The organism is Neobacillus notoginsengisoli (assembly GCF_003515685.1).
Taxonomy (GTDB): domain Bacteria; phylum Bacillota; class Bacilli; order Bacillales; family Cytobacillaceae; genus Bacillus_D; species Bacillus_D notoginsengisoli.
Genome location: NZ_QWEG01000016.1, coordinates 1 through 55,290, shown reverse-complemented (window position 1 = coordinate 55,290; position 55,290 = coordinate 1). Strand labels below are relative to the sequence as shown.

The window sequence follows — 55,290 nt, the reverse complement described above, 5'->3', positions numbered from 1 at the left end:
TAAAAAAACCATTAAAAAGAGTAATTGGAACCTTTCAGAAAGTCTGCATAAATATTGTCCTCAACTAGTTGTAAAGGAAAAATAAAAACAGGCTATCCCACAATAGCGGGATAGCCTGTAAACGTTGATAGTTTTTATGAAGATTAACGCTTAGAGAACTGAGGAGCTCTACGTGCGCCTTTAAGACCGTACTTCTTACGCTCTTTCATACGAGCGTCACGAGTAAGTAGTCCTGCGCGCTTCAGCGTTGGACGATATTCCGGATCAGCTTGCAGCAATGCGCGTGCAATGCCGTGGCGGATTGCGCCAGCCTGGCCAGTATAACCGCCGCCTTTAACGTTAACAAGAATGTTGTAGCTGCCAAGAGTTTCAGTCGCAACTAGCGGCTGCTTTACAACTTCACGAAGTGCTTCAAATGGAATATAGCTTTCAATTTCACGTTCATTGATTAAGATTTGGCCATTGCCTGGTACGAGACGTACGCGGGCAACAGAGCTTTTACGACGGCCTGTGCCGATATATTGAACTTGTGCCAAGTTAATACCCTCCCTTTATTATCCGCGAAGTTCGTAAACTTCTGGTTTTTGTGCTTGATGCGGATGCTCGCTGCCTGCATATACGTGCAGCTTTTTGTACATTTGACGGCCAAGAGAATTCTTTGGAAGCATGCCTTTTACAGCAAGCTCGATCATTTTCTCAGCATAGTTTGTACGCATTTCAAGTGCAGTCCTTTGCTTAAGGCCGCCTGGGTGGTTAGTGTGGCGGTAGTAAATCTTATCATGCAGCTTGTTGCCTGTAAGAGTTACTTTAGAAGCATTTAAGATGATGACATGGTCACCAGTGTCAACATGCGGTGTGAATGTTGGTTTATTTTTACCACGTAGAATTGATGCAACCTCGGAAGCTAGGCGTCCAAGAGTTTTGCCTTCAGCATCAACTACGTACCATTTACGCTCGATAGTATTGGCATTCGCCATAAACGTTGTACGCATGGGTTTCCCTCCTAATTAAATCCAAAAATGTTAGTTTGCGCATCATTCGGCTTTTTAGTACCCGCTCTGTTCCGGGAGCGGTACTGGGCTTTTTTTGCGCATATCAAGGTCATGTTCATATATTTCTAATCACGATGAAGACTTTCCGGGGCTTTATCGTGGGATTAAAATACACACATATGATATATTAAATGCTTAGAGGCCAGATGTCAAGAAAATATTATACACCAGGTTTAGTTGTTTTCAAAGTTTTTCAGTTATCCCCGTAAAACACTTCCCACAAATACAATCCATGCGCTGGCGCGGTTTTTCCCGCCAATTTCCTATCCCGCGCTTCTAATAGCGCAGGCATGTCCCCTGAATGTCTTTCCCCTCTTCCCACTTCAAGCAGCGTTCCTGTCAGGATTCGCACCATATTGTATAAAAATCCATTCCCCTTAAAAGTTAGGACAAGGCCGTCTTCTTTTTTTGCAAAAGAAATTTCTTCAATCGTCCGGACCTTATCGATGACTTCGGTTCCTGATGCGCAAAAGCTCGAAAAATCATGTGTGCCGCTTAAATGCCCGGCTGCATCCTCCATTGCCTTTAAATCCAGTGAGTAAGGGAAATGGAAGGCATAATTCCGTTTAAACGGATCCCTATGTTTACCAAAATAGAGAAGATAACGATACTCCTTCCCTACGGCATCGAATCTGGCATGGAAGCCGGGGTCAGCCTTTTCAACCGTAAGAATCGAGATTTCCCCGCTGATCATCGAATTCAGCGCAACGGGCCAGCGGTCGACTGGAATGGAAAGTGGCGAATCGAAATGAATGACCTGGCCCTTTGCATGGACCCCAGAATCCGTCCGGCCGGAAGCGGTCACATTGACCGCTGTTCCTTTATGAAGCTTCGCCAAGGCGGCTTCAAGCTCGCCCTGGACCGTGCGCTTGCCGGGCTGGACCTGATAGCCGGCAAAACCTTTTCCATCGTATGAAAGAATGCATTTATAACGCTGCATGATTTCCTCCCTCAGGATCGCAAGAGTACGAGGACAACAGCCATCAGCAGAAGAATGCTAAGCTGAAGTGTATCGGCTGCCTTCCACCGCAGCTGCCGGAAACGTGTACGGCCTTCACCGCCCCTGTAGCCTCTCGCCTCCATCGCAGTCGCTAGATCCTCGGCTCTTTTAAACGAACTGACAAACAACGGAATTAATAATGGAATGATTGCTTTTACCCGATCCTTTATTGGCCCGCTTGCAAAATCCACGCCCCTTGCAGTCTGAGCTTTCATAATTTTGTCCGTTTCCTGCATAAGTGTCGGAATGAATCTGAGCGAAATCGACATCATCAATGCCATTTCGTGTACGGGAAACCTTATCTTCTTAAGCGGATTTAAAAGAATTTCAAGCCCGTCGGTAATCTCGATCGGTGTTGTAGTCAGAGTCAGCAGCGACGTGACAAGAATGAGAAAGAAGAATCGCATGGAAATGAAAATCCCCTGCCTGATCCCTTCTTCATAAATTTTTATAAAGCCGAGGTCGACGACGACATCCCCTTCCTTCGTCAGGAAAAGGTGGAGAAGCAACGTGAACACGACAAGGAACAAGATCGGCTTGAGCCCTTCCAAAAGAAACCGGATTGGAATTTTCGACAAACTGAGCAAATAAAATGTATAGATGCCAAGCAATCCATAAGTGAATAAATTATTCGCGATAAAAACTATACAGACGAATGAAAAAACGAGAAGGAGCTTGGAACGAGGATCCATTCTATGAATTGGCGATTCCGCCGGAATATATCTCCCGAAGATCATTTTTTCCATCATAGACGGCCGCCCCCTTCGTAACGGGCAATCGCCTCAGAAAGGTCTTCTATTGTCAAATACGTCCTCCCCAGTTTGGCCCCCACCTTCTCTTCCCACTTAAGCTGAAAACGAACTGCTTCCGGTACATCGAGGCCGAGCGAAACAAGTTCAGCCGGATTGGAGAAGATTTCTTCGGGTGTACCAGTTTTGACCGTCCTGCCTTCCTGCAAAATAGCAATTTTATCTGCGTATTTCGCAGCATCTTCCATGCTGTGTGTCACCAGTATGGTCGATAGGCCCCTATCCTGGTGAAGCTTGTAAAACATGTCCATGATTTCTTTCCTTCCGCGCGGGTCAAGGCCTGCTGTCGGCTCATCTAGGACTAAAACCTCCGGCTCCATTGCCAGTACCCCGGCAATCGCCACACGGCGCATTTGCCCGCCTGACAGGTCGAAGGGGGATTTATGCAAAACTTCCTCACTAAGGCCAACTTGTCCGATAGCAATTTTCGCTCTTTTCCTAGCTTCCTCTTCCGGAACACCGAAATTCATTGGCCCAAAGCAAATATCCTTTTCAACGGTTTCCTCGAACAGCTGATGCTCCGGAAACTGAAAGACAATCCCGACCTTTTGGCGGATTGCCTTCAGGTTCTTCTCCTTCTTCCCAGCCCGGATTTCCCTGTCCCCAATAGAGACACTTCCGGAGGTTGGCTGGAGGAGCCCGTTTAAATGCTGGAGAACGGTAGATTTGCCGGAACCCGTATGGCCGATGATCGCCAAATAGGTCCCGGTTGGGATATCGATGGTGACACCACTCACAGCCACCCTTTCAAAAGGCGTACCCGCTTGGTATTTGTACTCTATCTCTTTGAGTGAAATGTCCATAATTCCCTCACCAACTCTTCTTCAGACAAATAGTTTTTAGAAAGATTGATTCCCTTTTCTATCAAAGCCTTCCCCATTTTGACGGCAAATGGAATATCGAGCCCGAGGGAAACAAGCTCCTCATCAAGAGCAAATATCTCATCCGGGGTCCCTTCCCGGTAAACCTTGCCCTGGTTCATGACGATGATCCGATCTGCTTTTGCGGCTTCATCAAGGTCATGGGTAATAGATATAACGGTTAAGGATGCTTCTTCTTTTAGCAGCCTGACCGTTTCGAGCACTTCTTCCCTTCCTCTCGGATCGAGCATGGACGTCGCTTCATCAAGGATGATAATGGACGGCTGAAGTGCGAGAACCCCGGCAATCGCTACCCGCTGCTTCTGTCCTCCAGAAAGATGGTGCGGCTCTTGATTCAGAAACTTTTCCATCTTTACCTTCGCCAATGCTTCCGGTACTCTAACGGCCATTTCCTCTTGTGGAATGCCGTTGTTTTCCAAACCAAAAGCCACATCATCTTTAACAGTCGTCCCAACAAATTGGTTATCGGGATTTTGAAAAACCATCCCGATCTTCCTGCGGACATCCCAGACTGTTTTTTCATTAAGTTGTATTCCGCCAACTATAATATTCCCCTTCTGAGGAAATTGCAGGCCGTTGAGCAGCCTGGCAAGTGTCGACTTTCCCGAACCATTATGGCCTACAATGGCAAGCCATTCACCTTCATAAACATTGAAGCTCACATCCTGGACCGCATACCGGTCGCTGGAACTATACTGGAATGAAACGTCATTAAGACGAATGATTTCTTTTTTCATTCTGGCCATCCTCCCCTCAGCTCATCTTATCTCTTCTCTGCTTTTAGTTGATTTGCGCTCCACAAAGGAAAGCTTCTAAGATTAATCATCGCAGGGACAGGCGGTTTTTGCCTGTCACGAGGCACTTCGCTTTCCGCGGGGCGTCATTGGAGCCTCCTCGGCGCTAGCGCCTGCGGGGTCTCCACCTTGCCGCTTCAGCCCGCAGGACAAATAACTTCCCCGAATAAGCTTTGCACGAAGAAAATGCGATAGCACAAAGGAAAGCTTCCGTGAATTCGCATCGCAGGAATTATGCGATAGCATAATTCACGATTTTCGAGGAGTCTTCGTGCCTTCCGCTTCAATCAAAACAGTAAATGCCCCATAATGCAAAAAAAGCCTGCACCCCGCCCCCCTTCAGATTTCACAATCTGATGAATACAGGGTTTCTTTTAAGAAATGGGAGGGGTGCATGAGCTAGACGGGACAGGAAAGGAAGACAGAGTAAGTTGCCCGGTCCTGTCATCCTCCGATTCTCATCGGTGTAAATCTAAGTGGCCGGTTATCGAAAAACGATATTCCTGCCCATCGTAACGCTCTTTTTGGCTTGTTGCGGTTTACCTATTTAACTGTCAAGCTGGCGTCAAGCCGCCTTCGCTTTTTTTTAATCCAGCTGCGGCGGCTAGGGGCTCGGGGTCTTAAGCCAATCCGGCAAGAAGGCAAAGAACGCCTTCTGGCCGGCTCGTCTTAAGCCTGTCGCCCCTGTTCGAGCCGCCTTCGCTTTTTTTGTAAAAAAGGCAAGAAACAAGTTTAATGGACCCGTCCCTTGCCTTCATTACGGTGTATTATACTAGCTCAATGATAACCATTGGTGCACCGTCGCCGCGGCGTGGACCAACTTTCATGATGCGAGTGTATCCACCCTGACGCTCTTCGTAACGTGGAGCGATGTCAGCAAACAACTTCTGCAATGCATCTGTGTTGTTTTCAGCATCAGCTACCTCATTGCGGATGTAAGCTGCAGCCAGGCGGCGTGCATGCAAGTCTCCGCGCTTTCCAAGAGTAATCATTTTTTCTACAACCGAACGCAATTCCTTCGCACGTGTTTCAGTTGTCTGGATACGTTCATTAATAATTAGGTCAGTTGTAAGGTCACGAAGCATTGCTTTACGCTGGGCGCTTGTGCGGCCTAATTTTCTGTATGCCATGAAGGGTTCCCTCCTTTGTTGAAGTCAGTTAAGGCTGAGGATGGCTTTAGCTGGAACGTTTAGTCGTCCTTACGCAGGCCCAAACCTAGCTCTTCTAGTTTCGCTTTTACTTCCTCTAATGATTTACGGCCAAGGTTACGTACCTTCATCATGTCCTCTTCGGTCTTGTTGGCAAGCTCCTGGACAGTGTTGATTCCCGCACGCTTCAAGCAGTTGTAAGAACGGACCGACAGGTCAAGTTCTTCAATCGTCATTTCGAGGACTTTTTCTTTTTGGTCTTCTTCTTTTTCGATCATGATTTCGGCATTTTGCGCTTCATCAGTCAGACCAACGAAGATATTCAAATGCTCGGTCAAGATCTTTGCCCCAAATGCAATGGCTTCCTGGGGTCCGGTGCTGCCGTCTGTCCATACATCCAGAGTCAGTTTATCGTAGTTGGTCATTTGGCCAACACGAGTATTCTCCACTTGGTATGAAACACGGGAAACCGGAGTATAGATTGAGTCAATCGGAATAACGCCGATTGGCTGGTCTTCCCTCTTATTCTGGTCAGCAGGCGTATAGCCGCGTCCCCGCCTTGCAGTCAAACGCATACGAAGATGTCCGTTTGATCCTAATGTAGCAATATGCAAATCCGGGTTGAGGATTTCAACATCACTGTCATGGGTGATATCGGCTGCCTTTACCTCGCCTTCGCCTTGTACATCGATTTCAAGCGTCTTCTCTTCATCGGAGTATATTTTCAATGCGATTTTCTTAATGTTCAAGATTATGGATGTAACATCCTCAACGACACCTTCAATTGTTGAAAACTCATGAAGCACACCATCGACCTGAATCGATGTGACTGCGGCACCTGGGAGTGAAGATAGTAGGATACGACGTAAGGAGTTACCCAGAGTTGTACCATATCCACGCTCAAGTGGCTCTACGACGAACTTTCCGTATTTGGCATCATCGCTGATCTCAACCGTTTCGATTTTTGGTTTTTCTATTTCGATCATCAAATATACCCTCCTTCAAAACGTCGAAAATCCGGCCGGTTTTATGTCCAACCGAAATTCCCCCATGTATTCGTCCCTGTTTGTGCACAACAACTGGAATATTGATTCTGCATGAACGAAAATAGTATCATATCCCATTATAGACATGGATACAATTTCTATACAGAAAAATTAAACACGGCGGCGTTTTGGCGGACGGCAACCATTGTGCGGAACCGGAGTCACGTCTTTGATTGCTGTTACTTCAAGTCCTGCAGCCTGAAGGGCACGGATGGCAGCTTCACGTCCGGCGCCAGGGCCTTTTACAGTAACTTCAAGTGTTTTCAGACCATGTTCCATAGATGTCTTAGCAGCTGTTTCTGCAGCCATTTGCGCTGCGTATGGAGTGGATTTACGGGAACCCTTAAATCCAAGCGCACCTGCACTTGACCAGGAAATAGCATTACCATGTACATCGGTGATTGTCACAATTGTATTGTTGAATGTTGAGCGAATATGAGCGACACCCGCTTCGATATTCTTTCTCACACGGCGTTTGCGAGTATTAGTTTTACGTGCCATTTTTAAGTACCTCCTTTACTGATTACTTCTTCTTGTTCGCTACAGTTTTACGTGGGCCTTTACGCGTACGGGCATTGTTCTTCGTGTTTTGTCCACGAACAGGCAAGCCTCGGCGATGGCGCAAACCACGATAGCTACCGATTTCCATCAGACGCTTAATGTTAAGTGAAACTTCACGGCGAAGGTCACCTTCAACTTTGAGCTTGTCAATGATCTCACGGATTTTGTTCAGTTCGTCTTCAGTCAAATCGCGAACGCGAGTGTTTTCAGAAACACCTGCTTCAGCAAGAACCTTCTGAGCAGTGTTTTTACCAATACCAAAGATGTAAGTTAAAGAGATTACCACGCGCTTTTCACGAGGAATATCTACACCAGCAATACGTGCCATAAAAGATTCGCACCTCCTTTTAAATTAGCCTTGTTTTTGTTTGTGTTTAGGGTTTTCGCAAATAACCATTACTTTTCCGCGTCTGCGGATAACTTTGCACTTTTCGCAGATCGGTTTTACAGATGGTCTGACTTTCATTATCCTAACCTCCTTAGCAGTACGGAGTGCAATCGGCCTATTTGAAGCGGTAGGTAATCCTGCCGCGTGTTAAGTCATATGGGGATAGCTCCACTGTTACTCTATCGCCAGGCAGAATTCTGATAAAGTGCATACGGATTTTGCCTGAAACATGGGCAAGGATCGTATGGCCATTTTCTAATTCTACCTTAAACATGGCGTTTGGCAAAGTTTCAATTACTTTACCTTCAATTTCAATTACATCATCTTTAGCCATCGAATTCGTCTCCCTTCTCTTGATCGGACAGGCATTCATTTAAGAACCTTGTAAGTGCGAAACGCAATTTTCCATTTGTTACGCAGCCTGTTTCCATGATACTGTTATTAACTTCTGGAGCTATGCGGTCCAATAGTTGGAGATGTCCGATATTCTTTCACTTTGGACGATTACTTTATCGCTTTTCGCCATCAGCCACCAGAACAAATTGATCATCAACCAACCCTATAATTATAACATATTGGTCGGTTTCGCGTCCGCTTTTACGAGTGCAAGCTGTCCGGGTACAGGACGCGAGATGCCATCACAGTTTTGTGAGGATCTCAAAGCCTGTTTCCGTGATTGCAATTGTATGTTCAAAGTGGGCGCAATTCTTACCGTCAAATGTTACAACTGTCCAGTCATCAGCCAGCGTTTTTACATACCGGCTGCCCGCATTTACCATCGGTTCAACTGCCAGTACCATTCCAGGCCTGAGCCGCGGGCCTTTATTGGGCGGTCCGTAATGTGGAACCTGGGGATCCTCATGTAAGTCTTGCCCTACTCCGTGCCCTACATACTCGCGCACGATGGAAAAACCGTTTTCCTCCACGTACACCTGTATAGCATGAGATATATTAGAGAGACGCTCGCCTGGTTTAGCCTCCTCAAGCCCTTTGTAAAGGGATTGTTCTGTCACTTCCAATAAACGTGCTGTTTCTTCGTCTATTTTGCCGACAGCGTAGGTCCAGGCCGAGTCACCGTGATAGCCGTTGTATTGGGCTCCGATGTCGATGCTGATGATATCCCCTTCATTTAAAACCCGGCCGCCCGGTATGCCATGCACGAGCTCTTCATTGACTGAAGCGCAAATGCTTCCTGTAAAACCGTTATAGCCTTTAAAAGAGGGAATCGCATCGTGCTTGCGGATAATTTCTTCTGCAATACGGTCAAGTTCCTTCGTGGTAATTCCAGGAGTAATATGTTTTTTCAATTCCTCATGGGTCAATGCCACGATCCTGCCCGCTTCCCGCATAATTTCCAGCTCACGAGGCGTTTTACAAATGATCATTCATTCAAGCCCCCAAGCAAATCTTCAATGTCAGCAAAAACCGCAGAGATTTCACGCTGGCCGTCGATATTGCGCAAGTAGCCCTTTTCAGAATAATAATCAAGCAAAGGCTTGGATTGTTTGATGTTCACATCGAGCCTGTTTTGCACTGTTTCAGCATTGTCATCCGCTCTTTGGTAGAGCTCGCTGCCACAGCGATCACATAAGCCTTCACGCGAAGGAGGATTGAAAACAAGGTGGTATGTGGCACCGCAGTTTTTACAAATACGGCGGCCTGTCAGGCGTTCCATCAAAATGGACTGATCGACCTCAATATTAAGGACATAGTCAATTTTTTTGTTCAGCTCTTTAAGCATACTTTCAAGCGCTTCAGCCTGAGGAACCGTCCTTGGAAATCCGTCCAGCAGAAAACCTTTTTCGCAATCACCCTTGCTTAACCGCTCACGAACAATGCCAATTGTCACTTCATCAGGGACGAGAGCCCCTTCATCCATGAATGCTTTTGCTTGTAATCCCAATTCCGTGCCTTCCTTCATCGCGGCGCGGAACATATCTCCGGTGGAAATATGCGGGATGCCATACTTTTCTACAATTTTTTCAGCCTGGGTCCCTTTACCGGCACCAGGCAATCCCATTAATACTAAGTTCATGCGTCTACCCCCTTGGGGATTAATGGTATTAGGGAACAGCTGTCCCCTAAACCATTCTTACTTGATAAAGCCTTTATAATGGCGCTTGACCAACTGTGCTTCAAGTTGCTTCATTGTCTCCAACGCTACCCCAACAACAATTAAAAGGCTCGTTCCGCCGATTTGCGCCGACTGAGGCAGGTTTGCAAACTGGATGAATAAGACTGGAAGCACGGCGATAACAGCCAAGAAAATCGCACCGACGAACGTCAGGCGGTAAAGTACCCGTGTAAAGTATTCCTGCGTGCTTTTACCTGGACGGATTCCTGGAATATAACCGCTCTGCTTCTGCAGATTTTCGGCGGCCTGTTCAGGATTCACCTGGATAAACGCATAGAAATACGTAAACGCGATAATCAAAGATGCATATAGCACCATCCCAATTGGATGGGTATAGTCGAATACACGCTGAATCCAGAGAGTCACATCATTTGTTGGAAAAAAGGATGCGATTGTCTTTGGAGTAACAATAAACGAAACAGCAAAAATGACCGGGATAACCCCTGCCGCATTTACTTTTAACGGCATGTGAGTAGATTGCCCGCCGACTGGCGTACGGCCTGCTGTCATTCTTTTTGCATACTGAATCGGAATTTTCCTGACTGCCTGCTGAATATAGATAACGCCGACAACAATGGCAATCACAGCTAGAGCAATCAATACGACGGTCAGGATGTTGATAAACAATTTATCTCCGGCATTTTGGAACTGCTGGATATAAATCTGGTTGATTGTCGTCGGAATTCCCGCGACAATCCCCGCAAAGATGATAATGGAAATCCCGTTTCCAACACCTTTTGCGGTAATCTGTTCGCCAAGCCACATTAGGAAGGCTGTACCAGCTGTCAGCACGGTTGCAATCAGCAGATACGTTCCAATGTTAGGGTTTTGAATTAACTGGCTTTGTGTCATGTTGTTAAACCCGTAAGACATACCTAACGCCTGGATGAACCCAAGCACAATGGTAAAGTAACGAGTAAACTGTGCCAGTTTTCTTCTGCCGGCATCCCCTTGCTTTGACCACTCTGTAAACTTCGGAACAACATCCATTTGCAAAAGCTGGATGATGATCGAGGCGGTGATGTAAGGCATGATGCCCATAGCAAGAATGGAGAAGTTTTTGAGAGCTCCGCCACCAAATGTATTTAGCACTCCAAATACACTAAATTGGTCTTGGGCTGCCAAAATATCGGCGTTTACGTTTGGAACTGGTATAAACGTTCCAAGTCGGAAGACGATTAACATCAAAAGGGTGAATAGAATTTTGCTCCTAATTTCACCCACGCGCATAAAATTGGAGATTGTCTGGAACATTAAATCACCTCAGTGTTTCCACCGGCAGCTTCGATTGCTTCCTTGGCAGCAGAGGAAAATTTATGAGCTTTTACAGTCAATTTTTTCTCAACGTTCCCTTTGGCAAGAATCTTAATTCCTGCTTTTTCGTTCCTGACCAGGCCAGCTTCAATCAGAAGTTCTGGAGTAACCTCTGTACCGTCTTCAAAGCTGTTCAGGGCATCCAGGTTAACAATTGCATATTCCTTGCGGTTAATGTTGGTAAAACCACGCTTTGGCAATCGTTGGAATAAAGGTGTTTGTCCACCTTCAAAACCTAAACGCACGCCACCGCCGGAACGGGCTTTTTGACCCTTATGTCCTTTACCTGCAGTTTTTCCGTTGCCGGAACCGATACCGCGGCCTTTACGCTTGCGGTCTTTACGGGAGCCTTCTGCTGGCATTAATTCATGAAGTTTCATTTGGGCACCTCCTTAAGAAAGAATGAATCAATTATTGTTCTTTAACCGTTACAAGGTGAGCAACCTTGTTGATCATTCCGCGGATAGCAGCATTGTCTTCTTGCTCAACTGTCTGGTTTACTTTTCGCAAGCCAAGAGCTTTAACTGTTGCACGCTGATCCTCGGGACGGCCGATCACGCTTTTAGTGAGGGTAATTTCCAATTTGTTAGCCATGTGATTTCCCTCCCTTATCCTAACAGTTCTTCTACTGATTTTCCGCGCAACTTCGCAACTTCTTCGGCACTCTTTAACTGCTTAATGCCATCAATAGTAGCACGAACCACGTTGATTGGCGTGTTGGTTCCTAGTGATTTTGAAAGAATATCAGAAATTCCCGCAAGCTCAAGTACCGCACGGACCGGTCCGCCAGCGATAACTCCTGTACCTTCATAAGCAGGCTTCAAAAGGATTTCTCCAGCTCCGAAGCGGCCAAGTACCTGATGTGGAATTGTTGTTCCAACCATTGGTACGGCAACAAGGTTTTTCTTTGCATCTTCAATAGCTTTACGGATTGCATCAGGAACTTCCTGTGCTTTACCGGTGCCAAAGCCGACATGGCCATTTTTATCGCCTACTACTACAAGCGCAGTAAAACGGAAACGGCGTCCGCCTTTAACAACTTTCGCAACACGGTTAATCGTAACTACGCGTTCTTCTAGTTCAAGTTTGTTTGGATCAATGCGACGCATCTTTGTGTGTCCCTCCTTTGTCTATTAAAATTGCAAGCCGTTTTCGCGGGCAGCATCGGCAAGAGCCTGAACGCGGCCATGGTACAGATATCCGCCGCGGTCGAAGACAACTGAAGTGATGCCTTTTTCGACTCCACGCTTTGCAACGAGCTCTCCGACCTTTTGCGCAGCTTCTTTATTATTGGAAGAGTCAAGACCGAAATCTTTTTCCATTGTCGAAGCACTCACAAGAGTAACTCCGTTAACATCGTCAATTAACTGAGCGTAAATATGTTTGTTTGAACGAAACACATTCAGACGCGGACGGGCTGCAGTTCCGCTTAGTTTCGAACGGACGCGTGCGTGCCTTTTTTTACGGCTCACGTTTTTGTCAAGCTTCGTAATCATTTACGTCACTCCTTTCGTATTACTATGCGGCTTTACTTACCTTTTTTACCTTCCTTACGACGGACAACTTCGCCTTCATAACGAATCCCTTTGCCTTTGTAAGGCTCTGGAGGACGGATACCGCGGATGTTTGCAGCAAGTGCTCCGACACGTTCTTTGTCGAAACCTCTAACAGTTATTTTTGTATTTGAAGGCACTTCAACTTCAAGGCCTTTTTCAGCTTCAATTTCAACTGGATGAGAGTATCCTACGTTGAGTACAAGCTTGGCACCTTGCTTAGACGCACGGTAACCAACCCCAACTAGTTCCAGGCTTTTTTCGAAGCCCTTGGATACACCTTCAACCATGTTAGCTAGGATTGAGCGTGTTGTACCATGCAAAGCACGGATTTCCTTCACATCGGAAGGGCGTGTAATCGTAATGGTATTATCTTCTACCACAATAGTGATTTCAGGGCTGAAAGAACGAACCAATTCGCCTTTAGGTCCCTTAACTGTAACAGTGTTTTCATCTAGAGTAACCGTAACTCCTGCTGGAATTTCGATCGGTTTTTTCCCTATACGAGACATTTAGTGCACCTCCATTCATTCAAAAACTTCTTACCAGACGTATGCTAATACTTCTCCGCCGATTTGCTTTGCACGAGCTTCTTTGTCAGTAACGACACCTTGAGAAGTCGATACGAGGGCTATGCCAAGGCCGTTCAAAACACGAGGCACTTCTGTTGATTTTGCATAAACGCGAAGACCAGGCTTGCTGATTCGCTTCAGGCCAGTGATAACGCGCTCGTTGTTGGCACCGTATTTCAAGAAGATACGAATGATGCCCTGCTTGTTGTCTTCAATCATTTCTACATCACGCACGAACCCTTCACGTTTCAGGATTTCTGCGATTTCTTTTTTGATATTGGAAGCAGGTACTTCCAGCTTTTCGTGGCGAACCATGTTCGCATTACGAATGCGGGTAAGCATATCTGCAATTGGATCTGTCATGACCATTTATATTTACCTCCTTCCCAGACTTGGGTTTTACCAGCTTGCTTTTTTCACACCAGGAATCTGGCCTTTGTATGCTAATTCACGGAAACAAATACGGCAAAGCTTAAATTTGCGGTATACAGAGTGTGGACGTCCACAGCGCTCGCAGCGGGTATACTCTTGAACCTTGTATTTAGGCGTGCGTTTTTGCTTCGCAATCATTGACTTTTTTGCCACGTTTTCGCCTCCCTTATTTTCAGATTACTTTTGGAACGGCATTCCAAACTGAGTTAAAAGTTCACGTGCTTCTTCATCAGTGTTGGCCGTCGTAACGATAACGATATCCATACCACGAACCTTGCTTACTTTATCGTAATCAATTTCAGGGAAGATCAATTGTTCTTTCACACCAAGAGTGTAGTTACCGCGTCCATCAAATGCTTTCTTGGAGATTCCGCGGAAGTCACGTACCCGTGGCAGAGAGACTGAAATTAATTTGTCGAGGAAATCATACATGCGTTTACCGCGCAAAGTTACTTTCGCACCGATTGGCATTCCTTCACGAAGGCGGAAGCCCGCGATAGAGTTTTTAGCACGAGTGACAACCGGCTTTTGGCCAGTGATGATTGTTAGTTCTTCAACAGCATTGTCAAGTGCTTTCGCGTTTGCGACAGCATCGCCAACACCCATGTTTACTACGATTTTATCTACTTTAGGAACCTGCATAACAGATTTATAGTTGAACTTGCTCACTAGAGCAGGAGTAATCTCTTTAACATACTTTTCCTTTAGGCGGTTCATCTATTGTACCTCCCTTCTTCATGAACTATTTATCTAATACTTCACCGGATTTTGTAACGCGTACTTTTTTGCCATCAACTGTTTTGTAGCCTACACGGCTAGGTTTTCCGGACTTGTCGATTGGCATAACGTTCGATACATGGACAGGTGCTTCCTGGCTATTGATGCCACCCTGGGGATTCGCTTGAGAAGGCTTGGAATGCTTCTTAACGATGTTGACTCCCTCTACAAGGACACGGTTTTGTTTAGGATAAGCTTCGAGGATCGTTCCTGTTTTGCCTTTATCCTTGCCAGAGATGACCATTACTTTGTCACCTTTTTTTACGTGCATCTGTGCGCACCTCCTTAAAGGCATTTAAGATTGGTTTATTTCAAGTGCTGCTAATTAAAGTACTTCTGGAGCAAGAGAAATGATTTTCATAAAGTTGCTGTCACGAAGTTCGCGGGCAACCGGTCCGAAAATACGTGTTCCACGTGGGCTCTTGTCATCACGGATAATTACACATGCGTTTTCGTCAAACTTAATGTAAGTACCGTCCGGGCGGCGCGCGCCGGTTTTAGTTCGTACGATAACAGCTTTTACAATGTCACCTTTTTTGACAACGCCACCTGGTGTTGCTTGTTTCACTGTGCAGACGATCACATCGCCAATATTGGCAGTCTTACGGCCAGAGCCACCAAGCACTTTAATTGTCAGAACTTCACGTGCACCTGAGTTGTCAGCAACTTTTAAACGTGTTTCCTGTTGAATCATGCGTGTAACCTCCCTTCGGATGAAAGCTTATCCGAACAATTAAATAATAACTGCTTTTTCAATCACTTCTACTAAGCGGAAGCGTTTTGTAGCTGATAGTGGGCGAGTTTCCATGATGCGGACAATATCACCGATTTTTGCCTGATTTTGCTCATCATGTGCCTTGAACTTTTTAGAGTATTTAACGCGTTTACCGTAAAGAGGATGCTTTTTGTGTGTTTCGACTACAACAGTGACAGTCTTATCCATTTTGTCGGAAACCACGCGTCCGGTGTAAACTTTGCGTTGATTGCGTTCGCTCATTATGCGGACCTCCTCTCAATTATCGATTGTTAACGCCGATTTCTCTTTCACGGACAACAGTTTTCATGCGGGCGATCGACTTGCGCACTTCCCTGATGCGGGCAGTGTTTTCAAGCTGTCCAGTCGCCAATTGAAAGCGAAGGTTGAATAATTCTTCCTTTAATGATTTAACTTTTTGTTCTAATTCGGCAGTGGTTAGGTCACGAAGTTCATTAGCTTTCATTTGATTCACCACCAATTTCTTCTCGTTTTACAAACTTGCACTTAACTGGAAGTTTGTGGGCTGCGAGACGGAGCGCCTCACGTGCTACTTCTTCGGAAACGCCAGCGATTTCAAACATGATCCTGCCTGGTTTGACAACCGCTACCCAGCCTTCCGGAGCACCTTTACCGGAACCCATCCGCACCTCAAGAGGCTTTGCAGTAAATGGCTTGTGAGGGAAAATTTTAATCCAAACTTTACCGCCACGCTTCATATAACGAGTCATTGCAATACGAGCAGCTTCGATCTGGCGGTTGGTGATCCAGGAGGCTTCAGTTGCCTGCAAACCGAATTCACCAAAAGTTACTTCAGTTCCGCCTTTTGCTTGACCGCGCATTTTTCCACGGTGTACACGGCGGTATTTTACACGCTTAGGCAATAACATGATTATTTGCCTCCTTCCTCGGTTTTCTTCTTAGTTGGAAGGACTTCACCCTTGTAGATCCAAACCTTTACGCCAAGCTTGCCGTAAGTTGTATCCGCTTCTGCAGTTCCATAATCGATGTCTGCACGAAGAGTATGAAGGGGAACAGTTCCTTCGCTATAGTGTTCAGAACGAGCGATATCAGCACCGCCAAGACGGCCGGATACCATTGTTTTAATACCTTTCGCACCTGCGCGCATTGCACGTTGGATAACTTGCTTTTGAGCACGGCGGAAAGATACGCGGTTTTCTAATTGACGAGCGATGTTTTCAGCAACAAGCTTCGCATCCATGTCAGCTCTTTTGATTTCAAGGATATTAATGTGGACACGCTTGCCAGTAAGTTGGTTCAACGCTTTGCGAAGTGCTTCAACCTCTGTACCGCCTTTTCCGATTACCATACCTGGCTTAGCAGTGTGGACAGTAACGTTTACACGGTTAGCAGCGCGTTCAATTTCTACTTTTGATACAGATGCGTCTTTTAGGCGCTTCTGAATGTATTCACGAATCTTAATGTCTTCATGAAGAAGATCAGCAAAGTCTTTACCTGCGTACCATTTCGATTCCCAGTCTTTGATAATCCCGATACGCAAACCGGTTGGATTTACTTTTTGACCCACTAATTATCCCTCCTTCTTTTCTGATAAAACGATTGTAATATGGCTTGTGCGCTTGTTGATTGCACTCGCGCGGCCTTGTGCACGCGGGCGGAAACGCTTCATGGTTGGACCTTCGTCAACATATGCCTGTTCAACCACAAGGTTGTTAACGTCCATCTCATAATTGTGCTCTGCGTTTGCCATAGCGGATTTCAATACTTTTTCAACGATTGGAGAAGCAGCTTTCGGAGTCAATGTTAAAATTGCCACCGCTTCACCAACTTGCTTACCTCGAATAAGGTCTACGACTAAACGAGCTTTACGAGGAGCAATACGGACTGTTCTTGCAACAGCTTTAGCTTGCATGGTGTGATGCCCTCCTCTCATTAACGTCTGGTTTTCTTATCGTCACTGCCATGGCCTCTATAAGCACGAGTTGGAGCGAATTCTCCAAGCTTGTGTCCTACCATGTCTTCACTGATGTATACAGGTACATGCTTACGTCCATCGTACACAGCAATTGTGTGGCCGATGAATTGTGGGAAAATTGTTGAACGGCGTGACCATGTTTTAATTACACGTTTACTGTCAGCACCAAGATTTTCGACCTTTTTCAATAGATGATCATCAACAAAAGGTCCTTTTTTCAAACTGCGACCCATGAGGGTACCTCCCTTCGAGACCGTTCTACGGTTCGAACATTGAACCGTAGTTCAATCACGTTATTTTTTACGGCGTCGTATAATGAATTTATCGGACTTATTCTTTTTCTTGCGTGTTTTGCGTCCAAGTGTTGGCTTACCCCATGGTGATACTGGAGATTTACGTCCGATTGGAGTACGTCCTTCACCACCACCATGCGGGTGATCGTTCGGGTTCATAACAGATCCGCGGACTGTAGGGCGCTTGCCTAACCAGCGGGAACGGCCTGCTTTACCAATGTTTACAAGTTCGTGCTGCTCATTGCCAACCTGGCCGATTGACGCGCGGCAAGTAGCAAGGATCATGCGTACTTCACCGGAGTTTAAACGTACGAGTACGTATTTACCTTCTTTACCAAGAACCTGTGCAGATGTACCTGCTGAACGGACCAATTGGCCGCCTTTTCCTGGTTTCAATTCAATATTGTGGACAACTGTACCTACAGGTATGTTTGCAAGTGGAAGCGCATTTCCTGTTTTGATATCAGCTTCAGGTCCTGACATTACTTCCATGCCAACCTTAAGGTTTTTAGGAGCTAGAATGTAACGTTTTTCTCCATCCACATAGTTGATTAGTGCAATATTTGCAGAACGGTTTGGATCATATTCGATAGTGGCAACGCGTCCTGGAATGCCATCTTTGTCGCGTTTAAAATCGATTAAACGATATTGACGCTTATGGCCGCCACCTTGATGACGAACAGTTATTCTACCCTGGTTGTTACGGCCGCCTTTTCTTGTCAGCGGAGCCAACAAAGACTTTTCTGGAGTATCTGTAGTGATTTCAGCAAAATCAAGAACAGTCATTCCGCGACGACCGTTAGAGGTAGGTTTATACTTTTTAATCGCCATTTCTATTCCCTCCTCTTCTAGTTAAATTCTAGGATTCAAAAATTTCGATTTCTTTGCTGTCGGCAGTCAGCTTAACAATCGCTTTGCGGCGTTTGTTTGTGTATCCGCCAAACTTGCCCATGCGCTTGAATTTACCTTTGTAGTTCATGATGTTTACTTTATCAACATCAACGCCAAAGATTTTTTCAACAGCGTCTTTTACTTGTGTTTTATTGGCTCTTACGTCAACTTCGAACGTATATTTCTTTTCAGCCATCATATCTGTAGAACGTTCAGTAATAACGGGGCGCTTAATGACATCGCGTGCATCCATTATGCAAGCACCTCCTCTACTTTTTCAACTGCTGCTTTCGTCATGATCAGCTTGTCATGGTTGATGACATCCAACACGCTGATGCCGTTGGCTGATACAACTGTAATGCCAGGAATGTTCCTTGCAGACAAAGCTACATTTTCATCAAGGTCAGCAGTGACAACAAGTGCTTTCTTTTCTACGGAAAGTCCTTTAAGGACATTTACGAAGTCTTTCGTTTTTGGCGCATCGAAAGCGAGGCTTTCAAGAACCAGAATGTTTTCTTCCTGGACCTTTGTAGATAGAGCTGATTTAATTGCAAGGCGACGTACTTTCCTTGGCAATTTATAGCTATAGCTGCGTGGTACTGGACCGAAAACAATTCCGCCGCCTTTCCATTGTGGTGAACGGATTGATCCCTGGCGCGCGCGGCCTGTTCCTTTTTGTCTCCACGGCTTGCGTCCGCCGCCGGCTACTTCAGAACGGATTTTTGTTTTGTGAGTTCCCTGGCGCATTGACGCCCTTTGCATCAAGATTGCTTCGAAAAGCACATGCTGGTTTGGCTCAATGCCGAAAACTGTATCATTAAGTTCGATTTCCCCAACTTGGGAACCGTTTTGGTTAAATAATGCTACTTTAGGCATTCCTTTGTTCCTCCTTTCTTACGAATTCCTTATGCTTTTAACGCACTTTTAATTTTAATTAATGCTTTTCTTGGTCCAGGCACATTGCCTTTTACAAGTAGAAGGTTACGTTCAGTGTCCACTTTTACGATTTCAAGGTTTTGAACCGTAACAGTGTCCCCACCCATTTGTCCAGGCAATGCTTTGCCTTTGAAAACACGGTTAGGAGCAACTGGACCCATTGAACCTGGGCGGCGGTGGTAGCGTGAACCGTGAGACATAGGGCCGCGGGATTGTCCATGGCGCTTGATTGAGCCTTGGAATCCTTTACCTTTAGATACTCCGGTTACATCGACGATGTCGCCTTCTGCAAAAATATCAACTTTGACTTCCTGACCAACTTCATATGCTGCCAAGTCTACTCCGCGGAATTCGCGAACGAAGCGCTTAGGAGCAGTATTTGCTTTTGCAACATGTCCCTTTTCAGGCTTGTTGGCAAGCTTTTCACGCTTATCTTCAAAACCGATCTGGACAGCTTCGTAACCGTCCGTTTCAACGGTTTTCTTTTGAAGGACAACGTTGGCAGCTGCCTCAATAACTGTTACAGGGATTAAGTTGCCGTTCTCTGCAAATACTTGAGTCATACCAATCTTTCTTCCTAAGATTCCTTTGGTCATTCGTCACACCTCCTGAATAAAATGATTTTATGATGTTATAGTTTAATTTCGATATCGACGCCGGACGGCAAGTCTAAACGCATGAGTGAATCAACTGTTTGTGGAGTTGGGTTCACAATGTCGATCAGACGTTTGTGGGTACGCATCTCGAATTGTTCACGAGAATCTTTGTACTTGTGCACCGCACGAAGGATTGTGTAAATCGCTTTTTCAGTGGGCAACGGAATTGGACCTGATACCGCCGCACCTGAACGCTTGGCTGTTTCCACAATTTTTTCAGCAGACTGATCTAGAATCCTGTGATCATACGCTTTTAAACGGATACGAATTTTTTGTTTTGCCATTATTTTTCCCTCCTTTTCGCCTATTTTAAAAATAGACATTCTCCGTGAAAATCTCCTGCCACACTCGCCATGGCAAAGCGGCCGGGTGTGTCAGCAACCTCTCACATCATCGCAGTCAAAGACCAACATTGTCTATTATACATAAAACACAATCTGAACGCAATAACATTCAGGAGTTTTTTATGTTTCGCACACTTTTAATATTATAGCGGCCCTAAGCCCTTATTGCAACGGTTTATTCATTTACATATATTGGTGACTTCGGATGAAACCCAGTGACCAAATAATGAGTAGCAAATTATATAGAAGAAACTCGGATTTTGTCGGTTGGATTCCGGATAAAAACAGAAATCATCACATTCTACATAATAAGCTAAAAAAAGCATGGTGGTGGATGCTTATGGATTCGCATGCATATTTAAGCGGAGAAATTCCTTCTATTTTATTAAAAGGGGCATAAATGGCAAATATAAACGTAGAATTTCCCCTTATGGACTCTAGATAAGGTAAAATCTAATAATTTGAAGGAGATAGACGGAAAAACTCCTCTTATTTTAAGGGAAATATGGGCATTTCCCGATTTAAGCGAAAATCCTCCTTTTATTTTTCAAACACTGAAGGAACCCACATTCATTTATAAAAGATCGGCGCCTGGTTGTTTCCTAAACAAATAAAAAAAGCGGATGGGTCGTCACCCATCCGCTTTCTGTTTGTTTAATTAACCAACGATAGAAGCAACAACGCCAGCGCCTACTGTACGGCCGCCTTCACGAATTGAGAACTTAGTTCCTTCTTCGATCGCAACTGGAGCGATAAGCTCAACTGACATTTCGATGTTGTCGCCAGGCATAACCATTTCTACGCCTTCTGGAAGATTACAGATACCTGTAATGTCAGAAGTACGGAAATAGAATTGTGGGCGGTAGTTCGTGAAGAATGGAGTATGACGTCCACCTTCTTCTTTAGACAAAACATAAACTTCCGCTTTGAACTTAGTGTGTGGAGTGATGGACTTTGGCTTAGCCAAAACTTGTCCACGCTCGATTTCTTCACGGGATACACCGCGAAGAAGGGCACCGATGTTGTCACCAGCTTCAGCATAGTCAAGAAGCTTACGGAACATTTCTACGCCTGTTACAGTTGTAGATTTTGGCTCTTCAGTGAAACCAACGATTTCAACAATGTCACCAACTTTAACTTGTCCGCGCTCTACGCGTCCAGTTGCAACTGTTCCACGGCCAGTGATGGAGAATACGTCCTCAACAGGCATCATGAATGGCTTTTCAGTGTCACGAGTTGGAGTTGGGATATAGGAATCAACAGCTTCCATAAGCTCCATGATTTTAGCTTCCCAATCCGCTTCACCTTCAAGAGCTTTTAGAGCAGAACCTTTGATAACAGGTGTGTCATCACCAGGGAACTCATACTCAGTCAGAAGGTCACGGATTTCCATTTCAACAAGCTCAAGTAGTTCTTCGTCGTCTACCATGTCGCACTTGTTCATGAAAACAACAAGGTAAGGAACGCCTACCTGACGGGAAAGAAGGATGTGCTCACGAGTTTGTGGCATTGGGCCGTCAGTTGCAGATACTACAAGGATGCCGCCGTCCATTTGAGCAGCGCCAGTGATCATGTTTTTAACATAGTCAGCGTGACCTGGGCAGTCAACGTGCGCGTAGTGGCGGTTAGCCGTTTCGTATTCTACGTGAGAAGTAGAGATTGTGATTCCACGCTCTTTTTCTTCTGGAGCGTTGTCGATTTGATCATATCCGCGAGCTTCGCTGCCGCCTGCTTTTGCAAGGACAGTTGTGATTGCTGCAGTTAGAGTTGTTTTACCATGGTCAACGTGACCGATTGTTCCAATGTTAACGTGTGGCTTGGAACGGTCGAATTTAGCTTTACCCATTAGGATTTCCTCCTTTAAATTAGAAAAGTTAAGTATTATTAGAGGCTAAGGATGTCAAGACATCCTTAGCTTTGCTTACATAGTAGTTATACTTGATTGAAAGGTGAAAATCAATTATTCACCTTTATTTTTTTTGATGATTTCTTCAGAGATTGATTTCGGTACTTCTTCATAATGGTCAAAGTGCATGGAGAACACTCCACGTCCCTGTGTGCCAGAACGAAGGGCAGTTGCATAACCGAACATTTCTGATAGTGGAACCATCGCACGGACAACCTGTGCGTTCCCACGTGCATCCATACCTTCAACACGGCCTCGGCGTGCTGTAATTTGTCCCATGATATCTCCAAGATATTCTTCAGGAATTACAACTTCCACCTTCATGACCGGCTCAAGGATAACCGGGTTACACTTTGAAGCAGCATTTTTAAGAGCCATTGAAGCGGCAATCTTAAAGGCCATTTCAGAAGAGTCAACATCGTGGTAGGAACCATCAAAGAGTCTTGCTTTAATATCTACTAACGGATAGCCGGCAAGAACGCCTCTCTCAAGGGCATCTTCGAGGCCAGCTTGTACAGCCGGGATGTATTCACGAGGAACGACACCGCCAACGATTCCATTTTGGAATTCAAAGCCTTTTCCTTCTTCGTTTGGAGAGAACTCAATCCAAACGTGTCCGTATTGTCCACGTCCACCGGATTGACGGGCAAATTTCCCTTCAACCTGAGCAGAGCCGCGGAATGTTTCGCGGTAGGCAACCTGTGGGGCACCCACGTTTGCTTCTACCCTGAACTCACGGCGCATCCGGTCTACAAGGACATCCAAGTGAAGCTCACCCATACCCGCGATGATAACCTGTCCAGTTTCCTGGTCAGTATGCGCGCGGAATGTTGGATCCTCTTCCTGAAGCTTTTGCAATGCAGTTGCCATTTTATCCTGGTCTGCTTTTGACTTAGGCTCAACAGAAAGCTGGATAACCGGCTCAGGGAACTTCATGGACTCAAGAATAACTGGACTCTTGTCATCACAAAGAGTATCTCCTGTAGAAGTATCTTTTAGACCTACTGCAGCAGCGATGTCTCCAGCGTATACCTTAGAGATTTCCTGGCGGCTGTTTGCATGCATTTGCAGGATACGTCCAATTCGTTCACGCTTTCCTTTAGTGGAGTTCTGGACATAGGATCCAGATTCCAACGTACCGGAGTAAACACGGAAGAACGTTAGTTTACCAACATATGGGTCAGTCATAACCTTAAACGCAAGAGCCGCGAATGGTTCTTCGTCATCTGCGTGTTTTTCGATCGTGTCTTCTTCATCACCTGGAACATGTCCATTGATTGCAGCAACATCAGTCGGAGCTGGAAGATAGTCGATTACCGCATCAAGCATTAGCTGAACACCTTTGTTCTTAAACGCAGTACCGCAAAGAACAGGGAAGAATTCAACAGAAAGTGTGCCCTTACGGATGGCAGCTTTGATTTCTTCAATTGAAAGCTCTTCTCCGCCAAGGTATTTTTCCATGAGTTCTTCGTCAAGCTCAGCAATCGCTTCAATTAACTTTTCACGATATTCTTCAGCCTGTGCGAGGTACTCTTCTGGAATGTCACGGACCTCGACATCTGTACCCAAATCATTTCCGTAGAATGTAGCTTTCATTTCTACAAGATCAATGATTCCTTCGAATTTGTCTTCCGCACCAATTGGAAGCTGGATTGGATGTGCATTCGCTTGTAGGCGTTCACGCAAAGTGCCTACGGAGTAAAGGAAGTCTGCACCAATCTTATCCATTTTGTTAACAAATACAATCCTCGGAACGCCATAAGTAGTTGCCTGGCGCCATACAGTTTCTGTTTGTGGCTCAACGCCGGATTGGGCATCTAGAACAGTAACAGCACCATCAAGTACACGCAGTGAACGTTCTACCTCAACTGTGAAGTCTACGTGTCCTGGCGTGTCAATGATGTTTACACGGTGATCCTTCCATGAAGCAGTTGTTGCAGCGGAAGTGATTGTGATCCCTCGCTCTTGCTCCTGTTCCATCCAGTCCATTTGGGCTCCGCCCTCGTGGGTTTCACCAAGTTTATGAATGCGTCCTGTATAGTAAAGGATACGTTCTGTGGTGGTTGTTTTCCCCGCATCAATATGGGCCATAATGCCAATATTACGAGTATTTTCCAAGGAGAACTCTCTAGCCATTGGGTCTTTCTCCTTCCTTGTGTGAGTGATTTAAATATCCGTCCGGCAGCTATGTACCAACGGGTGCCTGAAGCCAGGCAAGCTGCCTGGCGCAGGATTATATAGCTTGTCTTACCGCATCGCCCGCCTAAACGGGTACTTCCACTTTCAATTATCCAGCTGCAGTACCCAGCGTCTAGAGTCCTTCGCTCTCCTCCTTACGATAAGTCAACATCGATTTACTTCGTTCATCGTGTTTCCTTTATCTCACTCGGAGTGCTCCAGGCCTTACGCCGCTAAACGGGTACTTCCGCTTTTAATTCTACCAGCGGTAGTGTGCGAATGCTTTGTTGGCTTCTGCCATTTTATGTGTGTCTTCACGCTTCTTGACAGATGCTCCGCTGTTGTTTGCAGCATCCATAATTTCAGCTGCAAGACGCTGTTCCATTGTCTTTTCACCGCGAAGGCGGGAATAGTTAACCAACCAGCGAAGACCTAGAGTCGTACGGCGGTCAGGACGCACCTCTACTGGAACTTGGTAGTTCGCACCACCTACACGGCGTGCTTTAACTTCAAGAACAGGCATAATATTCTTCAATGCTGCATCAAAAACTTCCATTGGCTCTTTACCAGTACGCTCACGAATGATGTCAAACGCGTTATAAAGAATTGCCTGAGAAGTACCTCTTTTACCGTCGATCATCATTTTGTTGATCAGGCGGGTAACTAGCTTCGAATTGTAAAGTGGATCCGGCAATACGTCTCTTTTTGCAACAGGACCTTTACGAGGCATATTTTTTCCTCCTTTCAAAAAAGCTTCTATTTAGAATGAAATCATTATTTTTTAGCTGCTTTAGGGCGCTTCGTACCGTATTTTGAACGTCCTTGCATACGGTTGTTTACACCAGCCGTATCAAGCGCTCCACGTACGATGTGGTAACGAACACCCGGTAAGTCTTTCACACGGCCGCCACGGATCAGAACAACACTGTGCTCTTGAAGGTTGTGGCCAATACCAGGAATGTACGCAGTTACCTCAATCCCGTTAGTCAAGCGCACACGAGCGTATTTACGAAGTGCCGAGTTCGGCTTCTTCGGTGTCATCGTACCAACACGGGTGCAAACTCCGCGTTTTTGAGGTGATGTTACGTTTGTTTGAGATTTTTTAAAGCTGTTGTAACCCTTATTAAGCGCAGGTGATTTTGATGTTTCCTCTGTGGATTTACGAGGCTTGCGCACTAATTGGTTAATTGTAGGCATGTTTTTTCCTCCCTTCACGACTTTTGGTAGACCCACACATCCAGGTGGTTCTTTTTTTGGCAAAAACAAAGTTCTTGCAGCAGCATCTGCAAAAACAGTTTTTAACGGATTATGGCGACAGCCGAGGTTCCGACTTTAATGCCGCTTGCCTTTCCGAGTTTTTTCATCGAATCGACCTTCAGCACCGGTATACCAAGTTTTTGAGCCAGTTCAACTGCTGCTACTGTCATTTTCGGATCAGCGTCAGCAGCGACAACCAGTTCTTTGGCACTTCCGTCTTCGAGTGCTCTGACTGCCTGTTTTGTTCCTATCAGGATTTTCCCGGCCTGCGTTACTTTATCATAAGACATAGCACATATCCTCCAAAGTTTACAGGTAAATAGGAGCACCTTTGCTATATTACCACCGCGACTAGTGGATGTCAACTAATCTTACTAATTTTCCGCTTATGTTTTTTTAAAAATCCGGCACCAGCCATGATGGCTGATGCCGGTTGGTAAGAATAAGATTCATGTGTATTTTAGGAATCAAAAAGTCATCCAATTTCCACTCTTCTTATTCGATTGTAATGCCCTCTTCCTCACGGAGGACTGGCTCTGCTTTACGGTAGCGCTGCATGCCAGTACCTGCTGGAATCAACTTTCCGATAATGACGTTTTCCTTCAGGCCGAGCAGTTCATCCCGCTTGCCTTTGATGGCAGCGTCTGTAAGAACTCGCGTCGTTTCCTGGAAGGATGCAGCAGATAGGAAAGAATCTGTTTCAAGAGAAGCCTTCGTAATACCGAGCAGAACCGGACGGCCTGTTGCAGGCATTTTGCCGCTTAGCAAGGCTTTTTCATTCGCATCCTTAAACTGGTGGATATCGAGAAGCATGCCTGGCAGGACATCTGTTTCACCGGCATCGATGATTCTGATTTTGCGTAGCATCTGGCGCACCATTACCTCGATGTGCTTATCGCCAATTTCAACACCCTGCATCCGGTATACCTTTTGTACTTCACGAAGCAAGTATTCCTGAACGGTTCCAACATCTGTTACCTTCAAAAGTTCCTTCGGATCGATGGAACCTTCTGTCAGTTCCTGTCCCCGTTCTACCTTATCATTTACAGCTACCTTCAGTCTTGCAGTATACGGAGCAGTATAGGTCCTTGATTCGACCTCTCCCTGGACAACGATTTCCTGCTGGCGGTCACGGCCTTCGTTGATGCCGACTACGACCCCTTCAAGCTCAGCAATTACTGCCTGGCCTTTCGGGTTCCGCGCTTCAAACAATTCCTGGATACGCGGCAAACCTTGAGTGATATCGTCACCCGCTACACCGCCTGTATGGAACGTACGCATTGTAAGCTGTGTTCCAGGTTCCCCGATGGACTGTGCGGCAATAATTCCGACCGCTTCGCCAACTTCGACTTCCTGTCCGGTTGCCAAGTTGCGCCCGTAACACTTCTTACATACACCATGGCGGGTATTACATGTGAATGCCGAACGAATGGTTACTTCTTCAATGCCTGCCTTAATAATCTCAACAGACAAATCCTCAGTAATCAGATCGTTTTCAGCTACGATGATTTCGCCTGTTTCCGGATGCTTGATATTCCGTCGGGCATAGCGGCCGATTAGACGTTCTTCCAATGGTTCGATAACCTCTGTTCCATCCTTGAGGGCCCGAATTAACAGACCGCGGTCTGTTCCACAATCGTCATCCCGGACAATAACATCCTGGGCAACGTCAACGAGTCGGCGGGTAAGGTATCCTGAGTCAGCTGTTTTAAGGGCTGTATCAGCAAGACCTTTACGCGCACCGTGTGTGGAAATAAAGTATTCCAAAACGGTCAAACCTTCTCGGAAGGACGATTTGATCGGCAATTCGATAATTCGTCCGGCCGGGTTTGCCATCAGACCACGCATACCGGCGAGCTGTGTGAAGTTGGACGCGTTACCACGCGCTCCCGAATCACTCATCATGAAGATTGGGTTCATATTACTCAAGGACTGCATCAGTTTGCCTTGAATAGTATCCTTAGCCTGGCTCCAGATTGAAATAACCCGGTCATAACGTTCATCTTCGGTAATTAAACCACGCCTGAACTGCTTTTGGACATTATCGACTTTGCTCTGTGCATCCTTGAGAATTTCTTCCTTTTCAGCAAGGACAACGATATCCGATACGCCGACGGTAATGCCTGCTCTTGTCGAATATTTGAAACCAAGATCTTTCATGCGATCAAGCATTTTAGACGTTTCAGTAATTTTGAAGCGCTTGAACACTTCAGCAATAATATTTCCAAGAATTTTTTTCTTGAACGGCTCAACTAACGGCATTTCCTTGATTTTCGCCGGAATATCGGCACCCTTTTCCACAAAGTAAATCTCCGGTGTTTTCACTTGAAGATTATGCTTTGTCGGTTCATTGATGTAAGGGAACGATTTTGGCAAAATTTCATTGAAAATGAGTTTCCCGACAGTTGTCAGAAGCAGCTGCTGATTCTGCTCTTCAGTAAATGTCTCGTTATGAAGCGAGCCCGCATGGACAGCTACTCGTGTATGCAGATGGACGTAGCCATTCTGGTAAGCAATTAGCGCTTCATTCGTATCTTTAAAGATCATCCCTTCGCCGATTGCACCTTCACGTTCCAAAGTCAGGTAGTAGTTCCCTAAAACCATATCCTGGGAAGGGGTTACAACAGGCTTGCCATCTTTAGGGTTAAGGATGTTCTGGGCTGCAAGCATAAGAAGCCTTGCCTCTGCTTGAGCTTCGGCTGAAAGCGGGACGTGTACAGCCATTTGGTCACCGTCGAAGTCTGCGTTGTAAGCAGTACAGACGAGCGGGTGAAGACGGATTGCACGCCCTTCAACAAGTGTCGGCTCGAACGCCTGGATTCCAAGCCTGTGAAGGGTCGGGGCACGGTTTAATAAAACCGGGTGCTCGCGGATGACATCTTCGAGGACATCCCACACTTCAGGCTGGACCCTTTCTATTTTTCGCTTCGCTGACTTGATATTGTGGGCAAGGCCCTTTTCAACAAGCTCTTTCATGACAAAAGGCTTAAACAATTCTAATGCCATTTCCTTTGGAAGTCCGCACTGGTACATCTTCAAGTTGGGACCAACAACGATAACGGAACGGCCGGAATAGTCAACACGCTTTCCAAGCAGGTTTTGACGGAATCGTCCTTGCTTACCCTTAAGCATATGTGAAAGTGATTTCAATGGACGGTTGCCTGGTCCTGTAACAGGGCGGCCGCGGCGGCCATTATCAATCAAGGCATCGACAGCTTCCTGAAGCATCCGCTTTTCATTCTGGACGATGATGCTTGGAGCACCAAGGTCAAGAAGCCGTTTTAGCCGGTTGTTCCGGTTAATGACCCGGCGATACAAATCATTCAGGTCGGAAGTCGCAAAACGTCCGCCATCAAGCTGGACCATCGGGCGCAGTTCTGGCGGGATAACAGGAAGAACTTCAAGAACCATCCATGATGGATCATTCCCCGATCCACGGAAAGCTTCAATTACCTCCAGGCGCTTAATCGCCCGTGTCCTGCGCTGGCCCTGAGCCGTTTTCAATTCTTCTTTAAGCGAATCCGCCTCTTTGTTCAAGTCGATATCGTGAAGGAGTTTACGGATTGCTTCTGCACCCATAGAGGCTTGAAACTTATTGCCGTACTTTTCCCGATATGCGCGGTATTCTCTTTCAGACAACAGTTGCTTCTTTTCAAGGGCAGTATCCCCTGACTCAGTAACGACATAAGAAGCAAAGTAAATGATTTCTTCGAGCGCACGTGGTGACATGTCAAGTACAAGTCCCATCCTGCTCGGGATTCCCTTGAAATACCAAATGTGGGAAACAGGTGCTGCAAGCTCAATATGGCCCATCCGTTCACGGCGGACTTTCGCGCGGGTCACTTCAACGCCGCATCGGTCACAGACGACTCCCTTATATCGGACGCGCTTATATTTTCCGCAATGGCATTCCCAGTCCTTAGTCGGTCCGAAAATTCTTTCGCAGAAAAGGCCGTCTTTTTCTGGCTTTAATGTACGATAGTTGATGGTTTCCGGCTTTTTAACTTCACCAAAGGACCAAGAACGAATCTTGTCTGGTGATGCAAGGCCGATTTTCATATACTCAAAATTATTAACATCCAGCAAGGGGCCTACCTCCCTTTTAATCTCCAGGTTTTACCCTGTAGCTAGACATAGCCGTAAATCGGAGCGCTAATCCCGCGCCCCGTCCGGCTATGAAATTACTCTTTCGAGCCTACTTTTTCCGATTCGAGGCTTTGCGATTCAGGTGCGATTGTCAATGTATCTACTTGCTGCATTTCATCATCGTCTTCCAAATCGCGCATTTCTATTTCTTCTTCATCACCGGACAAGATCTTAACATCTAGTCCAAGGCTCTGAAGCTCTTTAATCAATACTTTGAATGACTCAGGAACACCAGGTTCCGGGACGTTCTCGCCTTTTACGATGGCTTCATACGTTTTCACACGGCCAACAACATCATCAGATTTGACTGTAAGGATTTCCTGAAGCGTATAGGCTGCCCCATATGCCTCAAGCGCCCAAACTTCCATCTCTCCGAAACGCTGTCCGCCGAACTGCGCTTTACCGCCAAGAGGCTGCTGAGTAACAAGCGAGTATGGACCTGTCGAACGGGCATGAAGCTTATCATCAACCATGTGCGCAAGCTTGATCATGTACATAACTCCGACAGAAATCCGGTTGTCAAATGGTTCTCCTGTGCGACCGTCATAAAGGACAGTTTTCGCATCACGCGCCATACCGGCTTCTTCAATTGTATCCCAGACGTCCTCTTCTGTTGCTCCATCGAATACCGGTGAAGCAACATGAATACCGAGCGCCCTTGCTGCCATTCCAAGGTGAAGCTCAAGCACCTGTCCGATGTTCATACGGGATGGAACGCCAAGCGGGTTAAGCATAATATCAACCGGAGTGCCATCTGGCAAGTATGGCATGTCTTCTTCAGGAAGGACACGCGAGATAACCCCTTTGTTACCATGGCGTCCTGCCATCTTATCACCTTCAGAAATCTTACGCTTCTGAACAATGTAGACACGGACAAGCTGATTGACTCCCGGTGGAAGCTCATCTCCATCTTCCCGGTTGAACACTTTAACATCAAGGACAATTCCGCCGCCGCCGTGCGGAACACGGAGTGACGTATCCCTTACTTCCCGTGCCTTTTCGCCGAAAATGGCATGAAGCAGACGCTCTTCGGCAGTCAGTTCAGTTACACCTTTAGGAGTAACTTTACCGACCAACAGATCCCCATCTTTCACTTCAGCCCCGGTACGGATTATTCCCCGCTCATCAAGGTTGCGGAGTGCATCTTCACCGACATTCGGGATATCACGTGTAATCTCTTCCGGTCCAAGCTTTGTATCCCGGGACTCGGATTCATATTCCTCAATGTGGATGGAAGTATACACATCATCCTTTACAAGGCGTTCACTCATGATAATGGCATCCTCATAGTTGTAGCCATCCCAGTTCAGGAAGGCGACAAGTACGTTACGGCCAAGAGCCAGTTCGCCTTTCTCCATCGACGGCCCGTCAGCCAGAATTTCTCCTTTGGTAACTCTGTCGCCAACAGATACAATCGGGCGCTGGTTATAGCAAGTTCCCTGATTGGAACGAATGAATTTCAGCATACGGTATTTATCCAGGTCGCCTTTTACTTCCTGGCCATCCATTTCCTTCACACGGCGAACCCATACTTCGCGCGCTTCAACGTGCTCAACAATCCCTTCATGCCTGCAAATAACAGCAGCTCCCGAATCCTTTGCGGAAACATGCTCCATCCCTGTTCCAACAATCGGGGACTGCGGCTCCAATAGTGGAACTGCCTGTCGCTGCATGTTTGCCCCCATGAGGGCACGGTTCGAGTCATCGTTCTCAAGGAATGGGATACAAGCGGTCGCCGCAGAAACAACCTGTTTAGGCGAAACGTCCATGTAATCAATACGTTCCCTTGGAACGACAGTGTTTTCACCTTTGAATCGGGCAACGATATCTGGGTCAAGGAATGTCCCGTCGTCATCGAGGCGCGCATTCGCCTGGGCTACAACATATAGATCTTCTTCATCCGCAGTCAGATAGTCGATCCGGTCGGTAACTTTTCCTGTTTCGGGGTCGACACGGCGGTAAGGCGTTTCAATAAAGCCAAACTTGTTCACTTTTGCAAAGGAAGATAGTGAGTTGATTAAGCCAATGTTCGGCCCTTCCGGAGTCTCAATTGGACACATACGCCCATAATGGGAGTAATGAACGTCACGGACTTCAAAGCCTGCGCGCTCACGTGTCAATCCGCCAGGCCCAAGTGCAGACAGACGGCGTTTATGTGTCAATTCCGCAAGCGGGTTCGTCTGGTCCATGAACTGGGAAAGCTGCGAGCTTCCAAAGAACTCTTTTATGGACGCAATAACTGGACGAATATTGATTAACTGTTGCGGAGTGATGGTTGCAGTATCCTGGATAGACATCCTTTCGCGGACAACCCGTTCCATCCTTGACAGACCGATTCGGAATTGGTTTTGCAGCAATTCCCCTACAGAACGCAAACGACGGTTTCCAAGGTGGTCGATATCATCGGTGTCGCCCACTCCATGGAGCAAGTTAAAGAAATAACTGATAGAAGCAATAATGTCGGCAGGTGTGATGTTCTTTACCTGTTCAGGAACATACGCATTGCTCAATACATTGATAATCTTTTCGTTATCATCGGAAGGAGCGAATATTTTAATTCCCTGCAGGACGATATCGCCTTCTACAACACTGCCCCCTGGTGTATAACTGTGCATGCTGACATTTTTCTCGAGGGCAGGAATAATCCTATCAAGATTACGCCTGTCAAGCAGCGTTCCCGCTTCCGCAATGATTTCTCCTGTTTCAGGATCCACCAGTGCTTCAGCTAAACGGGAACCGAACAAACGGTTTTTAATATGAAGCTTCTTATTAATTTTGTAGCGTCCAACACTTGCAAGATCATAGCGTTTTGGGTCAAAGAACCGGGAAACTAGCAAGCTCTTTGCATTTTCTACTGTTGGCGGTTCGCCCGGGCGAAGCCTTTCGTATATTTCCAGCAACGCTTTTTCAATACTGTCTGTGTTGTCTTTTTCAAGTGTGTTGCGCAAGTACTCATTGTCCCCAATTAGGTCGATGATTTCTTGATCAGAGCCGAACCCAAGTGCACGCAAAAGAACCGTAACTGGCAGCTTCCTGGTACGATCGATCCTTACGTATACAACATCCTTGGCGTCGGTCTCATACTCAAGCCATGCGCCACGGTTCGGAATAACGGTTGCTGTAAACCCTTTTTTCCCGTTCTTATCTAATTTCCCGCTGTAATATACGCTCGGTGAGCGCACGAGCTGGGATACGATAACACGCTCCGCGCCATTGATGACGAATGTGCCTGTTTCGGTCATAAGCGGGAAATCACCCATGAAAACATCCTGGTCTTTTACTTCCCCTGTTTCTTTATTAACGAGACGCACCTTCACACGCAATGGCGCGGAAAACGTTACATCCCGCTCTTTTGATTCCTCAACCGCATACTTCGGGTCGCCAAGGCTGTAATCAATAAATTCCAGTGAAAGGTTACCAGTAAAGTCTTCAATCGGTGAAATATCCTGGAACATTTCACGCAATCCCTCATCAAGAAACCATTGATAAGAAGAGGTTTGGATTTCAATTAAATTTGGTAATTCTAAAACTTCACTGATTCGCGCGTAGCTTCTTCGCTGGCGGTGTCGTCCATACTGAACTAGTTGACCTGTCAACTGATTCACCCCTCAAATCAAGTAGTGTAAATCTATTTCATGTCCGCTGCCGGACAGTTGTCCCGCCACAGACAAAAAAAGAAAAAGGGTTTTCTCATTCAAAAACCACAATTCTCACATTTTCCCTTATTATTTTGTCATCTTTTCCTTCCTATACCGTTTTTATACAAACAAAAATTTCTTTCCTAGTGAAAAAAACCGTTTTGTTTGCAAAAAAACCTTGACAATCGGGGATAGTAATGAAGTTACGATGATGGCATTTTATAATGTTAACATAGGGACATTTTCGAGTCAAATATTTTTAGCTCTGATAATGAAATAACCCTTGTCTTTTTCGACCACTTCAACTTCTCCGAATAGGCTTTTGAGCTTTTCCAAAGCAGATGGCGCTCCTTGCTTTTTCTGGATCACGACCCAGAGTTCACCGTCTGCCGCTAACTTTTCCTTGCTCTGTTCAAAAATATCATGGACCGTTTTTTTGCCCGCGCGAATTGGCGGGTTGGTGACAATCGCTGCAAAACTGCTCATCTCTACACCTAAAAGCCGGTCACTCTCATATATAACCGCGTTTTCCACCCCGTTGGCTCTCGCATTTTCCTCAGAAAGCTCCAATGCACGTTCATTCACATCTACCATATGAACTGTTCGATCCGGAAACTGTTTGGCGAGGGAAAGGCCAATCGGCCCATATCCACAGCCTACATCCAGGAGCGGACCTTGAACTTCCGGCAAAGTAAATGTTTCTATGAGAAGCCTCGAGCCAAAATCAACTTCATTTTTTGAAAACACTCCACTATCCGATTTAAAGCGAAAGCGGAAATTCCTCAAGGTATAATCCCAATACTTTGGATCACTTTCAGTTTTGGGCTTTCGTGAATAATAATGGTCCGGCAATTGCTCCACCTCCAAGGAAAGCAGAAAAAAGCCCGCTTAGGCAGCGAGCTTTCTTATAGGATTATTACTTAACTTCGACGCCTGCTCCAACTTCGTCAAGCTTAGCTTTGATTGCTTCAGCGTCTTCTTTAGATACGCCTTCTTTGATTGGCTTTGGAGCATTGTCAACAAGGTCTTTCGCTTCTTTAAGACCAAGGCCTGTGATTTCACGAACAACCTTGATTACTTTGATCTTCTGGTCGCCTGCAGATGCAAGGATAACATCGAATTCTGTTTTCTCTTCAGCAACTGGGCCTGCTGCGCCGCCAGCCATTGCTACAGGAGCAGCTGCAGTTACGCCGAATTCTTCTTCGATTGCTTTTACTAGGTCGTTAAGTTCCAGTACAGTCATGGACTTAACCGCTTCAATGATTTGTTCTTTAGTCATTGTATAGTTCCTCCTAAATTTGTTTGATTTTTATGATAAAACGATAACGGTCAACTTACGCGCCTTGTTCTTCTTTTTGCTCTGCAACAGCTTTTGTAGCAAGAGCAAGGTTGCGGATAGGTGCCTGCAGCACGCTGAGAAGCATGGAAAGCAATCCTTCGCGGGATGGAAGTTCAGCAAGAGCCTTGATTTCCTCAGCTGTTGCAACATTCCCTTCAATCACACCTGCTTTAATTTCAAGAGCATCATTTTTCTTAGCGAAATCATTGATGATTTTCGCTGGTGCAACTACATCTTCCGGGCTGAACGCAATTGCGTTAGGGCCAGTCAGCGACTCGTTAAGGCCTGCTAACTCATTCGCTTCAGCTGCACGGCGGACCATTGAGTTTTTGTAAACCTTGAATTCCACGCCAGCTTCACGAAGCTGTTTACGGAGTTCAGTTACTTCAGCAACATTCAGGCCGCGGTAGTCTACAACTACACACGATACGCTGTTCTTCAATTTACCGGCGATTTCATCGACGATCAATTTCTTTTGTTCGATAACGCTGCTCATCTTTACACCTCCTATAGTTATCTGCATTTATACCGGGCAAATAAAAACCTCCATATCATGAAGACATGGAGGCTTAATACAAATAGCCATGTGAGGCTAATTCTATCGTATTCCCTCGGCAGGCTATTAAGCTTGGTCAGCACCTGCTGTCTTCGGTACAAATGTATGCAATTTAAACAACAAAAGTAATATTAACAAACTATGTTGCTTTTGTCAATGATTATTTTGCTGTAACAGAAGATGGATCAACTTTCACGCCAGGGCCCATAGTAGAAGAAACTGTAACACTCTTCATGTATGTGCCTTTTGCCGCAGCTGGCTTAACCTTAACCATTGTATCAAAAACAGTGTTGAAGTTCTCAACAAGCTTTTCATCTTCGAAAGAAACTTTTCCGATTGGAACATGGATGTTACCAGCTTTATCAACGCGGTATTCTACTTTACCTGCTTTGATTTCACTAATAGCTTTAGCTACATCAAATGTAACTGTGCCTGTTTTAGGGTTCGGCATCAAGCCTTTTGGTCCAAGTGTACGTCCAAGCTTACCGACTTCACCCATCATGTCAGGAGTCGCAACGATAACATCGAATTCGAACCATCCTTGCTGGATTTTGTTGATATACTCTGCATCGCCTACATAATCTGCCCCAGCAGCTTCTGCTTCCTTCGCTTTTTCACCTTTTGCAAAAACGAGGACACGCTGAGTTTTACCAGTACCGTTAGGAAGCACGACTGCTCCGCGGATTTGCTGGTCAGCTTTCTTAGGATCGACGCCGAGACGGAAAGCAACTTCTACAGTTGCGTCAAATTTCGTGAAGTTTGTTTTTTTAGCAAGCTCAATTGCTTCGCCAACCGGATAAGCTTTTGTACGGTCGATAAGCTTAACGGCTTCTTGATACTTTCTGCTTTTTTTAGCCATTTACTATTTCCTCCTTGAATTGTGGTTTTAACGGAATGGACCTCCCACGTTAAAAGCGAAAAGCACCTAATCGCGGTGCTTTGCCGGCGGACCCGGCAATCTGTCCCGGCAGCCGGAAGGCCAACTGACAGAACAAAGGTTGCGTGTGATAAATCAGCTACGCAACCCCAAAGTCAAACCTTAACAGTGAAGCATGGATTAATCTTCGATTGAGATACCCATGCTGCGCGCTGTACCTTCAACCATGCGCATTGCTGATTCAACGCTGGCCGCATTTAGGTCAGGCATTTTCTGTTCAGCAATCTCGCGCACTTTGTCGCGCTTAACTGTCGCTACTTTATTACGGTTAGGCTGGCCTGAACCAGACTGAATTCCTGCCGCTACTTTCAAAAGAACTGCAGCTGGAGGAGTTTTCGTAATAAATGTAAAGGAACGGTCTTCAAATACCGTAATTTCAACAGGAATAATCAGACCTGCTTGGTCTGCTGTACGGGCGTTAAATTCCTTACAGAATCCCATGATGTTCACACCAGCCTGACCAAGCGCAGGACCAACCGGTGGCGCCGGGTTCGCTTTGCCGGCAGGAATTTGCAATTTAACTACCTTAATAACTTTTTTAGCCACGAGACACACCTCCTTAAAAAGTCCGTGATGTGGTAAACAGGGGAATCCCCCTCCCACTCAATATAAAAGCCTTTATTTACATAAAGAGCTTGGCAAATGTCCGGTTTGTTGTCCAAGACATACTGACCTTTGAAATGTTACCACTTTTCACTCTTGATTTCAAGCTATTTTACAAGAACTGTTTAATTTTTCTTCGGCTATAGTTTGTCAATTTGCGAGAAGTCCAGTTCTACCGGGGTATCGCGGCCGAACATGTCAACTAGGACACGCAGCTTTGATTTCGTTTTATCCATTTCTTCAATGACACCCGTTTTGTCGGTAAACGGACCTTCCTTCACCCTGACCGTTTCTCCAATTTCGAAGTTGACATCGACGCGTTTTTCTTCCACGCCCATCCGCTTTAAAATAGCGGCTACTTCTTCAGGCAGAAGTGGGGTAGGTTTGGAACCGGAACCAGCGGAACCTACAAATCCTGTTACGCCAGGCGTGTTGCGGACAACATACCAGGAGTCATCTGTCATGACGATCTCCACAAGCACATATCCAGGGAATACTTTCCGCTTTACCGTCTTCTTCTTTCCATTTTTAAAATCAGTTTCTTCTTCTTCCGGAACAACAACGCGGAAAATTTTATCCTGCATCCCCATTGATTCAACCCGCTTTTCAAGGTTTGCTTTCACTTTATTTTCGTATCCGGAGTACGTATGGACTACATACCAATTCTTTTCCATTTACAAGGACTTTAACGTCCGTCCCTCCCTGCGTTTTTCTTTTTAGGCCTTTTCCTGCAGCAATTCGATACAAAGTTAAACCAATCTGCGACCTTCGCTTCGGGCACCCATAGCTTTACGGGTGCGCCTGCCATGATTTTAAACCAAATGAAAAAACCCGTTAAACCGGGCTTTGTAAAAAAATTCTTCATTATTTCCCATTATACCATGAACAGGTTCTGTTTATTCAAGGATCAAGCGAATCAACTTTGAAATACCCAGATCAATGCCGGCGAAAAAGACGGCGAAAATTGCTACAGTTGTAATGACAGTAATCGTATAACGGGTTAGTTCTGCTCGTCTTGGCCAGCTGACTTTTCTCATTTCGCGAGCGATTTCGCGAAAAAACTTTGATACGCGCTGCATTATTGTGACCTCCATCTATCTCGTATGCCAATCCTGCTTTATTTTGTTTCCTTATGGACCGTTGAAGCATTGCAGGTTTTGCAGTACTTTTTTAATTCAAGCCGTTCGTTGTTGGCTTGATTATTTGCGGTTGTTGTATAATTCCTCGACCCGCACACTACACAGGCAAGGGCTACTTTTTTGGACATTTTGTCACCTGCTGCCATTTTTTTGTCCCTAAAACTGTAACATGGCGACCAGTTACTGTCAATAACCACTGGAAAGGGTTTCAAATAAAAGGCCAATCCAGCTTCGGCTCACTGCGAATATTCCCTTACTTCAAGATAACGCTCAAGCTTTCTTTTCACACGCTGGAGTGCATTATCGATCGACTTTACATGGCGGTTTAGTTCTTCGGAGATTTCCTGGTAAGACTGGCCGTCCAGATAGAGGGCCAGGACTTTTCGCTCCAGGTCACTTAGCAATTCACTCATTTTTATTTCGATATGGTCAAATTCTTCCTGGTTGATGATAAGCTGCTCCGGGTCCATTACCTTTGTGCCGCTCAAGACATCCATTAATGTCCGGTCAGATTCATCATCAAAAATCGGCTTGTCCAAGGAAACATAGGAATTCAAAGGAATGTGCTTTTGTCTGGTGGCTGTTTTAATTGCTGTAATAATCTGCCTTGTAATACAAAGCTCAGCAAACGCCTTGAACGATGTAAGTTTATCTTCCCGGAAATCACGGATTGCCTTATAAAGTCCGATCATCCCTTCCTGGACGATATCTTCCTTATCCGCGCCAATCAGAAAATATGATCGTGCTTTCGCCCTGACAAAATTGCGGTATTTGTGGATTAAGTAATCCAGAGCTTCACTGTCGCCGCTATGCACTAAATAAACGATCTCTTCATCCTCCATAACAAGAAACTCATTGCCTGCTCTCGAACTTACATCCACACTCACTGAGATCCCCCTCGCATGCACATGCATAGTTAGCAATATTATACAGCAGGTAAATTTTAAGCGTCAATGTTACTTTTGCCCCCTTCTCCATTTTTCAAAGATTTCTGCCAGATCTTCGCTTATCGGAATACGGGTGACAGGCTTCTTTTCCTGGATACTGCGGACACTCTTTTCAATCGTTTTTTCAAGCGTTGACATTTCCAGAAGCAGCTCCCTGGCGGACTTTCTCAACGCACCTTGTCCAAAAATAACCCATTGCTCAGTAAAATCGGATGTTGCTACATGGATTTGCGTTTTTCGGTTACTTAGCTCTTTTGCCAACTTTTCAATCCGTTCATCCGCTGTTTCATTTTCTCTTGTGTAAATGACTTCCACCTTATGATTTTTAAGCTTCGTTTCAATCCCTTTAACATAATACGCATCAAAGACAATGATGACCCGGTATCCGGAGTAGCCTTGATATTCCGCCATCAGCTCGATTAGCCTGTCCCTCGCAGCGGCCAAATCGCCTTTTTTTAATTCCCTAAGCTCCGGCCAAGCACCGATTATGTTATAGCCGTCAACGAGAAGGATATCCATTCTCAGCCCTCAAGGGGGTTTCGGTTGCGGTACACTTCGTACATCAGTAAAGCAGCCGCAACCGATGCATTTAGCGAAGTAACTTTCCCAGCCATCGGCAATCGGACGAGAAAATCACACTTCTCCCGGACTAGCCGGCCCATTCCTTTTCCTTCACTGCCAATGACTAGACCAAGCGGCATTGTAAAATCCTGTTTACGGTAATCATGGCTTCCTGATGCGTCTGTTCCCGCAATCCAAATGCCGCGTTCTTTCAATTCGTCGAGTGTCCTCCCCAGATTGGTGACTCTAGCGACCGGAATATATTCAATTGCCCCTGTTGAAGCCTTGGCAACCGTCTGTGTAAGGCCGACCGCGCGCCGCTTCGGAATAATAATGCCATGGGCGCCCACTGCATCCGCTGTTCTCATGATCGATCCCAAATTATGCGGGTCTTCGATTTCATCGAGAATGAGGAAAAACGGCACCTCGCCTTTCGTTTCCGCCGCTGCAAAAAGGTCATCCACCTCTGCATATTGATAGGCCGCAACAAAGGCGAGCACCCCTTGGTGGTTTCCATCAGTCTTCTGGTCTATATTTTTCTTCGGTACGTATTGGACAATCACGTTCGCTTCTTTGGCCAATTCTATAATACGTTGCATTTGCCCGCGCTGGGACCCTTCGGCAATTAGGATTTTATTAATATCCCGGTGAGACCTTAACGCCTCCAGGACGGGGTTTTTGCCAATGATGATATCCTCACTCATCCTTAACCCTTCCTTTCCTGCCCTCTACATACTCGAATGCCTTGACAATCAGCTCCTCAAGGCGTGTACTTTCCCCCGCCAAATAGAGCGAGCCCATTAATGCTTCGAATGCGGTGCTGTGCCGATAGGTGACAACATCGGTGTTTTTTGGCACCGAGCCCGATTTAGCATTCCTTCCCCGTTTAACAACCGCGAGTTCTTCTTCAGTCAGAATTTCCGCTTCAATAAAATGAAAAAGAATTTGAGATTGGGCTTTTGCAGATACATATTTCGTCGCTTCCGCATGCAGGCGGTGCGGCTTCGCCCTGCCGCTTTGGAGGAGATGGCGCCGGACATAGACTTCAAGCACCGCATCCCCCATATAGGCAAGCGCCAGGCTATTCAACTGTTTTTCATCAATCGCTGTTTCATAATGGAGCATTTTTTAGCCTCTTTTCCATCTCGTACCTTGAGGCGTATCCTCTAAAATAATATTCATTTCCTTCAGCTGGTCTCTTATTTCATCCGACAGCTTGAAGTCGCGGTCCTTTCTCGCCTGGTTCCGCTTCTCAATCAAAGCCTCGATTTCTTCATCTAGCAGCTCCTCGGACCCTAGTTTCAGACCAAGTACCTCGAACAATTCCTCAAACTCTTTCGCAAACCGGTCAATGACTTCAACGGCCGTACTTTTTTCCAAAAGATACTGGTTTGCCAGTTTGGACAAATCGAATAGAACCGAGATCCCATTCGCTGTATTAAAGTCATCATCCATTTCCTTGATGAACTGTTCCCTCAGGCTGTCGATTTGCTTAACCCACTGGCAATTATCATCTGTTAACCCGGTACTTGATTCCCTTCTATGCAATAGATTTTGATAGGAGGTCTTCAGCCTTTCAAAAGCGGCCCTTGTATTTTCAAGCAACTCTTCACTGTAGTTGATCGGATTCCGGTAATGGACCGACAGCATGAAAAAGCGGAGAACCTGAGGGTCGTGGTTTTTAATAATTTCATGGACAAGAACGAAATTGCCGAGTGATTTCGACATTTTTTCGTTATCAATGTTAATATAGCCGTTATGCATCCAATAGCGGGCGAAAGGTTTCCCTGTTAACGCTTCTGATTGGGCAATTTCATTTTCATGGTGCGGAAAAGCAAGGTCCTGACCCCCGGCATGAATATCAAGTGTATCCCCAAGGTATTTTCTTGCCATCGCCGAGCACTCAATATGCCAACCTGGACGTCCTTTGCCCCACGGACTGTCCCAAGATATTTCGCCTTCCTTGGCTGTCTTCCAGAGGGCAAAATCAAGGGCATCTTCTTTCTTCTCGCCCCGTTCTATCCTGGCCCCAACCTTCAACTCATCGATTGATTGGTGGGAAAGCTTCCCATAGCCATCGAACTTCCTTGTCCTATAGTATACATCTCCGCCCGCTTCATAGGCATAACCTTTCTCAATCAGAGAAGCGATGAATTCAATAATAATATCCATATTTTCAGTAACCCGGGGATGGACATCCGCCTGCTTACAGCCAAGTGCCGTTACATCCTCAAAATAGGCATTGATGAACCTTTCCGCGATGGCAGGAACATCTTCCCCCAGTTCATTTGCCGCCTTGATGAGCTTGTCGTCCACATCTGTAAAGTTCGATACGAAATTCACATCATAGCCACGGAACTCGAAATACCTTCTCACAGTATCAAACACAATTGCGGGACGCGAATTCCCTATATGGATATAATTATAAACAGTCGGGCCACAGACATACATTTTTACTTTTCCCTCTTCAAGGGGAATGAACGGTTCTTTTTTCCTTGTCAGTGTATTATAAAGCTGAATCGCCATGTTCATTGGCTCCTCTCTGTTGAATCGCATTGAGTGTTCGTTTTAATTGATTCATTTCATTTTCCAATTCCCGGAATCGGTCTCCGGTCGGATCCGGAAGATCTGTATGGTCAAGTTCCCTGCCAACCTTTACCCCGTTTTGGATGACGACTTTTCCTGGGATGCCGACAACGGTCGAATGGGCCGGGACGTCCTTCAGCACGACGGAGCCAGCGCCAACCTTGGCATGTTCGCCGATGGTAATTGAGCCAAGCACCTTCGCACCCGCTGCTATAAGGGCATTGTTGTGGATTGTCGGATGGCGTTTCCCCTTCTCTTTTCCTGTTCCGCCGAGAGTAACGCCCTGGTATACAGTTACATTATCCCCGATTTCACACGTTTCACCAATGACCACCCCCATACCATGGTCAATAAAGAAGCGTCGGCCAATAGTCGCTCCGGGATGTATTTCAATGCCCGTAAAAAACCGGCTGATTTGGGATATCAATCTTGCCAAAAAGAAAAACTTCCGTCTGAATAACGAATGTGCGAAACGATGGGCCCATATGGCATGCAGGCCGGAATATGTCAACACGACTTCAAAGGTGCTCCTTGCGGCCGGGTCCTGTTCAAACACCACATCAATATCTTCCCTCATCGTTTTAAACATCATTTTTCCCTCCCTGCTAAGGAAATCTGCTTTAAAAAAGTTAAAAGAAGCCTTAGGCGGCTGCTCCTGCGCCGGTGTAAACTTGAGGAAGCTTCCTTCAACTCGGCGCAAAGCTGCAAAGAAGTTACTCAGGCAGCTGCTTCCCTCCAGTCCATACGGCGCTAAACGGCTGCTTCCGCATTTCCATAAAAAAACGCCTCTGTCCTATAATAGACAGAGACGCTTGTGCGCGGTTCCACTCTGTTTGAGCATGTTCCTTGATTTCACTAAGGACCCAGCCCCAACTCAAACCTGTTAACGGCAGGCGCCGCCTGTCTCCTACTGCGGCTTTCGCCGGTTCGGGCAGGACTCAGGGGTGCATTTCAAAAAAGCGAGAGGCTTAAACCACTTTCAGCCGATGATGGTTCTCTCTTTCAAGCATCGTTTTCCTACTTTTCCCCGTCTCAGATTTCTTGCTATTTGGTTACTCTTACTATATACCATTTTAGGCCAATTGTTAACTAATTAATTGACGTAATCTTGTTTGAACTTTTTCTTTTCCGAGCAGTTCGATGGTTTTTGGCAAGTCCGGTCCATGTGTCTGGCCGGTTACTGCCGCGCGGATTGGCATAAATAGCTTCTTTCCTTTATGTCCCGTCGATTTTTGAACAGCCTTCATCGCAGCCTGAATTCCAGCCGCTTTAAACTCATCCAGTTTATTAATTTCATCCAGGAATGCCTTCATGACTTCCGGCACTTGCTCCTCGGCAAGGACAGCCTTTGCTTCATCGTCAGGAGTTGTTTCCTCACGGAAGAAATTATCGGACAGAGCGACAATCTCCGCGCCATAGCTCATTCTCTCCTGGAAAAGGGCAATCAGGCTAACAACCCACTCTTTTTCTCCCCCGGCTAGTTCAGGCTTTACAAGCCCCGCTTTCACAAGATGCGGCAGCGTGATGCCAACTAGCCTGTCGAGGTCTGCCTTTTTGACATACTGGTTGTTCATCCAGGCTAGCTTTTGCTTGTCAAAAAGTGCGGGTGATTTTGAAAGCCGCGCAGGATCAAACTTTTCAATAAATTCCTCTTTCGAGAAGATTTCTTCTTCCCCTTCCGGCGACCAGCCAAGCAGCCCGATAAAATTGAAGAGCGCTTCAGGTAAATAACCCAGCTCCTCATATTGCTCAATAAACTGGATAATCGATTCATCCCGTTTGCTCAATTTCTTCCGGCTTTCATTGACAATCAACGTCATGTGGCCAAAAACAGGCGTGTCCCAGCCAAGTGCTTCATAGACCATCAACTGTTTCGGCGTGTTAGAAATATGGTCATCCCCGCGAAGGACGTGAGTAATTTCCATAAGGTGGTCATCAATGGCAACCGCAAAATTGTAAGTTGGTGTCCCATCTTTTTTAATGATAACCCAGTCACCCATGCCTTCGGATTCGAAAGAAACGGCACCCTTAACAAGATCATCGAATGTATAAGTTTTCCCGTGGGGCACTTTCAAGCGGATGCTCGGAAGACGGCCTTCTTCTAAAAGGCGTTCCTGCTCTTCTTTCGTCAAGTTCCTGCATTTTCCAGAATATTGGGGGGTTTCTCCGCGGGCTGACTGCTCCTCCCGTTCTGCCTCCAACTCTTCCTCTGTGCAGTAGCATTTATAGGCATGGCCTGCTTCGACAAGCTGTGAATAGTACTTCTTGTAAATCTCAATCCGTTCAGACTGCCTGTAAGGGCCGTACCCGCCATCCTTATCGACACTCTCATCCCAGTCGATGCCGAGCCATTTCAAATACTTTAGCTGGCTCTGTTCCCCGCCTTCAATATTCCTTTTTTTATCCGTATCTTCAATCCGAATGATAAAAGTGCCGCCATGGCTGCGCGCAAACAGATAATTGAAAAGCGCGGTCCGGGCGTTTCCAATATGTAAATGTCCTGTCGGGCTAGGCGCATACCGCACTCGAACTTTATTTGACATAAGAATCCTCCTAAAATGACTTCTATATAGGTTGAACTATAGACTTTCTCTCTAAGTAGAATCTAATGGTTGATTTGCGCTTCAGGCACTTCGCTTTCCGCGGGGCGTCATTGGAGCCTCCTCGGCGCCAGGGCGCCTGTGGGGTCTCCACCTTGCCGCTGCAGCCCGCAGGAAATTGATTGGCATCATTGAATCTGCCCACGCACGAAGAAAATGCGTAGCATTTTCGAGGAGTCTTCGTGCCTTTCGCTTCAATCAACGGACTTCTCGACTAATTTTTGTAATAATTAAGTTCAACCTACCTTTTATCGTTCCATTTTACCATTTTGGCCAATAAGCGGAAAGCTCGGCTTAAAGCCTACCTGGTTCTTTTTTGCAAAAGAACAGCCACTTGAGAGGCAATTCCTTCGCCTCTTCCTGCAAATCCAAGTTTTTCCGTTGTGGTTGCTTTTACATTAATGCGGCTGGGATCGGTCTCAAGTAGCTCCGCAATTCTTTCCCTCATTGCACCAATATACGGCGCCATTTTCGGTTTTTGAGCGATAATGGTGCAATCGGCATTACATAATTCATATCCCTGTTCTTTTACAAGCTTCCAGACATGCTCAAGCAATTTAGCCGAATCGGCATCCTTGAATGCTTCGTCCGTATCCGGAAAGTGTTTGCCGATGTCCCCGGCACCTATTGCGCCAAGGCATGCATCCGCGACTGTATGCAATAGAACATCAGCGTCCGAATGGCCGATCAGGCCTTTTTCATAAGGAATTGTAATTCCTCCGATAATAAGCGGACGCCCTTCTGTTAACTTGTGAACATCAAATCCCTGTCCAATCCGAAACATAATACGTATCTCCTTTATAGTAAGCTTTGCATTTTTGTTACTGTCTTGGCTATGTAATTTGGCTGTTGATTTCCACTTCGGGCACACGCCTTCCGCGGGGCGTCAGTGGAGCCTCCTCGGCGCCAGGGCGCCTGTGGGGCCTCCACCTTGCCGCCACATCCCGCAGGGCATTGATTGGCATCCCCGAGTTTGCCCACGCACGAAGGAAATGCGATAGCACAAGGAAAGCTTTTGTGAATTGGCCTCGCAGGAATTATGCGATAGCATAATTCACGATTTACGAGGAGTCGGTGCCCTTCGCTTCAATCAACTTAGTCCTCGTTTTTAAGATGGCTTCCGCGAAAACTAGGTCCTCCTGTGTTGTCAGCTTGATATTGTTGTAGTCGCCCGGAACAACTGCGACAGGATGCGGGATCCTTTCTACAAGGCTTGCATCGTCCGTTCCGAGAAACCCTTCCATTTCTGCCTTTTTATGAGCCTCCAACAACACTGAAACGCGAAAAGCTTGTGGGGTTTGGACTGCCCACAAGCTGGAACGTTCAATCGTTTCGACAACATGATCTCCGGCCACTTTTTTCACAGTATCCTTCACAGGAACAGCCACAATTGCTGCCCCATCGCGCTCGGCTGCTTCAGTAAGCATTTTGATCATTTCTTTTGTGATGAAGGGGCGTGCGGCATCATGTACAAGGACAAGGCCTGAATTCGTGACGGCTTTTAGTCCATTGTACACACTTTGCTGCCGCTCGGCTCCCCCCTGCGCAAAGATGACCTGCTTGTTAATTTTATATTGATCAAGAAGACTTTTAATTTGGTCCTGTTCCTCCGGATTAACCGCCAGAATCATGCCATCGCAGTCTTTGTCCTCGTCAAAAACCAAAAGTGTGTGTATTAGGACAGGCATATTGTTCAGTTCTAGAAAAAGCTTATTGATTCCTGCTCCCATTCTTTTCCCCTGGCCGGCAGCCGGAAGAATTACCTGATAAGACATAAGAAAACCCCAAATTCATTTAATAGTCCTTGGCCTTTTTTACAGCGCCTTTTCATAAAGTTTCGGCTTTGCAAAAATCATCCGTCCTGCCGATGTTTGCAGCACACTGGTCACCATGACATCAATTCTTTTGCCAATGTACTCACGGCCTTCTTCAACCACTATCATCGTTCCGTCATCAAGATAGGCAACACCCTGATGGTGCTCCTTTCCGTCTTTAATAACCTGGACACTCAATTCTTCGCCTGGCAAAACAACCGGCTTGACTGCATTCGCCAAATCATTGATATTCAAAACCGAAACATTCTGGAACTCACTAACCTTATTTAAGTTAAAATCATTCGTAACAAGTATTCCGCCCGTTTTCTTCGCCAGCTTGACGAGCTTGCTGTCGACTTCCTGAATATCCTCAAAATCGGTTTCACTAATTTCCACATTCACGGCAATTTCTTTCTGAATGCGGTTCAGGATATCAAGCCCGCGCCTTCCTCTGTTCCGTTTCAGCACATCTGAGGAATCGGCAATATGCTGGAGTTCTTCAAGGACAAAACGCGGAATGACAATTGTTCCTTCAAGGAAGCCCGCCTGGCAAATATCCGCGATCCTTCCGTCGATAATGACGCTCGTATCCAATATTTTAAGAGAATGCGTGACCGTCTTTTCCTGCTCCTCTTCCGCCGCTTTTTTCTTCTTGCTAGAAAAGAGGTTCATCATTTCATCCCGTTTTTTAAAGCCAACCTGAAAGCCCAAGTAGCCAAACAACAGGGTCAGGAGAATCGGAGCAACCGTGTTCACGACCGGCACTTCAATTGCATTAAGGGCGAAGCCGATCAAAAATGCAACAATCAATCCAAAAGTTAGACCGAGGCTTCCGAACAGGACATCGGTCACCGGAACCCTAACAAGTGTATCCTCCAGCCATTTCACAAAATCAACCACATACTCAACAGCCCAAAAAGTAAGAAAATAAAAAATGATTGCACCTATAATGGCTGCCATATAGGAATTATTCAATAGTGAGATTCCGCCAGCGCCCATCACTTTTAATAATGGTGGCATTAAAAAGATTCCAAGCGTTCCCCCAATAATCAAGAAACATGCTAGAACCATCCGTTTTAACATACCCACACCTCCTTCTAATCATTATAAACAAAAACCTTAGATTGAAACCTTCTTTTTCCTATTATTTTCCTTATTCGTCACATTTTTATCATTTCTATTCGGTTCTCTTACTCACCGAGAGCCGCCCGCAATGCATCGCTTACAGTAGATACCCCAATCAGCTCAAGTCCCTTCGGACCTGTCCATCCGCCCAGATTATTGGCAGGCAGAATTACCCGTTCAAACCCGAGCTTTGCCGCCTCCTGGACACGCTGCTCAATCCTTGAAACCCGCCTTACCTCACCCGTAAGGCCGACCTCCCCGATGATGCAGTCAGTGGGTCTTGTAGGCTGATCCCTGAAGCTTGAAGCAATGCTCACCGCAACAGCCAAGTCGATGGCCGGCTCATCCAGTTTGACTCCACCGGCAACCTTTAGATATGCATCCTGGTTTTGCAAAAGCATCCCGACTCTTTTTTCCAATACAGCCATTAATAGTGGAACCCGGTTATGGTCAATACCAGTCGCCATCCTTCTCGGGTTCCCAAAGCTAGTCGGTGAGATAAGCGCCTGAATTTCAACTAAAACCGGTCTCGTTCCTTCCATTGAAGCAACCACGGTAGAGCCTGCCGCCCCTCGCGAACGTTCCTCGAGGAAGATCTCGGAAGGGTTTTCTACCTCTTCAAGTCCTTCTTCCTTCATCTCGAAAATGCCCATCTCGTTTGTCGAACCAAACCTATTTTTGACTGCTCGTAGGATTCTATACGTATGGTGACGTTCCCCTTCAAAATAAAGGACGGTGTCAACCATATGTTCCAAAAGCCGCGGACCGGCGATATTTCCTTCCTTCGTGACATGGCCGACAATAAAGATTGCAATGCCTTTTGTTTTCCCAATTCTCATCAGTTCCGCCGTACACTCCCTTACCTGTGAGACGCTGCCGGGAGCAGAGGTAACCTCTGGGTGAAAGACGGTCTGTATTGAATCGACTATGACAAATTCAGGATTTGTCTGCTCAATTGTCCTGCTTATTTCTTCTAGATTGGTTTCAGCGTACACGAATAAATTCCCTGAAGCAACTCCGAGCCTCTCGGCGCGCAGCTTAGTTTGCCTGAGTGACTCTTCTCCGGAAATATATAAAACTTTATGACCTTTATTGGCCAACTGTGAAGAAACCTGAAGCAAGAGCGTTGATTTTCCGATACCTGGATCGCCGCCAATCAGGACGAGCGAGCCTTTCACAACCCCTCCGCCAAGAACCCGGTTGAGTTCTGTCATATTGGTATAAATCCTTGGCTCGGTCACCGTTTCTACTTCAGTGATTGGCATAGCTTTTGACGCCACAGCAGTTCCTTGAGAATGGGCAAAAGCTCCCCGCCTGCCTGTGGAAGCCGGCTCCACTTCTTCAACCATTTTGTTCCATTCGCCGCAGCCCGGGCATTTACCCATCCACTTTGGCGATTCATATCCGCATTCCGTGCACATAAATTTTGTTTTCCGTTTTGCCATCAGCCTGCCCTCTCCAGTTATCTATATTTTCTATTGTTATAATTTTGCATTATAAGAAAAGGCAAGGAGGTGCCGCCAGATAACTAAGCGTGAACCTCCTTGCCTGGTGTAATTCCTTGGCCAGCCGGTTTTACTGGACAGTATCCTTTGCTGCTGTTTTCACAGTGAACTCGCCATTATCCACATCAATTATAACATGCTGCCCTGTCAATAATGTACCTTTAAGCAATTCTTCAGACAGGCGGTCTTCAATATGTTTTTGAATGGCCCGGCGCAATGGCCTTGCACCGTATTCAGGGTCGTAGCCTTCATCAGAAATCTTTTCTTTTGCAGCCTTCGTCAACTCAAGCTTGATATCTTGTTCACTCAGGCGTTTGACTAGCTGGTCCGACAAGAGGGTTACAATTTCCTGAAGATGCTTTCTCTCTAACGAGTGGAAGACGATGATTTCGTCAATTCTGTTCAGAAACTCAGGACGGAACGCTTTCTTCAGCTCTTCCATTACTTTGCTCTTCATATCCTTATAATCCTGTTCGCCATCCTGGATGTTGAAGCCGACATATTTATTTCGCCTTAACGCTTCAGCACCGACGTTCGATGTCATGATTAGGACTGTATTCCGGAAATCAACCGTCCGTCCTTTGGAATCTGTCAATCGGCCATCCTCTAATACTTGGAGAAGGATATTGAATACATCCGGATGCGCTTTTTCAATTTCATCTAGAAGAACAACCGAGTAAGGCTTGCGGCGGACTTTTTCGGTCAACTGGCCGCCTTCCTCATATCCAACATATCCCGGAGGAGAGCCGACAAGCCTTGAAGTCGAATGCTTCTCCATATATTCGGACATATCAATACGAATCATGGCATCCTCATCGCCAAACATTGCTTCAGCTAATGCGCGTGCCAGCTCGGTTTTCCCGACTCCTGTAGGGCCTAGGAAAACAAAGGAACCTATCGGGCGTTTCGGATCCTTCAAACCTGCACGGGCGCGGCGGACAGCTTTTGAAACAGCTTTAACTGCTTCTTCCTGGCCAATAACTCTTGAATGAAGGATTTCCTCTAAATTCAACAGCTTTTCGGTTTCCGTCTGGGCAAGTCTAGACACCGGAACTCCGGTCCAGCTCGATACAACGCTGGCAATATCCTCTACGGTCACTTCACTATTTTCCTTGCCCTGTTGCTCTTTCCAGCTTTTCTTTGTTTCCTCCAGCTGTTCGCGGAGCCTTTGTTCCGTATCTCTTAGCGAGGCAGCTTTTTCGAATTCCTGGCTCTGCACTGCTGCATCTTTTTCTTTGCGTACTTCCTCCAGCTTTACTTCCAGTTCCTTTAGGTTTGGAGGTGTCGTATAAGAACGGAGTCTTACTTTCGAGCCTGCTTCATCAATTAAATCAATTGCTTTATCAGGAAGAAATCGGTCCGATATATAACGGTCGGAAAGTTTGACCGCAGCCTCAATGGCTTCATCAGTAATTGTTACTCTATGGTGTGCCTCGTAACGGTCTCGCAGCCCTTGAAGAATCTGGACTGATTCTTCTGCGGTTGGCTCATCAACTCTGATTGGCTGGAAGCGCCGCTCGAGTGCCGCATCCTTTTCAATGTATTTCCTATATTCATCAAGTGTTGTTGCACCAATGCACTGCAGTTCACCGCGTGCTAGTGAAGGCTTTAGTATATTTGACGCGTCAATCGCGCCCTCGGCACCACCCGCACCAATTAACGTGTGCAACTCATCAATGAACAGAATGATGTTACCCGCCTGCCTGATTTCATCCATCACTTTTTTCAGGCGGTCCTCAAATTCACCGCGGTACTTTGTCCCTGCAACAACCGTTCCCATATCCAGGGTCATTACCCGTTTATCACGAAGGATTTCAGGAACCTCATTGTTCACGATCTGTTGGGCAAGACCTTCAGCAACCGCTGTTTTTCCAACCCCGGGCTCACCGATCAAAACTGGATTATTCTTTGTCCGGCGGCTGAGCACTTCAATAACCCGCTGAATTTCCTTGCTGCGGCCAATAACCGGATCTAGGCTGCCTTCCTTCGCAACAACTGTTAAATCCCTTGCAAGACTATCAAGTGTCGGTGTGTTTGCACTAACAGACGTGCTTCCCGGATGTCCGCCGGAATCATTACTGCCTAACAGCTGCAATACCTGCTGGCGTGCTTTGTTCAGACTCACTCCCAGGTTATTCAAAACTCGTGCCGCCACACCCTCGCCTTCACGAATGAGTCCAAGGAGTATGTGCTCGGTACCTACATAGGAATGGCCGAGTTTGCGTGCTTCATCCATAGAAAGCTCGATAACCTTCTTTGCACGCGGAGTATAGTGAATTGTTTGTGGAACGTCCTGTCCCCTGCCAATCAAGGTCTCAACTTCATTTTGGATTTTCTCTGCCCCAAGCCCTAGTCCATAAAGGGCTTTGGCTGCTATCCCATCCCCCTCGCGGACCAGACCAAGCAAAATATGTTCTGTTCCAATATTATTATGGCCAAGGCGGATTGCTTCTTCTTGAGCCAGGGCCAATACTTTTTGCGCCCTTTCAGTAAAACGCCCAAACATCATAGTCGTTTCCTCCTCATTTATTGTCCAATTCAAATTTCAATCGTTCCCTTATTAGGGCCGCACGGCGGATATCCCTTTCTTCCGGCCTTAGTGGGCCGCCAGCATATTGCTGAAGAAATCCTGGTTGTGTGAGAATCATTAGCTCATTTAAAATTGACCTAGAGATGTTTTTTATATACCCCATATCAATTCCCAACCTGACATCCGATAAACACTGTGCAGCTTCTTTCGTTTCAATAATTCTACTGTTGGACAGGATCCCGAATGAGCGGAACACTCTGTCTTCTAATTGTATGTGTGATGTCTTTGCTAATGCTTCCCGCGCAGACCTTTCTTGGGCTATCAACTGGCTGACAACCCCTGTTAAATCCTCTACAATATCTTCCTCTGTTTTCCCAAATGTAATTTGGTTTGATATTTGAAAAATATTTCCGAGCGCCTCGCTTCCCTCTCCATAAATCCCTCTGACAACAAGGCCTAATTGGCTAATTGCCGGTATAATACCGTTAATTTGCTGGGTCAACAAAAGGCCCGGAAGATGCATCATCACGGAAGCCCGAAGGCCGGTCCCTACATTAGTTGGGCAACTTGTCAGATAGCCATATTCCTCACTAAAAGCATATCGGATACTTCCCTCAAGCCAGTCATCGACCTCATATGCCTCATTAAGAGCTTCCGTAAGCTGAAGTCCAGGAAAAAGACACTGGATCCGGATATGGTCTTCTTCATTGACCATTACGCTAACATCTTCACTCTCAGAAAGAAGGCATGCCCCAAAAGGCGAGTCCTCCGCAAGATTCGGGCTGATCAAATGCTTTTCAACGAGTACCCTTTTTTGCAAAGGTTGAAGTTCATGCATTTGCAAAAGTTCCAGCTTGCCAAAACTCAAGGTGCCTGAATCCGGTATAATCGATTTCAACTTCTCAATAATGGCCTGCCCTTCCTCTGTTGAAAGGAGCACAGGAAATTTGTACTCCTCCAGATTCCGTGCCAGACGAATCCTTGAGCTTAGGACAATGTCTGAATCAGGGCCATCCTCATTCATCCACGAACTGACTGCATGGTTTAAAAAGTTTTCCAAAGACATACTATATCCCTCCCCCGGCATTGCCGCCTATTGAGTTTTCAAGCGATCTTATTTCATCACGCAACTCAGCAGCTTTTTCAAATTCCTCCCGGGAAATGAGCTCCTTCAACTTCTGCTTCGATTCCTCAAGTCTTTTTCGAAGATGAAGAGTACCTCCAAACCTTTTCGGTATTTTGCCGTTATGCGTCCAGTTCCCTCCATGAAGGCGTCTCAGGATTGGTTTTAATTGTTCTGAAAAGGTTTTATAGCAATTTGCACAGCCAAATCTCCCCATTTTAACAAATTGCGGGAAGGACATTTTACAAGTGGTGCACTGAAGTATTTCTTCACGCTGGAATGCATCCCGGCCAGATTGCTGATGTGTTTTATCAAAATGTAGAAGCCCGGCGAGCAAATTATTTATTGAAAATCCCGCTCCACCATTCATCATAAACATATCGCCCTTTTCACGTGCACAATGTTCGCAAAGATGAAATTCGGTTTTCTGGCCATTGAGGATTTTCGTAAAATGCATGGTTGCCGGCCTTTGTGTACATTCATCGCAAATCATCTTTTTCACCTTCTTCATTCATATATGTTATCTCCAAAGGAAAAAACGCCCTTTTCCTATTTGTATTTCAGTGTTGTGAGCATTGCCTTAAGCATTCTTGCCCTTAACTCATCCCTGTAAGGTAGGTCGATATACAAGATGGACCTGTCAATGACACTCATCATGATTTTAGCCTCTCTTTCAGTTATGACATCCTCCTCTACCAACCGCACAATAATACCTCCTGCACGGTTTTGGCTGACTTGGTCCTTGATTAAGGAGAGTATATGGTCAACCAGGTGGGCATGGTCATTTGATTGGACCTTCATGATCCGAATATAACCCCCGCCGCCGCGCTTGCTTTCCACAATGTATCCCCGCTCAATCGTGAACCTTGTGTTGATGACATAATTTATTTGGGAAGGGACACATTGAAATTTATCCGCTATCTCGCTACGCCTGATTTCAACTAAATCCTCCTCACTTAGCTCGAGGACCCGCTTCAAGTAATTCTCGATGATATCAGAGATATTTCTCAACTTGCCACCCCCTTCTGACTTTGACTATATTTGACGTTAATTATACATGATTTTCTTATGTACTTGCAATTCTAACATCTCTCCTATTTTCTCCAAACTCCTCTTCCGCAAAACCTATCAAACAGCCAAAACAAAGGGGGTTTTTTCCTCTACCCCTCTAACAACAAACTAAACAGAAAATAGAATTTTTTGAAGCAGGGGTGAAGCAGGGGGACGGTTCCAGTGCTTCATTCGGGAGGCGAAATACCTTACGAGGCCTTTTTGCATCTTTTTTAAGGCATGGTTTCGGCTGCGGCTTTTGTGCGACAGTAAACTATGGTTTTGAGGCGTTGCTGTCCCATAGCCGGCACTTATTTGACAATAAACCTGGGTTTTGAAGCATTATTGTCGCATAGCAAGCACTTATGCGACAACAAACCTGGATTTTGAAGCACTACTGTCGCATAGCCAGTCCTTATGCGACTATAAAACTTGGTTTTAGAGGATTACTGTCGCATAGACGGCACTTATGCGACAACAAATCTGGGTTTTGAAGCATTATTGTCGCATAGCAAGCCCTTATGCGACAACAAACCTGGGTTTTGGAGCATTACTGTCGCATAGCCAGTCCTTATGCGACAACAAACCTGGATTTTGAAGCATCACTGTCGCATAGCCAGTCCTTATGCGACTATAAAACTTGGTTTTGGAGGATTACTGTCGCATAGCCGGCACTTATGCGACAACAAACCTGGGTTTTGGAGCATTACTGTCGCATAGCCAGTCCTTATGCGACTATAAAACTTGGTTTTGGAGGATTACTGTCGCATAGACGGCACTTATGCGACAACAAATCTGGGTTTTGAAGCATTATTGTCGCATAGCAAGCCCTTATGCGACAACAAATCTGGGTTTTGAAGCATTATTGTCGCATAGCAAGCCCTTATGCGACAACAAACCTGGATTTTGAAGCATCACTGTCGCATAGCCAGTCCTTATGCGACTATAAAACTTGGTTTTGGAGGATTACTGTCGCATAGCCGGCACTTATGCGACAAGAAACCTGGATTTTGAAGCATTACTGTCGCATAGCCGCACTTTTGCGACAGTAACACCCCGTTTTGATGATTTCCTGTCGCATAACCAGTGTTTATTTACAAGCACAAAAAAAGACAACCCATTCAGGTTGTCTTTGTGTTGCCCGGCAGCGTCCTACTCTCACAGGGGCAAGGCCCCAACTACCATCGGCGCTGAGAAGCTTAACTTCCGTGTTCGGGATGGGAACGGGTGTGGCCTTCTCGCCATTACTACCGGACTATTTGGTTTGAGGTTCATTCCCTCAAAACTGGATAATGCAAGAAGAAGTTCGAAGAACGAATGATCAAATAATGTGGTTAAGTCCTCGATCGATTAGTATCAGTCAGCTCCACGCGTCGCCGCGCTTCCACCTCTGACCTATCAACCTGATCGTCTTTCAGGGATCTTACCAGCTTAATGCTGTGGGAAATCTCATCTTGA

General features: G+C 46.0%; 68 protein-coding genes, 2 rRNA genes and 1 other annotated feature. All 70 genes read right to left on the bottom strand.

The window, feature by feature from the left end; translation table 11 throughout:
- Positions 1-143: 143 nt before the first annotated feature.
- A complete protein-coding gene (gene rpsI, locus D1B31_RS20355; RefSeq protein WP_118923884.1) occupies positions 144-536 on the bottom strand; it encodes a 30S ribosomal protein S9 in 393 nt (130 codons plus the stop codon).
- Between the two features lie 18 nt (positions 537-554).
- Entirely contained in the window at positions 555-992 is a 438-nt protein-coding gene (rplM, locus tag D1B31_RS20350; RefSeq protein WP_118923882.1) for a 50S ribosomal protein L13, read from the bottom strand.
- 253 nt (positions 993-1,245) lie between these two features.
- A complete protein-coding gene (gene truA, locus D1B31_RS20345) occupies positions 1,246-1,992 on the bottom strand; it encodes a tRNA pseudouridine(38-40) synthase TruA (protein ID WP_118923880.1) in 747 nt (248 codons plus the stop codon).
- A gap of 11 nt (positions 1,993-2,003) precedes the next feature.
- Complete coding sequence (locus D1B31_RS20340) at positions 2,004-2,801, bottom strand: energy-coupling factor transporter transmembrane component T family protein (protein WP_118923878.1); 798 nt, start codon at positions 2,799-2,801, stop codon at positions 2,004-2,006.
- Entirely contained in the window at positions 2,798-3,664 is an 867-nt protein-coding gene (locus tag D1B31_RS20335; RefSeq protein ID WP_118923876.1) for an energy-coupling factor ABC transporter ATP-binding protein, read from the bottom strand. The genes D1B31_RS20340 and D1B31_RS20335 overlap by 4 nt, the downstream gene beginning before the upstream one ends.
- The gene (locus D1B31_RS20330; protein WP_118923874.1) at positions 3,640-4,479 is read right to left on the bottom strand and encodes an energy-coupling factor ABC transporter ATP-binding protein; all 840 of its coding nucleotides are present in this window, start codon (positions 4,477-4,479) and stop codon (positions 3,640-3,642) included. Before D1B31_RS20330 ends, D1B31_RS20335 begins: the two co-directional genes overlap by 25 nt.
- A gap of 677 nt (positions 4,480-5,156) precedes the next feature.
- Complete coding sequence (locus D1B31_RS24470; protein WP_158587629.1) at positions 5,157-5,294, bottom strand: hypothetical protein; 138 nt, start codon at positions 5,292-5,294, stop codon at positions 5,157-5,159.
- Between the two features lie 9 nt (positions 5,295-5,303).
- On the bottom strand, positions 5,304-5,666 hold the full coding sequence (gene rplQ, locus D1B31_RS20325; protein WP_118923872.1) for a 50S ribosomal protein L17: 363 nt from the start codon (positions 5,664-5,666) through the stop codon (positions 5,304-5,306).
- 59 nt (positions 5,667-5,725) lie between these two features.
- On the bottom strand, positions 5,726-6,670 hold the full coding sequence (locus tag D1B31_RS20320) for a DNA-directed RNA polymerase subunit alpha (protein WP_118923870.1): 945 nt from the start codon (positions 6,668-6,670) through the stop codon (positions 5,726-5,728).
- A gap of 171 nt (positions 6,671-6,841) precedes the next feature.
- A complete protein-coding gene (gene rpsK / locus D1B31_RS20315; RefSeq protein WP_048823030.1) occupies positions 6,842-7,231 on the bottom strand; it encodes a 30S ribosomal protein S11 in 390 nt (129 codons plus the stop codon).
- 22 nt (positions 7,232-7,253) lie between these two features.
- Positions 7,254-7,619 carry a 30S ribosomal protein S13 gene (gene rpsM / locus D1B31_RS20310; RefSeq protein WP_118923868.1) on the bottom strand — a complete coding sequence of 122 codons (366 nt, stop codon included), beginning with the start codon at positions 7,617-7,619 and terminating at the stop codon, positions 7,254-7,256.
- A gap of 24 nt (positions 7,620-7,643) precedes the next feature.
- Positions 7,644-7,757, bottom strand: coding sequence for a 50S ribosomal protein L36 (gene rpmJ / locus D1B31_RS20305; protein ID WP_000868344.1), 114 nt, complete (start codon positions 7,755-7,757; stop codon positions 7,644-7,646).
- Between the two features lie 37 nt (positions 7,758-7,794).
- On the bottom strand, positions 7,795-8,013 hold the full coding sequence (gene infA / locus D1B31_RS20300) for a translation initiation factor IF-1 (protein ID WP_118923866.1): 219 nt from the start codon (positions 8,011-8,013) through the stop codon (positions 7,795-7,797).
- Positions 8,006-8,146: a hypothetical protein gene (locus tag D1B31_RS25145; RefSeq protein WP_338036497.1), complete on the bottom strand. Its 141-nt coding sequence runs from the start codon at positions 8,144-8,146 to the stop codon at positions 8,006-8,008. The genes infA and D1B31_RS25145 overlap by 8 nt, the downstream gene beginning before the upstream one ends.
- A gap of 171 nt (positions 8,147-8,317) precedes the next feature.
- Positions 8,318-9,064, bottom strand: coding sequence for a type I methionyl aminopeptidase (gene map / locus D1B31_RS20290; protein WP_118923864.1), 747 nt, complete (start codon positions 9,062-9,064; stop codon positions 8,318-8,320).
- A complete protein-coding gene (locus D1B31_RS20285) occupies positions 9,061-9,714 on the bottom strand; it encodes an adenylate kinase (protein WP_118923862.1) in 654 nt (217 codons plus the stop codon). The genes map and D1B31_RS20285 overlap by 4 nt, the downstream gene beginning before the upstream one ends.
- 57 nt (positions 9,715-9,771) lie before the next feature.
- Positions 9,772-11,067 carry a preprotein translocase subunit SecY gene (gene secY, locus D1B31_RS20280; protein ID WP_118923860.1) on the bottom strand — a complete coding sequence of 432 codons (1,296 nt, stop codon included), beginning with the start codon at positions 11,065-11,067 and terminating at the stop codon, positions 9,772-9,774.
- Complete coding sequence (gene rplO, locus D1B31_RS20275) at positions 11,067-11,507, bottom strand: 50S ribosomal protein L15 (protein WP_118923858.1); 441 nt, start codon at positions 11,505-11,507, stop codon at positions 11,067-11,069. Before rplO ends, secY begins: the two co-directional genes overlap by 1 nt.
- A gap of 31 nt (positions 11,508-11,538) precedes the next feature.
- A complete protein-coding gene (gene rpmD, locus D1B31_RS20270) occupies positions 11,539-11,721 on the bottom strand; it encodes a 50S ribosomal protein L30 (protein ID WP_118923856.1) in 183 nt (60 codons plus the stop codon).
- A 14-nt stretch (positions 11,722-11,735) separates the two neighbouring features.
- Positions 11,736-12,236 (bottom strand): 30S ribosomal protein S5, encoded by a 501-nt coding sequence (gene rpsE, locus D1B31_RS20265; protein ID WP_118923854.1) that lies wholly within the window; start codon positions 12,234-12,236, stop codon positions 11,736-11,738.
- Positions 12,237-12,260: 24 nt separating this feature from the next.
- The gene (gene rplR / locus D1B31_RS20260) at positions 12,261-12,623 is read right to left on the bottom strand and encodes a 50S ribosomal protein L18 (protein WP_118923852.1); all 363 of its coding nucleotides are present in this window, start codon (positions 12,621-12,623) and stop codon (positions 12,261-12,263) included.
- 32 nt (positions 12,624-12,655) lie between these two features.
- Positions 12,656-13,192: a 50S ribosomal protein L6 gene (gene rplF / locus D1B31_RS20255; protein ID WP_118923850.1), complete on the bottom strand. Its 537-nt coding sequence runs from the start codon at positions 13,190-13,192 to the stop codon at positions 12,656-12,658.
- Positions 13,193-13,222: 30 nt separating this feature from the next.
- Positions 13,223-13,621, bottom strand: a complete 399-nt coding sequence (gene rpsH, locus D1B31_RS20250) for a 30S ribosomal protein S8 (RefSeq protein ID WP_118923848.1) — start codon at positions 13,619-13,621, stop codon at positions 13,223-13,225.
- A gap of 30 nt (positions 13,622-13,651) precedes the next feature.
- Positions 13,652-13,837 carry a 30S ribosomal protein S14 gene (rpsN, locus tag D1B31_RS20245; RefSeq protein WP_009499044.1) on the bottom strand — a complete coding sequence of 62 codons (186 nt, stop codon included), beginning with the start codon at positions 13,835-13,837 and terminating at the stop codon, positions 13,652-13,654.
- A 24-nt stretch (positions 13,838-13,861) separates the two neighbouring features.
- Positions 13,862-14,401, bottom strand: coding sequence for a 50S ribosomal protein L5 (gene rplE / locus D1B31_RS20240; protein ID WP_118923846.1), 540 nt, complete (start codon positions 14,399-14,401; stop codon positions 13,862-13,864).
- Positions 14,402-14,426: 25 nt separating this feature from the next.
- Positions 14,427-14,732 (bottom strand): 50S ribosomal protein L24, encoded by a 306-nt coding sequence (gene rplX / locus D1B31_RS20235; RefSeq protein ID WP_118923844.1) that lies wholly within the window; start codon positions 14,730-14,732, stop codon positions 14,427-14,429.
- A gap of 54 nt (positions 14,733-14,786) precedes the next feature.
- Positions 14,787-15,155: a 50S ribosomal protein L14 gene (gene rplN / locus D1B31_RS20230; RefSeq protein ID WP_118923842.1), complete on the bottom strand. Its 369-nt coding sequence runs from the start codon at positions 15,153-15,155 to the stop codon at positions 14,787-14,789.
- Between the two features lie 39 nt (positions 15,156-15,194).
- A complete protein-coding gene (rpsQ, locus tag D1B31_RS20225; protein ID WP_118923840.1) occupies positions 15,195-15,458 on the bottom strand; it encodes a 30S ribosomal protein S17 in 264 nt (87 codons plus the stop codon).
- Between the two features lie 19 nt (positions 15,459-15,477).
- On the bottom strand, positions 15,478-15,681 hold the full coding sequence (rpmC, locus tag D1B31_RS20220; protein ID WP_043931561.1) for a 50S ribosomal protein L29: 204 nt from the start codon (positions 15,679-15,681) through the stop codon (positions 15,478-15,480).
- Positions 15,671-16,105: a 50S ribosomal protein L16 gene (rplP, locus tag D1B31_RS20215; protein ID WP_118923838.1), complete on the bottom strand. Its 435-nt coding sequence runs from the start codon at positions 16,103-16,105 to the stop codon at positions 15,671-15,673. Before rplP ends, rpmC begins: the two co-directional genes overlap by 11 nt.
- Before the next feature lie 2 nt (positions 16,106-16,107).
- The gene (gene rpsC, locus D1B31_RS20210; protein ID WP_118923836.1) at positions 16,108-16,764 is read right to left on the bottom strand and encodes a 30S ribosomal protein S3; all 657 of its coding nucleotides are present in this window, start codon (positions 16,762-16,764) and stop codon (positions 16,108-16,110) included.
- A 3-nt stretch (positions 16,765-16,767) separates the two neighbouring features.
- Positions 16,768-17,109, bottom strand: coding sequence for a 50S ribosomal protein L22 (rplV, locus tag D1B31_RS20205; RefSeq protein WP_118923834.1), 342 nt, complete (start codon positions 17,107-17,109; stop codon positions 16,768-16,770).
- 20 nt (positions 17,110-17,129) lie between these two features.
- Positions 17,130-17,405 carry a 30S ribosomal protein S19 gene (rpsS, locus tag D1B31_RS20200; RefSeq protein WP_118923832.1) on the bottom strand — a complete coding sequence of 92 codons (276 nt, stop codon included), beginning with the start codon at positions 17,403-17,405 and terminating at the stop codon, positions 17,130-17,132.
- 60 nt (positions 17,406-17,465) lie between these two features.
- Positions 17,466-18,296: a 50S ribosomal protein L2 gene (gene rplB, locus D1B31_RS20195; protein ID WP_118923830.1), complete on the bottom strand. Its 831-nt coding sequence runs from the start codon at positions 18,294-18,296 to the stop codon at positions 17,466-17,468.
- A gap of 28 nt (positions 18,297-18,324) precedes the next feature.
- Positions 18,325-18,609: a 50S ribosomal protein L23 gene (gene rplW, locus D1B31_RS20190; RefSeq protein WP_118923828.1), complete on the bottom strand. Its 285-nt coding sequence runs from the start codon at positions 18,607-18,609 to the stop codon at positions 18,325-18,327.
- Entirely contained in the window at positions 18,609-19,232 is a 624-nt protein-coding gene (gene rplD, locus D1B31_RS20185; RefSeq protein ID WP_118923826.1) for a 50S ribosomal protein L4, read from the bottom strand. Before rplD ends, rplW begins: the two co-directional genes overlap by 1 nt.
- A gap of 29 nt (positions 19,233-19,261) precedes the next feature.
- Entirely contained in the window at positions 19,262-19,888 is a 627-nt protein-coding gene (gene rplC, locus D1B31_RS20180) for a 50S ribosomal protein L3 (RefSeq protein WP_118923824.1), read from the bottom strand.
- 35 nt (positions 19,889-19,923) lie between these two features.
- Positions 19,924-20,232: a 30S ribosomal protein S10 gene (rpsJ, locus tag D1B31_RS20175; protein ID WP_118923915.1), complete on the bottom strand. Its 309-nt coding sequence runs from the start codon at positions 20,230-20,232 to the stop codon at positions 19,924-19,926.
- Positions 20,233-20,950: 718 nt separating this feature from the next.
- Positions 20,951-22,138, bottom strand: coding sequence for an elongation factor Tu (tuf, locus tag D1B31_RS20165; RefSeq protein WP_118923820.1), 1,188 nt, complete (start codon positions 22,136-22,138; stop codon positions 20,951-20,953).
- Positions 22,139-22,252: 114 nt separating this feature from the next.
- Positions 22,253-24,334: an elongation factor G gene (fusA, locus tag D1B31_RS20160; protein WP_118923818.1), complete on the bottom strand. Its 2,082-nt coding sequence runs from the start codon at positions 24,332-24,334 to the stop codon at positions 22,253-22,255.
- Positions 24,335-24,635: 301 nt separating this feature from the next.
- Positions 24,636-25,106: a 30S ribosomal protein S7 gene (gene rpsG / locus D1B31_RS20155; protein ID WP_118923816.1), complete on the bottom strand. Its 471-nt coding sequence runs from the start codon at positions 25,104-25,106 to the stop codon at positions 24,636-24,638.
- A 44-nt stretch (positions 25,107-25,150) separates the two neighbouring features.
- Positions 25,151-25,573 (bottom strand): 30S ribosomal protein S12, encoded by a 423-nt coding sequence (gene rpsL / locus D1B31_RS20150; protein ID WP_118923814.1) that lies wholly within the window; start codon positions 25,571-25,573, stop codon positions 25,151-25,153.
- 101 nt (positions 25,574-25,674) lie between these two features.
- A complete protein-coding gene (locus D1B31_RS20145; protein WP_118923812.1) occupies positions 25,675-25,923 on the bottom strand; it encodes a 50S ribosomal protein L7ae-like protein in 249 nt (82 codons plus the stop codon).
- A gap of 205 nt (positions 25,924-26,128) precedes the next feature.
- On the bottom strand, positions 26,129-29,719 hold the full coding sequence (gene rpoC, locus D1B31_RS20140; RefSeq protein WP_118923810.1) for a DNA-directed RNA polymerase subunit beta': 3,591 nt from the start codon (positions 29,717-29,719) through the stop codon (positions 26,129-26,131).
- Between the two features lie 95 nt (positions 29,720-29,814).
- Positions 29,815-33,375 (bottom strand): DNA-directed RNA polymerase subunit beta, encoded by a 3,561-nt coding sequence (gene rpoB, locus D1B31_RS20135; protein ID WP_118923808.1) that lies wholly within the window; start codon positions 33,373-33,375, stop codon positions 29,815-29,817.
- A gap of 291 nt (positions 33,376-33,666) precedes the next feature.
- Positions 33,667-34,269 (bottom strand): class I SAM-dependent methyltransferase, encoded by a 603-nt coding sequence (locus tag D1B31_RS20130; protein WP_118923806.1) that lies wholly within the window; start codon positions 34,267-34,269, stop codon positions 33,667-33,669.
- A 64-nt stretch (positions 34,270-34,333) separates the two neighbouring features.
- Complete coding sequence (rplL, locus tag D1B31_RS20125) at positions 34,334-34,696, bottom strand: 50S ribosomal protein L7/L12 (RefSeq protein ID WP_118923804.1); 363 nt, start codon at positions 34,694-34,696, stop codon at positions 34,334-34,336.
- 55 nt (positions 34,697-34,751) lie between these two features.
- Complete coding sequence (gene rplJ, locus D1B31_RS20120) at positions 34,752-35,252, bottom strand: 50S ribosomal protein L10 (protein WP_118923802.1); 501 nt, start codon at positions 35,250-35,252, stop codon at positions 34,752-34,754.
- Positions 35,253-35,284: 32 nt separating this feature from the next.
- Positions 35,285-35,426, bottom strand: a sequence feature (ribosomal protein L10 leader region).
- Between the two features lie 46 nt (positions 35,427-35,472).
- Entirely contained in the window at positions 35,473-36,171 is a 699-nt protein-coding gene (rplA, locus tag D1B31_RS20115; protein WP_118923800.1) for a 50S ribosomal protein L1, read from the bottom strand.
- A gap of 198 nt (positions 36,172-36,369) precedes the next feature.
- Positions 36,370-36,795, bottom strand: coding sequence for a 50S ribosomal protein L11 (gene rplK, locus D1B31_RS20110; protein WP_142922610.1), 426 nt, complete (start codon positions 36,793-36,795; stop codon positions 36,370-36,372).
- Between the two features lie 197 nt (positions 36,796-36,992).
- The gene (nusG, locus tag D1B31_RS20105; protein ID WP_118923796.1) at positions 36,993-37,526 is read right to left on the bottom strand and encodes a transcription termination/antitermination protein NusG; all 534 of its coding nucleotides are present in this window, start codon (positions 37,524-37,526) and stop codon (positions 36,993-36,995) included.
- A gap of 222 nt (positions 37,527-37,748) precedes the next feature.
- Positions 37,749-37,931 (bottom strand): preprotein translocase subunit SecE, encoded by a 183-nt coding sequence (gene secE, locus D1B31_RS20095; protein WP_118923792.1) that lies wholly within the window; start codon positions 37,929-37,931, stop codon positions 37,749-37,751.
- Positions 37,932-37,969: 38 nt separating this feature from the next.
- Positions 37,970-38,119, bottom strand: coding sequence for a 50S ribosomal protein L33 (rpmG, locus tag D1B31_RS20090; protein ID WP_118923790.1), 150 nt, complete (start codon positions 38,117-38,119; stop codon positions 37,970-37,972).
- A gap of 108 nt (positions 38,120-38,227) precedes the next feature.
- On the bottom strand, positions 38,228-38,833 hold the full coding sequence (gene sigH / locus D1B31_RS20085; RefSeq protein WP_420846136.1) for an RNA polymerase sporulation sigma factor SigH: 606 nt from the start codon (positions 38,831-38,833) through the stop codon (positions 38,228-38,230).
- Between the two features lie 114 nt (positions 38,834-38,947).
- A complete protein-coding gene (locus tag D1B31_RS20080) occupies positions 38,948-39,457 on the bottom strand; it encodes an NYN domain-containing protein (protein ID WP_118923786.1) in 510 nt (169 codons plus the stop codon).
- A gap of 2 nt (positions 39,458-39,459) precedes the next feature.
- The gene (gene rlmB, locus D1B31_RS20075; RefSeq protein WP_118923784.1) at positions 39,460-40,203 is read right to left on the bottom strand and encodes a 23S rRNA (guanosine(2251)-2'-O)-methyltransferase RlmB; all 744 of its coding nucleotides are present in this window, start codon (positions 40,201-40,203) and stop codon (positions 39,460-39,462) included.
- Entirely contained in the window at positions 40,196-40,624 is a 429-nt protein-coding gene (locus D1B31_RS20070) for a Mini-ribonuclease 3 (RefSeq protein ID WP_118923782.1), read from the bottom strand. Before D1B31_RS20070 ends, rlmB begins: the two co-directional genes overlap by 8 nt.
- A 3-nt stretch (positions 40,625-40,627) precedes the next feature.
- Complete coding sequence (gene cysS / locus D1B31_RS20065) at positions 40,628-42,025, bottom strand: cysteine--tRNA ligase (protein ID WP_118923780.1); 1,398 nt, start codon at positions 42,023-42,025, stop codon at positions 40,628-40,630.
- Positions 42,006-42,674 (bottom strand): serine O-acetyltransferase, encoded by a 669-nt coding sequence (gene cysE, locus D1B31_RS20060; RefSeq protein ID WP_240035365.1) that lies wholly within the window; start codon positions 42,672-42,674, stop codon positions 42,006-42,008. The genes cysS and cysE overlap by 20 nt, the downstream gene beginning before the upstream one ends.
- 496 nt (positions 42,675-43,170) lie before the next feature.
- Positions 43,171-44,628: a glutamate--tRNA ligase gene (gltX, locus tag D1B31_RS20055; RefSeq protein WP_118923778.1), complete on the bottom strand. Its 1,458-nt coding sequence runs from the start codon at positions 44,626-44,628 to the stop codon at positions 43,171-43,173.
- Between the two features lie 358 nt (positions 44,629-44,986).
- The gene (gene ispF, locus D1B31_RS20045) at positions 44,987-45,469 is read right to left on the bottom strand and encodes a 2-C-methyl-D-erythritol 2,4-cyclodiphosphate synthase (protein WP_118923776.1); all 483 of its coding nucleotides are present in this window, start codon (positions 45,467-45,469) and stop codon (positions 44,987-44,989) included.
- A 277-nt stretch (positions 45,470-45,746) separates the two neighbouring features.
- The gene (gene ispD / locus D1B31_RS20040) at positions 45,747-46,460 is read right to left on the bottom strand and encodes a 2-C-methyl-D-erythritol 4-phosphate cytidylyltransferase (RefSeq protein ID WP_118923774.1); all 714 of its coding nucleotides are present in this window, start codon (positions 46,458-46,460) and stop codon (positions 45,747-45,749) included.
- 39 nt (positions 46,461-46,499) lie between these two features.
- Entirely contained in the window at positions 46,500-47,582 is a 1,083-nt protein-coding gene (locus D1B31_RS20035; RefSeq protein WP_118923772.1) for a PIN/TRAM domain-containing protein, read from the bottom strand.
- A gap of 107 nt (positions 47,583-47,689) precedes the next feature.
- A complete protein-coding gene (gene radA / locus D1B31_RS20030; protein ID WP_118923770.1) occupies positions 47,690-49,069 on the bottom strand; it encodes a DNA repair protein RadA in 1,380 nt (459 codons plus the stop codon).
- A gap of 130 nt (positions 49,070-49,199) precedes the next feature.
- Entirely contained in the window at positions 49,200-51,638 is a 2,439-nt protein-coding gene (gene clpC, locus D1B31_RS20025; RefSeq protein ID WP_118923768.1) for an ATP-dependent protease ATP-binding subunit ClpC, read from the bottom strand.
- Positions 51,639-51,651: 13 nt separating this feature from the next.
- The gene (locus D1B31_RS20020; RefSeq protein ID WP_118923766.1) at positions 51,652-52,725 is read right to left on the bottom strand and encodes a protein-arginine kinase McsB; all 1,074 of its coding nucleotides are present in this window, start codon (positions 52,723-52,725) and stop codon (positions 51,652-51,654) included.
- Between the two features lies 1 nt (position 52,726).
- Positions 52,727-53,275 (bottom strand): protein-arginine kinase activator protein McsA, encoded by a 549-nt coding sequence (locus tag D1B31_RS20015; RefSeq protein WP_118923909.1) that lies wholly within the window; start codon positions 53,273-53,275, stop codon positions 52,727-52,729.
- A gap of 56 nt (positions 53,276-53,331) precedes the next feature.
- Entirely contained in the window at positions 53,332-53,793 is a 462-nt protein-coding gene (locus D1B31_RS20010; RefSeq protein ID WP_118923764.1) for a CtsR family transcriptional regulator, read from the bottom strand.
- A gap of 1,178 nt (positions 53,794-54,971) precedes the next feature.
- Positions 54,972-55,087, bottom strand: a 5S ribosomal RNA gene (gene rrf / locus D1B31_RS20005).
- 75 nt (positions 55,088-55,162) lie between these two features.
- Positions 55,163-55,290: ribosomal RNA gene (locus D1B31_RS20000) — 23S ribosomal RNA — on the bottom strand; the annotation flags it as partial.

What these genes read in the sequence shown, in the direction of transcription:
- rplM (WP_118923882.1), bottom strand. Translation starts at nt 992, where the DNA reads ATGCGTACAACGTTTATGGCGAATGCCAATACTATCGAGCGTAAATGG.
- truA (WP_118923880.1), bottom strand. Translation starts at nt 1,992, where the DNA reads ATGCAGCGTTATAAATGCATTCTTTCATACGATGGAAAAGGTTTTGCC.
- D1B31_RS20340 (WP_118923878.1), bottom strand. Translation starts at nt 2,801, where the DNA reads ATGATGGAAAAAATGATCTTCGGGAGATATATTCCGGCGGAATCGCCA.
- D1B31_RS20335 (WP_118923876.1), bottom strand. Translation starts at nt 3,664, where the DNA reads ATGGACATTTCACTCAAAGAGATAGAGTACAAATACCAAGCGGGTACG.
- D1B31_RS20330 (WP_118923874.1), bottom strand. Translation starts at nt 4,479, where the DNA reads ATGAAAAAAGAAATCATTCGTCTTAATGACGTTTCATTCCAGTATAGT.
- D1B31_RS24470 (WP_158587629.1), bottom strand. Translation starts at nt 5,294, where the DNA reads ATGAAGGCAAGGGACGGGTCCATTAAACTTGTTTCTTGCCTTTTTTAC.
- rplQ (WP_118923872.1), bottom strand. Translation starts at nt 5,666, where the DNA reads ATGGCATACAGAAAATTAGGCCGCACAAGCGCCCAGCGTAAAGCAATG.
- D1B31_RS20320 (WP_118923870.1), bottom strand. Translation starts at nt 6,670, where the DNA reads ATGATCGAAATAGAAAAACCAAAAATCGAAACGGTTGAGATCAGCGAT.
- rpsK (WP_048823030.1), bottom strand. Translation starts at nt 7,231, where the DNA reads ATGGCACGTAAAACTAATACTCGCAAACGCCGTGTGAGAAAGAATATC.
- rpsM (WP_118923868.1), bottom strand. Translation starts at nt 7,619, where the DNA reads ATGGCACGTATTGCTGGTGTAGATATTCCTCGTGAAAAGCGCGTGGTA.
- rpmJ (WP_000868344.1), bottom strand. Translation starts at nt 7,757, where the DNA reads ATGAAAGTCAGACCATCTGTAAAACCGATCTGCGAAAAGTGCAAAGTT.
- infA (WP_118923866.1), bottom strand. Translation starts at nt 8,013, where the DNA reads ATGGCTAAAGATGATGTAATTGAAATTGAAGGTAAAGTAATTGAAACT.
- map (WP_118923864.1), bottom strand. Translation starts at nt 9,064, where the DNA reads ATGATCATTTGTAAAACGCCTCGTGAGCTGGAAATTATGCGGGAAGCG.
- D1B31_RS20285 (WP_118923862.1), bottom strand. Translation starts at nt 9,714, where the DNA reads ATGAACTTAGTATTAATGGGATTGCCTGGTGCCGGTAAAGGGACCCAG.
- secY (WP_118923860.1), bottom strand. Translation starts at nt 11,067, where the DNA reads ATGTTCCAGACAATCTCCAATTTTATGCGCGTGGGTGAAATTAGGAGC.
- rplO (WP_118923858.1), bottom strand. Translation starts at nt 11,507, where the DNA reads ATGAAACTTCATGAATTAATGCCAGCAGAAGGCTCCCGTAAAGACCGC.
- rpmD (WP_118923856.1), bottom strand. Translation starts at nt 11,721, where the DNA reads ATGGCTAACAAATTGGAAATTACCCTCACTAAAAGCGTGATCGGCCGT.
- rpsE (WP_118923854.1), bottom strand. Translation starts at nt 12,236, where the DNA reads ATGCGTCGCATTGATCCAAACAAACTTGAACTAGAAGAACGCGTAGTT.
- rplR (WP_118923852.1), bottom strand. Translation starts at nt 12,623, where the DNA reads ATGATTACGAAGCTTGACAAAAACGTGAGCCGTAAAAAAAGGCACGCA.
- rplF (WP_118923850.1), bottom strand. Translation starts at nt 13,192, where the DNA reads ATGTCTCGTATAGGGAAAAAACCGATCGAAATTCCAGCAGGAGTTACG.
- rpsH (WP_118923848.1), bottom strand. Translation starts at nt 13,621, where the DNA reads ATGGTCATGACAGATCCAATTGCAGATATGCTTACCCGCATTCGTAAT.
- rplE (WP_118923846.1), bottom strand. Translation starts at nt 14,401, where the DNA reads ATGAACCGCCTAAAGGAAAAGTATGTTAAAGAGATTACTCCTGCTCTA.
- rplX (WP_118923844.1), bottom strand. Translation starts at nt 14,732, where the DNA reads ATGCACGTAAAAAAAGGTGACAAAGTAATGGTCATCTCTGGCAAGGAT.
- rplN (WP_118923842.1), bottom strand. Translation starts at nt 15,155, where the DNA reads ATGATTCAACAGGAAACACGTTTAAAAGTTGCTGACAACTCAGGTGCA.
- rpsQ (WP_118923840.1), bottom strand. Translation starts at nt 15,458, where the DNA reads ATGAGCGAACGCAATCAACGCAAAGTTTACACCGGACGCGTGGTTTCC.
- rpmC (WP_043931561.1), bottom strand. Translation starts at nt 15,681, where the DNA reads ATGAAAGCTAATGAACTTCGTGACCTAACCACTGCCGAATTAGAACAA.
- rplP (WP_118923838.1), bottom strand. Translation starts at nt 16,105, where the DNA reads ATGTTATTGCCTAAGCGTGTAAAATACCGCCGTGTACACCGTGGAAAA.
- rplV (WP_118923834.1), bottom strand. Translation starts at nt 17,109, where the DNA reads ATGCAAGCTAAAGCTGTTGCAAGAACAGTCCGTATTGCTCCTCGTAAA.
- rpsS (WP_118923832.1), bottom strand. Translation starts at nt 17,405, where the DNA reads ATGGGTCGCAGTTTGAAAAAAGGACCTTTTGTTGATGATCATCTATTG.
- rplB (WP_118923830.1), bottom strand. Translation starts at nt 18,296, where the DNA reads ATGGCGATTAAAAAGTATAAACCTACCTCTAACGGTCGTCGCGGAATG.
- rplW (WP_118923828.1), bottom strand. Translation starts at nt 18,609, where the DNA reads ATGGATGCACGCGATGTCATTAAGCGCCCCGTTATTACTGAACGTTCT.
- rplD (WP_118923826.1), bottom strand. Translation starts at nt 19,232, where the DNA reads ATGCCTAAAGTAGCATTATTTAACCAAAACGGTTCCCAAGTTGGGGAA.
- rplC (WP_118923824.1), bottom strand. Translation starts at nt 19,888, where the DNA reads ATGACCAAAGGAATCTTAGGAAGAAAGATTGGTATGACTCAAGTATTT.
- rpsJ (WP_118923915.1), bottom strand. Translation starts at nt 20,232, where the DNA reads ATGGCAAAACAAAAAATTCGTATCCGTTTAAAAGCGTATGATCACAGG.
- tuf (WP_118923820.1), bottom strand. Translation starts at nt 22,138, where the DNA reads ATGGGTAAAGCTAAATTCGACCGTTCCAAGCCACACGTTAACATTGGA.
- fusA (WP_118923818.1), bottom strand. Translation starts at nt 24,334, where the DNA reads ATGGCTAGAGAGTTCTCCTTGGAAAATACTCGTAATATTGGCATTATG.
- rpsG (WP_118923816.1), bottom strand. Translation starts at nt 25,106, where the DNA reads ATGCCTCGTAAAGGTCCTGTTGCAAAAAGAGACGTATTGCCGGATCCA.
- rpsL (WP_118923814.1), bottom strand. Translation starts at nt 25,573, where the DNA reads ATGCCTACAATTAACCAATTAGTGCGCAAGCCTCGTAAATCCACAGAG.
- D1B31_RS20145 (WP_118923812.1), bottom strand. Translation starts at nt 25,923, where the DNA reads ATGTCTTATGATAAAGTAACGCAGGCCGGGAAAATCCTGATAGGAACA.
- rplL (WP_118923804.1), bottom strand. Translation starts at nt 34,696, where the DNA reads ATGACTAAAGAACAAATCATTGAAGCGGTTAAGTCCATGACTGTACTG.
- rplJ (WP_118923802.1), bottom strand. Translation starts at nt 35,252, where the DNA reads ATGAGCAGCGTTATCGAACAAAAGAAATTGATCGTCGATGAAATCGCC.
- rplA (WP_118923800.1), bottom strand. Translation starts at nt 36,171, where the DNA reads ATGGCTAAAAAAAGCAGAAAGTATCAAGAAGCCGTTAAGCTTATCGAC.
- nusG (WP_118923796.1), bottom strand. Translation starts at nt 37,526, where the DNA reads ATGGAAAAGAATTGGTATGTAGTCCATACGTACTCCGGATACGAAAAT.
- secE (WP_118923792.1), bottom strand. Translation starts at nt 37,931, where the DNA reads ATGCAGCGCGTATCAAAGTTTTTTCGCGAAATCGCTCGCGAAATGAGA.
- rpmG (WP_118923790.1), bottom strand. Translation starts at nt 38,119, where the DNA reads ATGTCCAAAAAAGTAGCCCTTGCCTGTGTAGTGTGCGGGTCGAGGAAT.
- sigH (WP_420846136.1), bottom strand. Translation starts at nt 38,833, where the DNA reads ATGGAGGATGAAGAGATCGTTTATTTAGTGCATAGCGGCGACAGTGAA.
- D1B31_RS20080 (WP_118923786.1), bottom strand. Translation starts at nt 39,457, where the DNA reads ATGGATATCCTTCTCGTTGACGGCTATAACATAATCGGTGCTTGGCCG.
- rlmB (WP_118923784.1), bottom strand. Translation starts at nt 40,203, where the DNA reads ATGAGTGAGGATATCATCATTGGCAAAAACCCCGTCCTGGAGGCGTTA.
- D1B31_RS20070 (WP_118923782.1), bottom strand. Translation starts at nt 40,624, where the DNA reads ATGCTCCATTATGAAACAGCGATTGATGAAAAACAGTTGAATAGCCTG.
- cysS (WP_118923780.1), bottom strand. Translation starts at nt 42,025, where the DNA reads ATGGCGATTCAGCTTTATAATACACTGACAAGGAAAAAAGAACCGTTC.
- cysE (WP_240035365.1), bottom strand. Translation starts at nt 42,674, where the DNA reads ATGTTTAAAACGATGAGGGAAGATATTGATGTGGTGTTTGAACAGGAC.
- gltX (WP_118923778.1), bottom strand. Translation starts at nt 44,628, where the DNA reads ATGTCAAATAAAGTTCGAGTGCGGTATGCGCCTAGCCCGACAGGACAT.
- ispF (WP_118923776.1), bottom strand. Translation starts at nt 45,469, where the DNA reads ATGTTTCGGATTGGACAGGGATTTGATGTTCACAAGTTAACAGAAGGG.
- ispD (WP_118923774.1), bottom strand. Translation starts at nt 46,460, where the DNA reads ATGTCTTATCAGGTAATTCTTCCGGCTGCCGGCCAGGGGAAAAGAATG.
- D1B31_RS20035 (WP_118923772.1), bottom strand. Translation starts at nt 47,582, where the DNA reads ATGTTAAAACGGATGGTTCTAGCATGTTTCTTGATTATTGGGGGAACG.
- radA (WP_118923770.1), bottom strand. Translation starts at nt 49,069, where the DNA reads ATGGCAAAACGGAAAACAAAATTTATGTGCACGGAATGCGGATATGAA.
- clpC (WP_118923768.1), bottom strand. Translation starts at nt 51,638, where the DNA reads ATGATGTTTGGGCGTTTTACTGAAAGGGCGCAAAAAGTATTGGCCCTG.
- D1B31_RS20020 (WP_118923766.1), bottom strand. Translation starts at nt 52,725, where the DNA reads ATGTCTTTGGAAAACTTTTTAAACCATGCAGTCAGTTCGTGGATGAAT.
- D1B31_RS20015 (WP_118923909.1), bottom strand. Translation starts at nt 53,275, where the DNA reads ATGATTTGCGATGAATGTACACAAAGGCCGGCAACCATGCATTTTACG.